The organism is Streptomyces actuosus, assembly GCF_016921115.1.
Classification (GTDB): domain Bacteria; phylum Actinomycetota; class Actinomycetes; order Streptomycetales; family Streptomycetaceae; genus Streptomyces; species Streptomyces actuosus_A.
Map to the genome: position 1 here is coordinate 115,343 of NZ_JAFFZS010000015.1, position 57,671 is coordinate 173,013.

Genomic DNA, 57,671 nt, shown 5'->3' on the forward strand with positions numbered 1-57,671 from the left:
GAAGGCGAACGCGTCACCGGCGGCGTCGACGGTGAGCAGGCTCTCCGGCTCCTCCGCCAGCAGCACGTCGGCCAGCACGACGGAGCGGATGACCGAGTGGCCGGGGAAGGGCAGCCCGACCGCGTCCCGCACGGCGCTGCGCATGCCGTCGGCGCCGACGAGGTAGCCGGCGCGGAGTTCCCGCCGCTCCCCGTCCGCGGCGCGCACCCGCACCGTGACGCCGTCCGCGTCCTGGGTGAGCCCGGTCATCTCCGTCTCGTGGCGGAACCGGACGCCGGCCTCGACGGCCCGCCGCTCCAGCACCTTCTCCACCTCGTACTGCGGGATGACGAGGAGGTGGTCGAACCGGGAGGGCAGGGCGTCGAGGGCGATGGTCAGGCCGCCGAACAGCCGGAGCCGGTCGAGAGGGCGGCCGACGGCCTCGACGGCGTCGGCGAGGCCGCGGGCGTCGAGCTGCTCCAGCGTGCGGGCGTGCAGGACGAAGGCGCGGGAGAGGTTGCCGATCTCCCGGGGGCGCTTCTCGACGAGGGTGACGGGGACGCCGGCGGCGGCGAGATCGCCGGCCAGAAGCAGTCCGGTGGGGCCGGAGCCGATGACGATCACGTTGCGCTCGGGGGTGGGGGTGGCGCTGGGAGTGATGCCGACGGTGCCGCTCATGATGCCCTCCTGAATGCCAACACTCGTTGGTCAACAGTCGTTGGTCAACGCCCGTTGGCAAACATGGAAGCGCAGCCCCCCGAAGGTGTCAACACTTGTTGGCCAACGCATGTTGGCTTACTCTGGCCGGCATGCACCACAGCCAGGCACCCCGCACCCCCGAGCCTTCCGGGCCCCCTGCGCCGACGGCGGCCCGCCGCTCCGACGCCACCCGCGCCGCCATCCTCGACGCCGCCCGCGAACGTTTCGCCACCGACGGCTACGAACGCGCCACCATCCGCGCCATCGCCAAGGACGCGGGCATCGATCCGTCGATGGTGATGCGCTACTACGGCAACAAGGAGGGCCTCTTCGCCGCGGCCGTCTCCGTCGACCTGAGGATGCCCGACCTCGGCGCGGTCCCCCGCGACGACCTCGGACGCGTCCTCGTCACCCACTTCCTCGCCCAGTGGGAGGAGAACGAGCAGCTCACGGCCCTGCTCCGGGTCGGGGCGGCCAACCGGGCCGGGGCCGAGCGCATGCAGGGCGTCTTCCGCGACCAGTTGCTGCCGGCCGCCCGCACCGCCTGCCCCGACCCCGAGCAGGCCCCCGCCCGCGCCGCGCTCGCCACGACACAACTGCTCGGCCTCGCCCTCACCCGCTACGTCCTGCACCTGCCTCCGGTCGCGGCCCTGACCCGCGACGAGATCGTGGCCTGGCTGGGCCCCACCGTGCAGCGCTACATGGTCGCGCCGCACCCCTGAGCCGGGCAGCCGCGCGGCGGCCCCGACACCGGGACACTGCGACGCGGGGTGGCCCATGCGGGCAGCGCCGACGCGGGGCGAGGCCGGTGCAGGTCGGCTCCGGTGCGGGGGCCGACTGCGCCGGGGGTCGGCTGCGACACCGGCCGACCGCGGGAGGTGCCGACCGGGAGTGAGTACGGCACCGCCGTCGCACACAGGCGAACCACGGCACGGCCCGCCCGACTCCCGCGGCGAGCCGGTCCCCGAAATCGCCGCCCGACCCGCCCCGGCTCCCCGCCGGCGGCCGCCCCACGCCCACCCCTCGGGCCCCGCCGGGCCACCGGCACGCCGGCCCCCCCTCACCCTCCCCGCCCGCCCCCGCCCCGCCCCACCACCGATCCGGGCCGGGTTCCGTCCGGGCGCTGTCGCGGCACGCGCCCCGCGAGTGGACCGGTCACCCGTTTTGTTCCACTCTGGGGGGATCATGGAGTGCATGGATTGTGACGAGATGCGCATTGTCCACCCCTCGGACGTCTGCCATCGCGTTCATTGGGTAGGGCTGCCGTGACCCGTTCACGCCGTACCCCGGCACATGCGACAAGGAGGCCCCTGGTGGCCGCTTCGGCACATCTCCTGCTCTCGGCCCTGTCCAAACCCGACTCCGGGTCCGAACCCGGTTCCGCACCGGCCGCACGGCCGACCGTGCCCCGACCCTCGGTGCCGTTCGAGCCCGAGAGCCCCCAGCCGTACGTCTTCAGCTCCGAGGGCAGCCACGCCGAGATCCCGCTGACCAGCGAGCCTCCGCTGCCCGATGCCGAGCCCCTCACCAGCGAGCCGCCGCTCGCCGACGCCGCGCCGTTGACCAGCGAGTCCGACGCGGAAGCGGACCCCGCGTTCCCGAGGCCGTAGATGGCAGCTCCCGCCCCACCGCCCAGCGCGGACCTGACCCGGCTCGCCGAACTGCACGGCGTCGCCCCGTCCTTCCAGCCCTCCCCCGGCCGCACGGTCGCGGCCTCCGCCGCCGCGCTCACCCGGGTACTGGCCGCCCTCGACGTCGACGCGAGCACTCCCGAGTCGACGCGGGCCGCCCGCGCGGAGCGGGAGCGCGAGGTCCGCGAGCGGCTGCTGCCGCCGACGCTGGTGTGCTGGAGCGGCAACACTCCTCGGGCCCTGGCCGCGCTGCCGGAGGGCACCCGGCTGCGCGTCGACACCGAGCAGGGCGAGTCCCGTGCCACCGTCGACGCCCTCCAGCCCGGCGTGCACCGGCTGACGGCGACCGCGCCCGACGGCCGCGGCGCCGAGGCCCACCTGGTGGTGGCCCCGCCGCGGCTGCCCACACCGGCGGGGCGGTCGTACGGGCTGCTGGTCCAGTTGTACTCGTTGCTGTCGCGGCGTTCGTGGGGCATGGGCGACCTCGGAGACCTCGGTGAGCTGGCGGGCTGGGCGGGACGCACCCTGGGCGCGGGGTTCGTGCAGGTCAACCCACTGCACGCGGCCGTCCCCGGCGCGCCGACCGACCCGTCCCCCTACCGGCCCTCCTCGCGCCGCTTCCCCGATCCGGTGCATCTGCGGGTGGAGGACGTGCCGGAGTTCGCTCATGTGGAGGACCACGAGAAGGTGGCGGCACTGCTGGAGCGCGCGGCGCGGCTGCGGGCGGCGGTGCTGGACGAGGGCGCGCTGATCGACCGGGACGCGGCGTGGGAGCTGAAGCGGCAGGCGCTGGAGCTGGTACGGGAGGTTCCGCTCGGGCCGGGCCGGAGGGCCGCGTACGCCGACTTCCTCGCCGAGCAGGGCCGGGCGCTGGAGGACCATGCGACATGGTGCGCACTGGCGGAGGTGCACGGCCCGGACTGGAGCCGCTGGCCGCGGGGACTGCGCGACGCGCGGTCGGCGGAGACGGAGCGGGCCCGCGCCGAGCTGATGGACCGGGTCGACTTCCACAGCTGGCTGGTCTGGCTCACCGATGCGCAGCTGACGGCCGCCCAGCGGGTGGCGCGGGACGCCGGGATGCCGGTCGGCGTGGTGCACGACCTGGCGGTCGGCGTGCATCCCCAGGGCGCGGACGCGTGGGCGCAGCAGGAGTTCTTCGCGGCGGGGATGTCGATCGGCGCGCCCCCGGACGCCTTCAACGCGCGCGGCCAGGACTGGGGTCTGCCGCCATGGCGCCCGGACCGGCTGGCCGCGTCGGGGTATGCGCCGTACCGCCGACTGCTGCGGGCGCTGTTCGGTTACGCGGGTGCCCTGCGCATCGACCACGTGATGGGCCTGTTCCGGCTGTGGTGGGTGCCGCAGGGGGAGCCGCCGACCGAGGGCGCGTATGTGCGCTACGACGCCGAGGCGATGCTCGCCGTGCTGGTGTTGGAGGCCTCGCGGGCCGGGGCGGTGGTGATCGGAGAGGACCTGGGCACCGTGGAGCCGGGGGTGCGGGAGGCGCTGCGCGAGCGCGGGGTGCTGGGCACGTCGGTGCTGTGGTTCGAGCGGGACTGGGAGGGCGGCGGCCGGCCGCTGCCGCCGGACCGGTGGCGCTCGGACTGCCTGGCGACGGCCACCACCCACGATCTGCCGTCGACCGCGGCACGGCTCAGCGGCGAGCACGTGGAGCTGCGCGACCGGCTGGGCCTGCTGACGCGCCCGCTGGACGTGGAGCGCTCGGAGGCCGCCGCGGACACGGGCGAGTGGCTGGACCTGCTGACGCGGCTGGGGCTGCTGGAGGGTGCCGGCGGGGGCGCGGACCGGGCCTCGGAGGAGGCCGGCATCCAGGCCGTGCACCGGTTCCTGCTGCGCACCCCGGCCCGGCTGGTCGGCGTCTGGCTGCCGGACGGGGTCGGCGACCGGCGCCCGCAGAACCTGCCCGGCACCTGGGACCAGTACCCGAACTGGCGGCTGCCGATCGCCGACGCGCAGGGCCACCCGGTGTCCCTGGAGGAACTGGCGGCGTCACCGCGGCTGCGGGCACTGATGGAGGTGCTGCGGGGCGGCGCCTGACCCGGCGGCGACGGGGTGGGGCCCCTCGTACGGCACCCCGGGCGCGCGCCTCGTTCCGCCGTTCGCTACTTTTGCACCGTGGACAAGAAGAAGACCCTGCGCGCCGGCGCCCTGGTGGCCGGTACGACGCTGATGATGCTGCTCATGTCGTCCCCCGCGCTCGCGCTGACCCGCGACGACGGCGACGACCCCGGCACGGGCCTCAGCGTCGGCGAGACGCTGGGTCTGTACGTCTTCCTTCCGCTGGTGATCTTCGCGGTCATCACGGGTCTGGTGATGGTCCTGGACCGCTCCAAGATCCGCGTGACGAAGCCGAAGGCCCGGGCCTGACGGTCCGGACGGCGTTCTGAGCGCTCCACACCCGCACCGCACCCGCTTCCCGAGACCCCGGCCCGCCGACGCGCGGCCGGGTCTTTCGCTGCCCGCAGGCGGGCGGGGGCGGGCGACGCCGGGCATCCGCGCGGGCAGGACGTGCGGGAGCGCGGCGCCGTCGATCGCGGACGTCGGGCCCGTTCGTGCCGCGCGGGCGACGAGGCACGGCGCCGGCCCCCGGGCACAGGGCCCCGGGGCCGGGCGCCGCCGTCGAGCTCCGCGCCGCCGCCGTCGGGGCGCCGGGACACCGCGGTCGGGGCGCGGGGGACGCGAAGGCCCGGATCGTCAGGCGGAGATGCCGTCGATCCGGGCCAGGGCGTCGTCCGCGCCGTACGGCTGCAAATAGGGCAGCCAGCGCGGGTCCCGGTGGCCGGTCCCGATGATGCGCCAGGCCAGGCCGGTGGGAGGGGCTGGTTTGTGCCGCAGCCGCCAGCCCAGTTCCACCAGGTGACGGTCGGCCTTGACGTGGTTGCAGCGGCGGCAGGAGGCCACCACGTTGTCCCAGACGTGCTTGCCCCCGCGCGAGCGCGGGATGACGTGGTCGACGCTGGTTGCGACGCCACCGCAGTACATGCACCGGCCCCCGTCGCGGGCGAAGAGCGCGCGGCGGGTCAGAGGAACGGGCCCCCGGTAGGGAACCCGCACGAATCGCTTGAGCCGGACCACGCTGGGTGCGGGGACTGTGACGGTTGCGCTGTGCAGATAGGCGCCGGACTCCTCGAGGCAGACTGCCTTGTTCTCGAGGACGAGGACGAGCGCGCGGCGGAGCGGTACGACGCCGAGCGGCTCGTACGACGCGTTGAGGACCAGGACATGCGGCACGGATGCCTCCTTGTACGCCGGCGGCGCGTGGCTCGCGCCGGGACGATCCGTAGTCAGTCTCCCCTCATGCCTGGTGGACGCGCCACCATGTCCCGGTAACGGGCTGGGAGTGTTTTCGACCACACCTCATGCATCCCCCGGATCCCGGCCGGTTCATCCCACCAGTTCATGGGGTGGATCCCGGCCTCGACGGACGTCGTAACTCCTCCACGGTTCGGACCGGCGCACCCGCAATGCCCCGTTAGTGTGGTCACCCTGCCCGCCCGGTGACCTTTTCGTGACCTTCCCTGACCGCCGCGCCGGATCGGGTGGAGCGCACTGGAGGTACCTGCCGTGTCCCTGCCCGCCGCCCTGTGGGCCGCCGACTCGTCGCCGTCGCCCGCCCCGGCCCAGACGACGGCGCCGGCCGTGCCTTCGCTGGAGGACGCCCAGGAGAGCGCGACGAACGCGGCCAGCTGGATCGAGCAGAACTGGTCGACGTGGCTGGCGATCGGGCTGAAGGTGCTGCTGATCCTGGTGATCGCGGTGGTGCTGCGGAAGATCGTGCTGCGGGCGATCACCAAGCTGATCGACCGGATGAGCCGCACCGGCCAGAGTGTCGACGCCACCTCACTGGGCGGCCTGCTCGTCAACGCCGAGCGGCGCAGGCAGCGCTCGCAGGCGATCGGCTCGGTGCTGAGGTCGGTGGCGTCCTTCCTCATCCTGGGCACGGCGGGGCTGATGGTGATGTCGGCGTTCCAGATCAACCTCGCCCCGCTGCTGGCCTCCGCGGGTGTCGCGGGCGTCGCGATCGGTTTCGGCGCCCGCAACCTGGTCACGGACTTCCTCTCCGGCGTGTTCATGATCCTGGAGGACCAGTACGGCGTCGGCGACACGATCGACGCGGGGCCCGCCACGGGGGAGGTCGTCGAGGTCGGCCTGCGGGTGACCAAGCTGCGCGGCCCCAACGGCGCCATCTGGTACGTCCGCAACGGCGAGGTCAAGCGCATCGGCAACCTCTCCCAGGGCTGGGCGACGGCCAACGTGGACGTGACCCTCAAGGGCGACGAGGACCTGGACCGCGTCAAGACCACGCTCGACGGGGTGGCCGAGCGGATGGGAAAGGAAGAGCCCTGGAACGAGCTGCTGTGGAGTCCGATCGAGGTGCTCGGGCTGGACAGCGTACTGCCGGACTCGATGGTGGTCCGCGTCTCCGCCAAGACCATGCCGGGCAAGGACACGACGGTCGAGCGGGAGCTGCGCTGGCGCATCAAGCGCGCCTTCGACGCCGCCGACATCCCCGTCGTCGGCGGCGCGACGGCTGCCGTGCCCAGGGACGGGACGCAGGACGCGACGGCCGAGGTGGCGGCCCCGTCGGCGTTCTCCGACGAGGACTCACCGCAGGCGGAGGCGACGGCGCCGATCACCCCGCAGCGGCCGGCCTCGGGCCGGTAGCGCGGGGGGACACACGGATACGGGCACTCACCACTCGCCCCCTCCCCCCTCGTTCCCCCTCTACCTCCGCGCCCCCGCGCCCCCGCCGGTATCGAGTCCGTTGCCGCGGGGGCGTCGTCTCTTGACGGCCCCTTCCCCGGGGGCATACGTTCCTGCCAACCGATAGGAAACTTTCCTAACAGTGACTCGGCGAAGGACGGCAGGTGGACAGTCCTCCCGGATCACTGGGAAGCTGAGCCGCTGGAAGGGCAGGTGTCGACGCGATGGCAGGAACCGCCGGTACGCCGGGTACCCCGCGTGTGCTGCGCGCCATGAACGACCGTGCCGCACTCGACCTGCTGCTGGAACACGGCCCGCTCTCACGCACCCGGATCGGCAAGCTGACCGGGCTGTCGAAACCGACGGCCTCGCAGCTGCTGGCCCGGCTGGAGGCGGCGGGGCTGGTGCTCGCGGGCGGCACCAGCGAGGGGCGCCCCGGCCCCAGCGCCCAGCTCTACGCGGTCAACCCGGTCGCCGCGCACGCCGCCGGCCTCGACGTCACCCCGGACCGGATCCGCGCCGCCGTGTCCGACATCACCGGCCGCACGGTCGGCGCCCACGAGTTGCCCACGCCGGGACGTCACCGCACCCGGTCCGTCACGCAAGAGGTCACCGACGCCCTGGACGGCGCCGTCAAGGCGGCGGGCCTGACCCGGGACGACGTCCACCGGGTCGTCATAGCCACCCCGGGCGCCTTCGACCCCACCACCGGCCGCCTGCGCTACGCCTCCCACCTGCCCGGCTGGCACTCCCCCGCCGTGCTCGACACCCTCGCCGCCGCACTGCCGATGCCGGTGGAGTACGAGAACGACGTCAACCTCGTCGCGATCGCCGAGCAGCGGCTCGGAGCGGCTCGCGGGCACGAGGACTTCGTCCTGCTGTGGAACCAGGAGGGCCTGGGCGCCGCCCTGGTCCTCGGCGGCCGGCTGCACCGCGGGTGGACCGGCGGCGCGGGCGAGGTGGGCTTCCTGCCGGTTCCCGGCACGCCACTGGTCCGCAAGGTGACCAGGGCCAACAGCGGCGGCTACCAGGAACTGGCCGGTTCGCAGGCCGTCCCCCGGCTCGCCCGCGAACTCGGTATGACTCAGATCCCGTCGGGGCCGTACACCGAGGCCGCCGCCGCACTCGTCCGGCGGGCCGCCGAGCGGGACACCGGCCCGGGCCGGCAGCTGCTGACGACGTACGCGACCCGGCTCGCGACCGGCCTCGCCTCCCTCGTCTCCGTCCTCGACCCCGAACTCGTCGTCCTGTCCGGCTCCTCGCTCACCGCGGGCGGCGAGGTCCTGCGCGGCCTCGTCCAGGACGAGCTGGAGGAACTGGCCGCCTCCCGGCCGCGGCTGGTGCTCGGCGACGTGACCGAACAACCCGTTCTGCGTGGCGCGTTGGAGAGCGCGCTGGCGACCACCCGCGACGAGGTCTTCGACACCTCCCGCTGACTCCCGCTCCTCCCCCGGGCCCGGCCCTCCACTCCCCCCGGGCAGCCCCCGCCCCCAGGCTCGTTCCGCTGCCACCCCGTCCCCCTCACCGACCCGACGTTCCGTCAACTCCGCGTGTCATCGCCCCGGCTTCCGTCACACCGACTTCACCGCGGCCCCCTCGCCTCGTCCCCGACCGGTCCCTTCGCCACCACCGCCCGTCCCGAGAGGCTTCGCCATGCCCGAAAACTCCCGCTTCATACCCGGAATCCCCCGCAGAGCGGCCCTCACGCTCACCGCCTCCCTCGCCCTGCTCGGCACCGCCTGCACCGGCCGGTCCGACTCCACCGCCTCCGACGACCCCTCGAAGGAGACGACCATCAACTTCTGGCACGCCTGGAGCGCTCCGGGCGAGGTCGCGGCCGTGAAGTCGCTGGTCGCCGGCTTCGAGAAGGCGCACCCGAACATCCACGTCGACATCGTCGGCAACATGACCGACGACAAGATCAACCAGGCGCTGCGCACCGGAGGCGCCAAGGCGCCCGACGTGATCTCCTCCTTCACCACGAACAACGTGGGGAAGTTCTGCTCCTCCGGCGCGCTGGTCGACCTCGACCCGTTCTTCCGGAAGGCGGGGATCGACCCGGAGAAGACGTTCCCGGAGGCGATGAACGAGTACACCCGGTTCGACGGGAACCGCTGCACGGTACCGCTGCTGGGCGACGCCTACGGCCTGTACTACAACAAGACCGCCTTCGCGAAGGCCGGCATCACCGCCCCGCCGAAGACCTGGTCCGAGTTCGAGGCCGACGCCGAGAAGCTCACCGTCCCGGACGGCGACTCCTACACGCAGCTCGGGTTCATGCCGGACTACCACGGCTGGGAGTCGACGACCGAGCACTACCTCGCCCAGTTCTCGCCGACGTACTTCGACGCCAGCGGCAAGTCGAACCTCGCCGAGGACCCCGCCTTCGAAAGGGGCTTCACCCTGCAGAAGCGGCTCGTCGACGAACTCGGCGGATTCCGGAAGCTGGAGAGGTACCGCGCGAAGCTCGGCGACGAGTGGGGGCCCGAGCACCCCTTCCACACCGGCCAGGTCGCCATGCAGCTCGACGGGGAGTGGCGGCTGGGCATGGCTCTGGACGCGAAGCCCGGTTTCGAGATCGGGGTCGCCCCGCTGCCCGTCCCCGACGACCAGGCCGACCAGTACGGCAAGGGCTACATCACCGGCACCGTCGCCGGCATCGCCGCCACCAGCACCAAGCAGAACGCGGCCTGGGAACTGGTGAAGTACATGACCACCGACACCGACGCCGTGGTCGGCTTCTCCAACGCCATCCACAACGTTCCCTCCACCCTGGCCGCGCTGAAGTCCCCGAAGCTGAAGTACGACCCGCGCTTCAAGACGTTCCTGGACATCGCCGCGAACCCGCACTCCACCACGACGCCCGCCTCCGTCAACGGCGGCGTGTACCTGGTGACGATCCAGCAGTTCGGCTACGCCTACGAGAGCGGCAAGGCCGGCGACCTGAAGGCCGGCCTGGCGAAGACGGCCGCGCAGATCGACACGGACATCGCGCAGGCCCGCTGATGAGCGGCACGCTCACGTCCGGGCGCCGCGGTGGCCCGGGCTCCGGGGCCGGGGGCGGAACGAGGGCGCGCAGGGCGCGCAGGGCGCAGAGGGCCCTGCGCACGTTCGCCTTCATGTCGCCGTGGCTGATCGGGTTCGGGGTGTTCTTCGCCTACCCGCTGCTGTCGACCGTCTACTTCTCGTTCATGCACTACGACGGCTTCACAGCGCCGTCCTGGAACGGGGCGCAGAACTGGCGGTACGTCTTCGCGCACTACCCGCTGTTCTGGCCCGCCCTGCGCAACACACTGTGGCTGGTGGCGGTGATGGTGGCGCTCCGGGTCGTCTTCGGTCTCGGCGTCGGACTGCTGATCACGAAGATCAGGACGGGGACGGGCGTCTTCCGCACCCTGTTCTACCTGCCCTACCTGGCCCCGCCCGTCGCCGCCACCATGTCGTTCGCCTTCCTGCTCAACCCCGGAACCGGACCGGTGAACTCGGTCCTGGAACGCATCGGCGTGAAGGCGCCCGGCTGGTTCGACGACCCCTCCTGGTCCAAGCCGGCGCTGACCCTGCTGGCGCTGTGGGGCATCGGCGACCTGATGGTGATCTTCATGGCGGCACTGCTCGACGTTCCCAGGGAGCAGTACGAGGCCGCCGAGCTGGACGGCGCCTCGCCGTGGCAGCGGTTCCGGTTCGTCACCCTGCCGAACATCTCGCCGATCGTGATGTTCGCGGTGGTCACCGGGGTGATCCAGACGATGCAGTACTACACCCAGCCGCTGATCGCCGGGAAGGTGGCCTCGGGCGTCATCCAGGGCGCCGGCACCCAGTTCGAACCCGGCTACCCCGACCGCTCCACGCTCACCCTTCCCCAGCTCGTCTACAACCTCGGCTTCCAGCGCTTCGACCACGGCTCCGCCTGCGTGGTGGCACTCGTCCTGTTCGCCCTGTCGACGGCCTTCACCGCACTGCTGATGCGGCGCCGGGGCGGTCTCGTCCAGGCAGGTGACTGACGATGACCCAGGTACTGGACAAGCCGGTGCGCACCCTCGCGCCCGCCGCCGGCGAGCGCACCGCGCGCCGCCGGGCGCTGCTGGAGTGGGTCGCGGTGCACTCCCTCGGCGTGGCCGCCGCACTGTTCTTCACCCTGCCGTTCGTCTTCGTGTTCCTCACCTCCCTGATGAGCGACACCCAGGCCCTCAGCCGCGACCTCGTGCCCCACACCTGGGAATGGGGCAACTACCGGAAGGTCCTCGACACCCCCGGCTTCCTCACCTGGTGGCGGAACACGCTGATGTACGCCGGGCTGGGCACCGTCCTCACCGTCGTGTCGTCGATCCCCGTGGCGTACGCGCTCGCCAAGTTCCGCTTCCGCGGCCGGAACCTGGCCCTGATGCTGGTGATCTCGATGATGATGCTGCCGCCGCAGGTCGTCGTCATCCCGATGTACCTCTTCTGGGCCAAGCAGCTGGACCTGTCGGGAACCCTGTGGCCGCTGATCGTTCCCATGGCGTTCGGCGACGCGTTCTCCATCTTCCTGCTGCGGCAGTTCCTGACGACCGTCCCCGACGAGTACGTCGACGCGGCGAAAGTGGACGGCTGCGGCGAACTGCGCACCCTCGTCCGCGTCGTGCTGCCGATGGCCAGGCCCGGCATCGCCGCCGTGGCGCTCTTCCAGTTCTTCTACGCCTGGAACGACTACTTCGGCCCGCAGATCTACGCCTCCGAGAACCCCGGTGCGTGGACGCTGAGTTACGGCCTGGAGTCGTTCAAGGGCGCGCACCACACCGACTGGAACCTCACCATGGCCGCCACCGTGCTGGTCATGGCCCCCGTGATCCTCGTGTTCTTCTTCGCGCAGAAGGCGTTCGTCGAGGGCGTCACGCTCACCGGAGTGAAGGGTTGATCCATCGTGAAACTCACCGTGGTCGGCGGAGGCTCGACCTACACCCCCGAACTCGTCGACGGCTTCGCGCGGCTGCGCGACACCCTGCCTCTGAAGGAACTGGTCCTCGTCGACCCGGCCGCGGACCGGCTGGCGCTGGTGGGCGGCCTGGCGCGCCGCATCCTCGCCCGGCAGGGCCACGACGCCAGGGTCGTGACCACCTCCGACCTGGACGCGGGCGTGGACGGCGCGGACGCCGTCCTGCTCCAGCTGCGCGTCGGCGGGCAGGCGGCCCGCGAACAGGACGAGACCTGGCCGCTGGAGTGCGGCTGCGTCGGCCAGGAGACCACCGGCGCGGGCGGCCTCGCCAAGGCCCTGCGCACCGTGCCCGTCGTCCTCGACATCGCCGACCGGGTCCGGCGTGCCAACCCGCAGGCCTGGATCATCGACTTCACCAACCCCGTCGGCATCGTCACCCGCGCCCTGCTCCAGGCCGGGCACAAGGCGGTCGGGCTGTGCAACGTGGCGATCGGCTTCCAGCGGAGGTTCGCCCGGATGCTCGACGTCGCGCCGGCGGACGTCCATCTGGACCACGTGGGCCTCAACCACCTGACCTGGGAGACGGGAGTGCGGCTCGGCGGCCCCGAGGGCGAGGACGTCCTGCCCCGGCTGCTCGCGGAGCACGGCGGGGCGATCGCCTCCGACCTGCACCTGCCGCAGCACCTGCTGGACCGGCTCGGCACGGTCCCCTCCTACTACCTGCGCTACTACTACGCCCACGACGAGGTCGTGCGGGAGCTGCGCACCAAGCCGTCCAGGGCCGCGGAGGTCGCGGCGATGGAGCGGGAGCTGCTGCGGATGTACGGCGACCCGGACCTGGACGAGAAGCCGGAGCTGCTCGCCCGGCGAGGCGGGGCCTACTACTCCGAGGCGGCGGTGGACCTGGCGGCGGCGCTGCTCGGCGGCTCCGGCTCGCCGTACCAGGTGGTCAACGCCCCCAACCACGGCATCCTGCCGTTCCTGCCGGACGACGCGGTGATCGAAGTGCAGGCGGCGGTGGGCCGCTCCGGCCCCGTGCCCCTGTCCGTCGCCCCGGTCGACCCGCTGTACGCGGGGCTGATGGCGCACGTCACCGCCTACGAGGACCTGGCGCTGCGGGCAGCCCTGGAGGGCGGCCGCGACCGGGTGTTCCGCGCCCTGCTCGCCCACCCCCTCATCGGCCGGTACGACGCGGCCGACGCCCTCACCGACCGACTGATCGCACACAACCGGGAGCATCTTTCGTGGGCCTGACCGGGAGCGTCCTCGCCATCGACGCCGGCAACAGCAAGACCGACGTCGCGGTCGTGGCGGCCGACGGAGCCGTGCTCGCCACGGCCCGCGGCGGCGGGTTCCGCCCACCCGCGGTGGGGGTGGCGGCGGCGGTGGACGCCCTAGCGGAGGCGGTCGGCCGGGCCCTCGCGGCAGCCGGCCCCACCTCCGTCGCCCATGTCTCGGCGTGCCTCGCCAACGCCGACCTCCCGGTGGAGGAGCGGCGGCTGGCCGCCGCACTGCACGCGCGTGCCTGGGGCCCGTCGGTCCAGGTGCGCAACGACACCTTCGCCGTCCTGCGGGCCGGTGTCGCCGAACCGCGCGGGGTGGCCGTGGTGTGCGGGGCCGGCATCAACTGCGTCGGCATGCTGCCCGACGGGCGCACCGCGCGCTTCCCCGCGCTCGGCCGGATCTCCGGCGACTGGGGCGGCGGCTGGGGACTGTCCGAGGAGGCGCTGTGGCACGCGGCCCGCGCCGAGGACGGGCGGGGCGCGCCGACCGAGCTGGCCCGGACCCTGCCCGCGCACTTCGGGCTGCCGTCGATGTACGCCCTCATCGAGGCGCTGCACCTGGAGGACCTCCCGACCGCCCGGCGCCACGAACTGACACCCGTGCTCTTCGCCACGGCCGCCGCCGGGGACGCGGTCGCGCGGTCCGTCGTCGATCGCCTGGCCGACGAGATCGTCACCATGGCCGTGGTCGCCCTGACCCGGCTCGACCTGCTGGGCGAGGCGGCCCCGGTGCTGCTGGGCGGTGGTGTTCTGACCGCCGGGCACCGGCAACTCGACAATGGTGTCCGTGAGTTGCTGGCGGACCGGGCACCGAAGGCGTCGCCGGTGGTGGTGCGGGAGCGGCCGGTGCTGGGCGCGGCGCTGCTCGGGCTGGACCGGACGGGCGCGGGCGCGGAGGTGCAGCGCCGGGTGCGGGCGCACTTCTCGGCGTAGGCGCGGGCACCCCGCACCCGGCCGCGCCGGAACCCCGGAGCGGGCTGCGAACACCCCGTGGCACCGCCGTTTCCCGTGGGAACCGAACCGATCTCCCCCGCGTTCTCATGGACAGGAGGACACGGGAATCACGGGGGTGCCGCCGCGCGGCGTCGGGCCGCGAGCGGCGGGGGCACACTGCGATCCGATCAAGATGCAGTGAAGGCCGGTGCGCAAGGACGCTACCGGCGGCGATACTTGCGGGCGACGGATGACCCTGGGGGAGGTCAGAGTGACACACCCGCCGACGAGCAGCGCGGTACCGCCGCCGGGCTCCGGCGCGCCCACGGCGCCGGCGATCCCGCCCCAGCCGGGCGGGCCCCCCGGCCGGTCCGTCGCGCCCCCGGGCCACCCGGCCGCCCCGCCGCGCCGCACGGCGTTCGCGGAGGGCGTCGACCGGCTGCGCGCCGCAGCGACCACCGAGCCCGGCCGGCTGCGCATCATCGGCGCCGTCCTCGCCGTCCTCGTCGTCGCCTTCGGCGCGGTGACCGCCTGGCAGATGACGGACCGGGCGACCGCAGCCGACGACGTGCTGCACAAGAGCCAGCCGCTCAGCTCCGCCGCCGCGGACATCTACCGCTCGCTGGCCGACGCCAACACGGCCGCCTCCAGCGGCTTCCTGGCGGGCGGCGGGGAGACGAGGGCGACCCGCGACCGGTACGAGAAGGACATCCGCACCGCCGCCTCCGGCCTGGTGACGGCCGCCGGCAACTCCGACGCCGGGTCCCCCGCCGCACAGACCATCGCCCGCCTCAACCGGCTGCTGCCGGAGTACAAGGGCCTGGTCGAGCGGGCCCGCACCTACAACCGGCAGGGCTTCCCGGTCGGCGGCGCGTACCTCAGGTACGCCAACGAGAAGATGCAGAAGGAGATGCTCCCGGCGGCGGAGGACCTCTACCAGCGGGAGAACCAGCGGCTGAGCGCCGACTACGCGAGCGCCCGCCCCTATCCGTGGGCGGCGATCGCGCTCGGTGTGCTCGCCCTGGCCGCGCTCGCCTGGGCCCAGCACCGCCACTACCGGCGCACACACCGCGTCCTCAACCAGGGCCTCGTCGCCGCCACCGCCGCCGCGACGGTGGCGCTGCTGTGGCTGGTCGTCGGCCACGGCCTGGCCCGCGCCGCGCTCGACGACTCCTACGACCACGGTGTCCAGTCGCTGAGCGTGCTGCACGACGCCCGCATCGCCTCGCTCAAGGCCCGCGGCAACGAGAACCTCACCCTGGTCTCGCGCGGGGCCCAGACGGTGAAGGCGGACGGCCGGACCTACGACGCCTACGACCACGACTTCGGCAAGGACATGGAGGCCCTCGGCCGCGGCCTCGCCGAGGCGCAGCGGCTCGCCGACGACCGGTCCGGCCGGGAGCCGGTCACCGCGGCCGTCGGCAACATGACCGAGTGGAAGAAGCGGCACGCCACCGCGCGCACCGCCGACGAGGACGGCTACTACGAGCAGGCCCTCGACAAGGTGATCGGCGCCAAGGGCGCCACCGGCGAGTGCTTCGACAGCGTCGACGCCAACCTGGCGAAGGCGCTGACCCACGAGCAGGGGGAGTTCCAGCAGGCCGCGGGCGACGGCCTGGGCGCGATGACCGGCCTGCCGGTGGGCGCCGCCGTCCTCGCCCTGCTGGGCGGTGCGGGCGCGGTGCTCGGCATCGGGCGCAGGCTGTCGGAGTACCGGTGAAAGGGGGCGGATCGGTGGAAGGGGGTGTGACGATGGCGATACGACGTGTGCGGGCCGGGCTGAAGGGCTGGGGCGGAGTCGGTGCGATGGCCGCCGTCTGCGCCCTGGCGCTGGCCTTCGTGCTCCTGCTGCCGCTGACGCAGTCGCCCGGCCCGGACGGCGCGGGCACCGGCGGCCCCGGGATCGCCGAGGGCGTCCAGACACGCGCCGTCGAGTGCCGGGCGCCGGAGAAGCAGACGCTGGCGCCGTCCCGGGCGGACGGTCCCACGATCGAGGCCATCAAGAACCGCATCGGGGCCCGGCGCAAGCTGGTCGTCGGCGTCGACCAGAACAGCTACCGCTGGGGCTACCGCGACCCCAACAACGACGGCGCGCAACTGGAGGGCTTCGACATCGACCTGGTCCACCGGATCGCCGCGGACATCCTCGGCGACCCGAACGCGGTCCAGTTCAAGGCGATACCCACCGACCAGCGGATCCCTGCGATCCGGAGCGGCCGGGTGGACATGGTGGTGCGCACCATGACGATCACCTGCGACCGCCTCGGCGAGGTCGCCTTCTCCGCGCCGTACTTCAGGACGGGGCAGCAGGTGCTGGCGGCCAAGTCGTCATCCGTCACCGGGTACGACAGGTCCCTGGCCGGGCAGAGGATCTGCACCGCCGCCGGTTCCACGGCGTACACCCGGCTGGCGAAGGACCGTGCGGCGGGCCTCCTGGCGGCCACCGCGGACATCTCCACCACCGTCCCCAACCAGCTCGACTGCCTGGTCAGGCTGCAACTGGGCGAGGTGGACGCGGTGGTGACCGACGGTGCGCTCGCCGCGAGCCAGGCCGCCCAGGACCCGACGGTCGAGCTGAAGGGCGCGGCGTTCACCACGGAGTACTACGGCGTGGCGATGAAGAGGGACGCAGACGATCTGGTACGCCGGGTCAACCGGGTCCTGGTGGACTACCGCGGGAGCGGCTGGCAGACGTCCTACGACAGATGGCTGTCGGCGACACTGGGGAAGGACTCCGCGGCATCGAAGCCGCCCGCGCCGCAGTACCTGCGCACGAGCTGACGGGGCGGCACGAACGACGAGCAGGCAGACGGGCAGCATCCGACACAGCAGCGAGAGGTGATCGATGGGCGTCACGGACCCCGCCGGGCCGGTGATGGACCGGGACGAGGTGGACCGTGCGCTGGCGCGGCTCGGCGCCGAGCACGAGGCGATCGAGACCTCCCTGCTGGCCCTCCAGGACCACGCGGGCCGCAGGCTCCTGGAAGGTGCCGAGCTGGCCGGGCTCACCCGTGAGCGGTGGGCCGCCGCGGAGGCGTCGATCACCCTGCTGTGGGCGTACTTCGACGCCTACTCCGGCGCCCTGCGCACCGCCCGCGAGATCCGCGCCCGCCGCCGCTGGTCGAGCCGCGAGGACCTGGTGGAGCTGACGGAGCTGCTGCGCGGCGAGGCGGTGACGGTCGCCGGTTCCGCGGCGGCCCTGGTCAACGCGCCCGCACCGCACGGCGGTCCGGGCCGGCTCAGCGAGCGGTTCTCGCTGGCCGCGCTGGTGGACCGGATGAACGAGCTCTACGCGGCCTCCCTCGACATGGTCGTGGCCGCCGACGCGGTGTGGTCCGCGCTGCCCGCGCGGATCGACCTGCTCGCCGCGGAACTCCAGCGCACCCGGCAGCTCGCGCACTCGGTCGGGGTGCGCCCCGGCGAGCATCCCGCGGGGGACGACCTGGAGCGCATCACGCGCACGCTGACGAGGCTGCGCGAGGAGGTGATCTCCGACCCGCTGGCCCACTGGGTGCCTGCGCAGGCCAGTTCGGCGCCGGGCGGCGGCCGGCCCGACACCACGGTCTACGACCGCGAGGCGCGCGCCCTGGAGGAGGTGCGCCGTGAGATAGACGCCGTCCTGACCGTGCGCCAGGACGCCGAGCAGCGGCTGGTCCGGCTGCGGGACCTGCTCTCCCGGGCGGACCGCACGCTCTCCGAGGCACGGACCGCGCGCGGTGAGGTCCTGGCGAAGATCGCGGCCACGGAGGTGCCGGTGGTCAGCGGACCGCCGACCGCGCTGCAGGAGCAGCTGGCGACGGCGGCCGAGTACCGCAGGCAGGCCCGGTGGCACCGGCTCTCCCCGCTGCTGGAGCAGCTGGAGCAGCGCGCGGAGGACGAACTGCTGCGCGCCCGCGAGTCGCTGTCCGCGGTCACCGCCCCGCTCGCGGTCCGTGCCGAGCTGCGCGGCCGTCTCGACGCCTACCGGGCGAAGATCGCCCGGCACGGTCTGGCGGAGGACCCGGTGCTGATCGAGCGGTACGAGAAGGCGCGCCGCATGCTGTGGAGCGCACCCTGCGACCTGCGCGTGGCCGAACAGGCCGTGCTGCTCTACCAGCAGGCCGCCGCCGAGGCGCTGGGCGCGCCGCACAGGCCGGGGCCGGGCGGACCTGACGACCGAAGGGGGGAGTCGCCGTCATGAGCGGTGCGACGAGTCGGACGGGGCAGACCTGCCAGCGGCCGGGCTGCGGCGGGGCGTACGAGGACGTCGGCGGAGGTGAGCTGTACTGCGACACGTGCGGGCTCGCACCCGTGGTGTCGGCCTCCGGTACGGCCTCCGTCCCCGACGGCCGGGGTTCGACCGGCAGCGGGAGCGCGCGCAGCGGGCGCAGCAGCCGCGGTTCGGGGACGTCGTCGCAGTCGTCGCGGTCGCGCCGCTCGGTGTCCGGGCGCCTGTCGCGCTCGCTGTCCGGCGGCACGTCGGGACGTTCGGTGTCGGTGCGCAGCTCCGGCTCCTCCACCGCCTCCTCGGGCCGCAGCCGACTCGGCGCGGGTCTGGTCGAGGTGCCGCAGGTACCGCGGCCCGACCCGCGCTCGATGGTGCTGGAGCGCCCCGAGGTGCCCGAGCGGAAGCGGTTCTGCTCACGCTCCGACTGCGGGGCGCCGGTCGGGCGGGCGCGCGGCGGCCGGCCCGGCCGCACGGAGGGCTTCTGCACCAAGTGCGGCCACCCGTACTCCTTCGTCCCGAAGCTGACCGGCGGTGACGTCGTGCACGGCCAGTACGAGGTCGTGGGCTGCCTGGCACACGGCGGCCTCGGCTGGATCTACCTGGCCGTGGACCGGGCGGTCTCCGACCGCTGGGTGGTCCTCAAGGGCCTCCTGGACACCGGTGACCAGGACGCCATGGCGGCGGCTATCTCCGAGCGGCGCTTCCTCGCGGAGATCGAGCACGCCAACATCGTCCGCATCTACAACTTCGTCGAGCACCTCGATCAGCGCACCGGCTCCCTGGACGGCTACATCGTCATGGAGTACGTGGGCGGCAAGTCGCTCAAGGAGATCGCCAACGCGCGCCGCACGACCGGCGGGCGGCGCGACCCGCTGCCGGTGGAGCAGGCCTGCGCCTACGGCATCGAGGCGCTGGAGGCCCTGGGCCACCTGCACAGCCGCAACCTCCTGTACTGCGACTTCAAGGTCGACAACGCCATCCAGACCGAGGACCAGCTCAAGCTGATCGACATGGGCGCGGTGCGCCGCATGGACGACGACGAGTCTGCCATCTACGGCACGGTGGGCTACCAGGCGCCCGAGGTGGCGGAGATCGGCCCGTCGGTGGCGTCCGACCTGTACACGGTGGGCCGCACCCTGGCGGTCCTCACCTTCGACTTCCAGGGCTACACCACCGTCCACGTCGACTCCCTGCCCGACCCGGACGACATCGACGTCTTCCGGCAGTACGAGTCGTTCTACCGGCTACTGGTCCGCGCCACCGACCCCGATCCGGCCCGTAGGTTCGCCTCCGCACAGGAGATGGCCGAGCAGCTCACCGGTGTCCTGCGCGAGGTGGTCTCCCTGCAGACGGGGCGGGCCCGGCCCGCGCTGTCCACCCTGTTCGGGCCGGAGGTCAGGGTCACGGACACGCAGCTGTTCCCCCCGCTGGACGGCGAGGTCTCGCGGCTCGGGGCGCGCGCGGCGGGCCGCGGACGGCGCGGGACGGGCGCGCGGCCGTCCGGGGCGCCGGCGCCGACCGGTGCGGCTGCGGCGGCTCCCGCGGCGGTGATCGCCACGCCGCCGCACGGCACCGCCGTCCTCGCCGGGCACCCGGCCCCGCAGTCGTACACCGCCGGTGTGGGCGGAGGCCTCGTCAGGCCCGTCGCCGTCGCCGCCGCCGCGCTCGCCCTGCCGGTGCCGCGGGTGGATCCCTCCGACCCCAACGCGGGTTTCCTTGCGGGGCTGATGGCCTCGGCGTCCGCGGAGCTGATCGCCGCGCTGCACGCCGCGCCCACCCGGTCGCCGGAGCTGCGGCTGCGTGAGCTGAGGGCATCCCTGGAGACGGGCGAGACGGCCGGGGCCGTGCGGGCGCTGGAGGCGCTTCAGACCGACCACCCCGACGACTGGCGGGTGGTCTGGTACCGGGGTGTGACGGCGCTGGTCACCGGCGACCACGAGGGTGCCGCGCTCGCCTTCGACGCGGTCTACGACGCCTTCCCCGGGGAGACCGCGCCCAAGCTGGCGCTCGCCCTGTGCGCGGAGATCCTGGGCCAGCTGGACAACGCCGCCGAGTACTACCGGCTGGTGTGGGCGACCGACCCGAGCTGTGTGGGCGCCGCGTTCGGCCTGGCCCGGGTGCAGCTCGCGGCCGCGGACCGGCGCGGTGCCGTACGGACGCTGGAGTCGGTGCCGGAGTCGTCCATCCACTACACGGCCGCGCGGGTGGCGGCCGTCCGGGCCCGGCTGCGGCAGCGCACGGCGGCCGCCGCCGATCTGCCGTTCCTGGAGGACGTGGGGGCCGCCGCGGCACAGGTCGAGGCGCTGGACGCGTACGGTCTGGACCCCGCGCGACGCGAGCAGTTGGCCACCGAGGTCCTCGGCAGCGCGCTGGACTGGATACTCTCCGGTGGCCGGACCGGCCCGCCCGCCCGGCGCCTGCTGCTCGGCAGCGAACTGGACGAACGGGGCCTGCGCTTCGGGCTGGAGCGCTCGTACCGCACGCTGGCCAGGCTGGCGCCCGGCGGCGAGGAGAGGATCGACCTGGTGGAACGTGCCAACCGTTACCGCCCCCGGACGTGGGTGTAGTTGATGTCGCAGATGCCCCAGCAGGCCACCGTGTCGCAGTGCCCGAGCTGTGCGGAACCGCTCGAATCGGGTGACCGTTTCTGCGGTGCGTGCGGATACGACCTGTCCGCCGTGCCCGCGCCGCAGCCCGACCGTCCGACGATCGCCATGAGCGGCTCGGCGCTGCAGCCGCCCGCCGGTTCGGCCGCCTGGCCGCACGCCGCCGAGCCGGGCAGCCACGACACCCCGCCGGCCGTCCACCTGCCGACGGACCTGCCGGGCACCGACTCGGGCGGGGGCGGTCTGCCGGCGCAGCCGCCCGCGGTCCCGGCGCCCCCCACCGTGCCGCCCACACCTCCGGCACCCCCGGTGCCCTCGGCACCCCCGGCACCCCCGGCACCCTCGGCACCCCCGGTGCCCCCGGTGCCCCCGGCACCCCCGACTGCCTGGGCGTCCGGGGCGGGCCGGCCCGTCACGGCGGCCCCCGGCGTGCGCTTCGACCGGTCGCCGGAGCCGGAGGAGTTCCCGCTGCAGGCGCCCGATCCGCGGGTGGTGACGGAGACGGCCGACGGCGGGTCCGCCGAGGAGCCCAAGGTGTGCGTGGCATGCCGGGCGGGCCGCGTGGACACCGACGGCTACTGCGAGAACTGCGGGCACGCCCAGCCGCGCGAACGCGACCACATGGAACAGGAGTCGGGCCCCGTGGCCGCCGTCAGCGACCGCGGCCTGCGCCACCACCGCAACGAGGACGCCTTCGCCGTCGGTCACACCGCACTGCCCGACGGCTCCCCGGTGTCCCTGGCGATCGTCTGCGACGGCGTGTCCTCCGCGACCCGCCCCGACGACGCCTCGCAGGCCGCGGCCCGGACCGCGAGCGAGTCGCTGCGGGCCGCGCTGGACCGGGGCACCCACCCGCAGCAGGCGATGCACGACGCGATCGTCGCCGCCTCCCGTGCCGTCGACTCGCTGGCGGCGGAGCCCGCGACGGCCCGTGAGCACGCCCCCCACCAGAACGCGCCCGCCTGCACGATCGTCGGGGCGGTGGTGGCCTCCGGACTGCTCGTCGTGGGCTGGGTCGGCGACAGCCGCGCCTACTGGGTGCCCGCCGACCGCGGCGCGCCCGCGGCCCGGCTCACCGAGGACGACTCCTGGGCGGCGCAGATGGTCGCCGCCGGCCTGATGAACGCGGCCGAGGCGTACGCCGACGAGCGCGCCCACGCGATCACCGGCTGGCTCGGCGCGGACGCCTACGAACTGGAGCCGCACACCGCCTCGTTCAAGCCGGACCGGCCCGGCGTGGTGCTGGTGTGCACGGACGGGCTGTGGAACTACGCCGAGACGGCCGAGCAGATGGCCGGCGTGCTCCCCCCCGACGCGGACGCACGCCCCCTGCACAGCGCGCAGGTCCTGGTCGGGCACGCCCTGGACGGCGGGGGCCACGACAACGTAACAGTGGCCGTCGTGCCGTTCCCCGCACCCGCGCAGGGGGCAGGATCGGCCTGAGGCCCGCCGACGGGGAGGACTCGCACCGCGAGGACTCCTCCGTCACGGGACAGCCTCACGCGGACCGGAGGGGACCGGTCCGCAACCAGCCGTCGCCTCACGGGGTGGGGCGCTCAAGGGGGATCGATCAGGCATGGCCAATTTCTCGAAGTCCGACGTGCCTCAGTTCTCGGTCGACGTGTACCAGAACGAGTACCTGCCGGAGGGCGGCCACGAGGTCAACGCCATCGTCACGGTGACGGCGACCGGCGGCGGCACGGTCGGCAGCGCGGTCACGGCACCCCACCTCTACTCCGCGGGGCAGGGCCCGTCCGCGGCCGTGGCGATCATGGTCGACTGCTCCGGTTCGATGGACTACCCGCCGGAGAAGATGCGCAACGCCCGTGACGCCACGGCCGCCGCGATCGACACGCTGCGCGACGGCGTGCACTTCGCGGTGATCGGCGGCACCCACGTGGCCAAGGAGGTCTACCCCGGGGGCGGACGCCTCGCCGTCGCCGACGCCGCCACCCGCGGACAGGCCAAGCAGGCGCTGCGCCGGCTCGGCGCCGGGGGCGGCACCGCGATCGGGACCTGGCTGCGGCTCGCCGACCGCCTGCTGTCGTCGGCGGACGTCTCCATCCGGCACGGCATCCTGCTCACCGACGGCCGCAACGAGCACGAGTCGCCGCAGGCCCTGAAGGCCGCCCTCGACGACTGCGCCGGGCGGTTCACCTGCGATGCGCGGGGTGTGGGCACGGACTGGGAAGTGAAAGAAGTCACAGGGATCGCCTCGGCGCTCCTCGGCACCGCCGACATCGTCGCGGACCCGGCCGCTCTCACCACGGACTTCACGCAGATGATGGAGACGGCGATGGGCAAGGAGGTCGCGGACGTCGCTCTGCGGCTGTGGACGCCGGTCGGCACGACGGTGCGTTTCGTCAAGCAAGTCGCGCCCTCCGTCGAGGACTTGACCGAGCGTCGCACCGGGGCGGGGCCGCGCGCCGGGGACTACCCCACCGGCTCCTGGGGGGACGAGTCCCGTGACTACCACGTCTGCGTCCAGGTGCCCCCGGCCGGCCTCGGCCAGGAGATGCTCGCCGCCAGGGTCTCGCTGGTCGTCCCCCAACCCGACGGGACCGCACAGAACTTGGGCGCCCAGGGCCTGGTCCGGGCCGTGTGGACCGACGACATGGCCGCTTCGACGTCGATCAACCCCCAGGTCGCCCACTACACCGGGCAGGCCGAACTGGCCCGGGCCATCCAGCAGGGCCTCGACCTTCGCAAAGCGGGCGATATCGACGGGGCAACGGCCAAACTGGGCCGGGCGGTCCAGCTCGCGGGCGCCTCGGGCAACGCCGATACTGCGAAACTGCTTGCGAAGGTGGTGGACGTGGTCGACGCAGCGACAGGTACTGTGCGACTGAAGGCGAAGGTTGCCGAGGCCGATGAGATGACCCTCGAAACCCGGTCCACAAAGACAGTTCGTGTAAAGAAGTGATCTGAGAAGGAACGAGGAAGGACGCGCCGACATGCCGACCTGCCCGAACGGACACCAGTCGGGTTCCGACGACTGGTGCGAGGTCTGCGGTCACCGCATGGCCGGTGCCGTGCCTCCGCCGCCCCCTCCGCCGCCGACGGCCGGCGGTGGCTACGGCTTCCCGCCGCCCGCCCCGGGTGCCGGTGGCCGTCCGTCCGCCGCTTCGCAGCACGAGCCGGAGCTCTGCCCGCAGTGCCGTACGCCCCGCGAGGGCGGTGCGCCCTTCTGCGAGGAGTGCCGGTGGAACTTCCTGACCAACACGGCGACCTCGTACACCCCGGCCGCACCGCGCCCGTCGGCGCCCGCGCCCGGCCCGCGCTTCCCGCAGGGCCCCGGCCAGCAGGGCCCCGGCCCGTCCTACGGCGCCGGTGATCCCTTCGACTACCAGAGCTCCCGCCCCTCGCAGGTCAACCGCCCCGCCGAGCCGATCCCGCCCAGCCCGTTCGGCGCCGAGCCGTCGGGCCGGGCCGGCGCGCCGGTTCCCGGCGGCCAGGGCGGCCCCGGCGGCCAGCCGACCGCGGGCGGCCCCGGTGCGTTCCCGGGCGCGGGCGGTCCCGGCGGCCCGAACGGGCCTTCCGGTCCGCCCGCCTTCGGCGGGTCCGGCCATCCGGGCGCCCCGGCGGGCCCCGGCGGCTTCGACGGCCCCGCGGGCCCTGGTGGTCCCGGTGGTCACGCCGGCCAGGGCGGTCACGCGGGTCCCGGCGGTCACAGCGGTCACGGTGGTCAGGCCGGCCAGGGCGGGCCTTCCGGGCCCTCGGTCTTCGGTGCCGCCCCCTCGCGACCGGTTCCGCCGCCCCCCGGGCCGACGCCGCCCCCCGGGCCGCAGGCGACCTCGGGCGCTCCGCAGGCGTTCATGCCGCCGGGTCCGTCCGGCCCGGGCGGCATGAACGGACCGTCCGCTCCGTCGTCCCCGTCCGGCTTCCCGCAGGAGTCGGGCCGCCCGGGGCCGCCCGGACCGGCCTTCGGTGGCGGTGACGACGACTGGGTGATCAGCCCGCCGTCGCACACCTCGGGCGGACACGGCGGCCCGGGTGGGCAGGGCGGCCCCGGCGGTTACGGCTACCCGCAGCCCGGGGCCACCCAGGCTCCGCCTGCGCCCGGTCCGGCGTTCCCGCAGCAGGGACAGCCGCCGCAGCCGGCGACGTGGACGGCGACCATCGGCCCGGACCGCGAGTACTTCATGGCGATGATGCAGCGCTCCGGCCCCGAGGCAGCGGGTCTGAACCTGCCCGCGTACTCGCCGGAGCAGCAGCGCACCCTCACCGGCAACCAGGTCACCATCGGCCGCCGGCGCCACTCCACCGGCGAGATCCCCGACATCGACCTGTCGGTGCCGCCGGAGGACCCGGGGGTCTCGCACCAGCACGCGGTGCTGGTGCAGCAGCCGGACGGCAACTGGGCGGTCGTCGACCAGAACTCGACGAACGGCACGACGGTCAACGGCGGCGAGGAGCCCATCCAGCCCTTCGTACCGGTACCGCTCCAGGACGGCGACCGGGTGCACGTCGGCGCCTGGACGACGATCACCGTCCGCCGCGGCTGAGCCCCGGCGGGACCCGCACGTCCGGCAGGGGCCACACGTAAGGCCCGTCCGGATCGTCCAGCCACGCCCACGCGCGCCCGCCGGCGACGGTGAGTCCGTACCGGTCGCGCGGGGGCATGCCCTCGCGCTCCCACAGGGCGTGCGCCTCGTCCGGGTCGACACTGTCGCGGGTCAGTGCCAGCAGGAAGCGGAACAGGTCGCTCTCCCGTGCCCGGCGCGGCAGGCCCGCCAGCCGCGGGGGCTCCCGCTGGGGCACCCCCTCGCCGCGCAGCGGCACGAAGAAGGCCGGTATGGCCAGGAACCGGCCCCCGGCGCACCCGGCGTCCCGCACGGCCAGCCCGACCACCCCGGTCGCGAACGGCATCAGGATCCGGCCTCCGGGCCGGCACTGGGCGAGCAAGGCGCCCGGGATCGACGGCAGGGCGCAGGTGGCGATGATGCGGTCGTAAGGGGCGCGCTCGGGAACCCCGCGCGCCCCGTCACCGGTGACGACCGCCGGGCGGAAGCCCGCGGCGTGCAGGTGCCGGCGGGCGGACTCGGTGATCTCCGGGTCGATGTCGACCGTGGTGACGGCGTCATCGCCGAGGCGGTGGGCCAGCAGCGCGGCGTTGTAGCCGGTGCCGGCGCCGATCTCCAGGACCCGGTCGCCCGCCTCGACCCGCAGCTCGGCCAGCATCGCCGCCATCAGGGACGGCTGGCTGCTGGAGGAGAGCAGCTCGCCGTCGCGCATCCGGGTGGCCAGCGGGGTGTCGTCGTAGGCGCCGCGGATCCAGCGCTCCCGGGCGGCCGGGTCGGGGTGCTCGCCCCAGCGGCGTTCGTATCCGCCGGGGACGCCGACGTAGTAGTACGGCACGAACAGATGCCGCGGGACCGCGGCGAACGCCTCCCTCCACGCCGGTTCGGCGCAGAGCGCCCCGCTCGCCTCGATCTCGTGCACCAGCCTCGTCCGCGCAGCGGCGGCGATGTCCTCCAGCTCCGCGCCGGGAGCGTCCGCGCCCATGTCTCCACTGTGCGGCGCCCCGGGCCGTGCGGCGAGCGGCCGGGCCCAACGGGCTCCCGGTCGGCCTCCAAGCCCTAGGTCTCAAGTCCTCCGTCCACGCGTCTGAGACCATGGGGGGCGTGAATGAGATTCGGCGCGGCACGCTTCAGGAGCAGACCTTCTACGAGCAGGTCGGCGGGGAGGAGACCTTCCGCCGGCTCGTCCACCGTTTCTACGAGGGCGTCGCCGAGGACCCGGACCTGCGGCCGATGTACCCGGAGGAGGACCTGGGCCCGGCCGAGGAGCGGCTGACCCTGTTCCTCATCCAGTACTGGGGCGGCCCCACCACCTACAGCGAGCACCGCGGCCACCCCCGGCTGCGTATGCGCCACGCTCCCTTCACCGTCGACCGGGCCGCGCACGACGCGTGGCTGAGGCACATGCGGGTCGCCGTGGACGAGCTGGGTCTGTCCGAGGAGCACGAGCAGACGCTGTGGCGCTATCTGACGTACGCGGCGGCCACGATGGTGAACACCGCCGGATGACCACCCTTTGACCACCACCCGGACCGTTGCGTGAGCGCCGGGCGATTGCCGGATGAGCGCCGCCCCGCCGGGGAGCCGGAGCCCGGCGCCGGGGGTCGACGCCGGGGGAATGCCGGGGGAACGCCGGGGGCCGTGTCCCGGCCGCCTGTCGCCCGAGGGTTGCGGGTCCGAAGGGAAACGGGCCGGGAAGCCGCGGCCGAAGCGCCGCCTGCGGAACGACGAGTCCCGGATTCCGGTCACCCGACGCCGAAATCCGATCACAATCGGATCAAGGTCGACCCGAATGCGCTCACACATGTCCTCGGTTCTCTGCCACCATCGCTGGTGCTGTGACCGAAAAGGTCTGCCGGAGAGCCCGCCTCGCCCCGGTGCGGTGCACCGCACCGGACCACGATCCGCGCGCGGAACGGACCCGGGCCGTGCGACCACGCGGCGAGGTGCCGTGCCGGGCGTCGTCGTGAGCCGGGCGGATCCCTGACCGGTCGCGGCACCAGAGCGGTCCGCGCGACACGGGCCGGACGGGGGCGACGGCGGGGGGCCGTGTGACGGGCGTCGGGGGACTGACACGATTCGTGCTGCTGCGTGCGCGGGAGCACCGCACGCTTCTCGCCGCCGCGCTCCTGACCGTCCTGCTCACCACGGTCGTCCTCGCGGCGCTCACCGCGTACGCGGGCGCGCTCGGCGACGCGGCTCTGCGCAGCTCCCTGGCCGAGCCCCGCACCGCCGCCGACGCCGCCCTGATCGTCAAGGCCGACGTACCGGCCGGCGAGCGCACGGCCGCCGACGCCGCCGTGCGCCGGGAGGCCCGGACGGCGTTCGACGGGCTGCCCGTGACCGTGCGGACCCTCCGGCGGTCGGGACCGTACGCGCTGCCCGGTACCGGCCCGGCCGGCACCCCCGACCTCACCTACCTCGCGGCGCTCGACGGCACGCAGGTGCGGCTGGTGGCGGGCCGGCTGCCCCGCGGCACCACCCCGGAGATCGAGGCGGCCCTCCCCCGGGCCGCCGCCCGACGGCTGGGGCTCCGCCCCGGCACCCGGCTCACCCTCGCCGACCGGCTCGGCGGCCCGCCCGTCCACGTGCTGATCACCGGCGTGTACCGGCCGGCCGACACCGCCGCCCCCTACTGGCAGCTGGACGACCTCGCCGGCCGCGGCGAGAAGAGGTCCGGCTTCACCACGTACGGCCCCCTGCTGGCCTCCCCCGCCGCGCTGACCGGCGGCCGCGTGAGCACGGGGCAGTCCGCCTGGCTCGCCTCGGCCGACTTCTCCACCTTGACCACCGGACGCATCGACGCCCTGCGCGAGACGGCCCGCGGCGCCGGAGCGTCCCTCCGCGGGAACCCCGCCCTCAGCGGGACGACGGTCGCGGCGACCGGCCTGCCCGGCGTCCTGGACCGCGTCGAGCGCTCCCTGCTCGTCTCCCGCTCCACGCTCCTCGTCGTCGCGCTCCAGCTCGTCCTGCTCGCCGCCTGCGCGCTGCTGCCGGTGGCGCGGCTGCTCAGCGCCGAACGCGCCGCGGAGACCCGGCTGCTGCGGTCCCGCGGGGCCTCCCGCGTCCGCATCGCCCGACTGGCCGCCCTGGAGGCACTGCTCCTCGCGGTGCCGTCCGTGGTGGGCGCACCGCTGCTCGCCGGGCCCCTGGCCCTGCTGCTGGCGAAGCAGGGGGCGCTCACCCGGATCGGGCTCCGTCTGGACGTGGGCGCGGGGCAGACCGGGGTGTGGCTGGTGGCGGTCGGCGTCGCGACGGGATGCGCGCTGGCGGTGACCCTGCCGGTGCTCCTGCACGGCGGAGAACGGACCGGCCGGGCCCGCCCGCTGCCCGCCGTGGTGCGGGCCGGCGCGGACGTGGGACTGCTGGTGGTGGCCGCGGTGGCGTACTGGCAGCTGCGCGCCCGCGGTGACGTCGACGGCGACCGCGGCGCCCTGGGCGTCGACCCGCTCCTGGTCGCCGCACCCGCGCTGGCGCTGCTCGCCGGAACGGTGCTGACGCTGCGGCTGCTGCCGCCGGCGGCCCGCCTCGCCGAACGCCGCGCGGCCGGGGGGCGGGGCCTGGCCCCTGCTCTGGCGGGCTGGCAGCTGAGCCGCCGCCCCATGCGCCAGGCGGGCCCGGTGCTGCTGCTCGTCCTCGCCACGGCCCTGGGCGTCCTGGCCGTCGGGCAGGGCGCCTCCTGGGCCCGCTCGCAGGAGGACCAGGCCGACTTCCGCGCCGGGGCGGCCGTCCGGGTCGTCTCCGCCGGGGAGGGCGGCACGGCCCGCACCGAGCGGCTGGCGGGCGTCGGGCACGTCACCGCGGCGGCGCCCGTCGCCCGCGCCTCGCTGGCCCTGCCGGGGAACCGCACCGCCACCGTCCTGGCCGTGGACACCGCGCACGCGGCGGACACCGTGCTGATGCGCCCCGACCTCGCGGACGGGCCCGTACGCCCGCTGCTCGCCGGGCTCGGACCCGAGCAGCCCGCGTCGGGCGTACGGGTGCCGGAGGGCACCGCCCGGCTGCGACTGACCGCGACGCTGCACAGCATCGGCAGTGCGGGCCGGACGGGCGCCGAGGCGGCCGTGGTCCTGGAGGACCGCTGGGGCACGCCCCACGAGGTCCCCGTCGGCCGGCTCCCCGCCGACGGGCGCCCGCACTCGCTCGCCCCGGGCCTCGACGGCGCCCGCGGTCCGCTCACCCTCACCGGCCTCCGGCTGGTGCTGAGCCCGCCCGCCGGCCGGAGCGAGCAGCACCGGCTCACCCTGGACGCGGTGACGGCGGCCACCGCCGACGGCACCGACCGGCCGCTGGCCCTGCCCGCCTCCTGGACGGCCTCCTCCCGGCTGGACGGCGGCTCCCCCTCACCCGGCGGGGGCGGGAGCCCGACCCGACCGCACGTCGTCTCCACCGACCCGCCGACCGTGGAATACGGCACCGGCGCACTGGACGGCGACGACCGCGGGCCCGGCGCGGTGCTGACCGTCCGGATGCGGGTCGCCCGGCCCGCGGCGGGCGAGGTGACGGGCGTGGCCACCGACCGCTTCCTCGCCTCGACCGGCGCCGGCCCCGGGCAGCGGCTGGACGTGACGATCGACGGGGCGACCGTGCCGGTGCGGATCGTCGCCGCGGTCCGCGCACTGCCCACCACCTCCGGTGCCGCGCACGAGTCGGGCACCCCCGGCACGTCGGCCGCCGCGCAGGACTCCGGCGGGGCCCTTCTGGTCGACCTGCGAGCGGTCGACCGGGTCCTCCAGGACCGGAACGGCACACCCGTCGCCCCCACCGAGTGGTGGCTGGGCACCACGGACCCGGCCGGCGTGGCGGCGACGGTGCGGGCCTGGCCCGACATGGACCCCGGGCAGGTGGTGGTCCGCGACGAGATCGCCGCGCGGTTGCGCGAGGACCCGTTCGGCGCCGGGCCCGAGGCCGCCTTCACCGCCGCCGCAGCAGCAGCGGCGGCGCTCGCCGCGGTCGGCTTCGCCGTGAGCGCGGCGGGTTCCCTGCGCGCCCGGGGCACGGAGATCGCCGTGCTGCGCGCGCTCGGCGCCCCGCGCCGCCGGCTGGCCCGGGCGATCGCCGTCGAGCACGGCGTACTGGTCGCGTCGGCCCTGGCGGTCGGTACGGCGCTCGGTGTGCTGCTGACCCGGGCGGTGGTCCCGCTGGTGCTGCTGACCGGTGAGGCCGCGCGGCCGGTCCCGGCCGTGCTGGTCGCCCTGCCACCGGGCCGGGTGGCCGCCCTGCTGGCGGCCGTGGCCACGCTGCCCCTCGCCGCGACCGCCGTCCTCGCGACACGGCAGCCGGACCCCGCGGCGGCCCTGCGCGCTCAGAGGAGTGAATGAGATGCGATCCCGCAGGTCCCCCGCATCGCCGATGTCCACCCGGTCCCGCAGGTCCCGCCGGTCCCTGCGGCCGCCGTGGCCGCCGTGGTCACCGTCGCCGGCAGGACCGGGGCGCACGCGCCCCCCGCGGGGCCGCCGTGCCCTGCGTGTGCTCCGGGCCCCCGCGCCCTGGATCCGCACCCGGCTCACCGCCGCACCGGGCACCGCGTGCGCGGTGGCACTGCTGGTGGCGGTGACCTCGTGCCTGGCCGCCGCGCTGCCGCGCGCCGTCGACCGGTACGACACGGGCGGTCTCGTCCGCGCCGTCGAGCAGGCCGGTGCCGACCGCACCACGGTCCAGGTGTACGCGCCGCCCCACACGGACTTCTCGAACCCGGAGAACTGGGTCCGCTCGGCGCGTCCCGAGTCGCTGGGCGAGCAGTTCAGGAAGATCCTCGCCGAGGTGCGCCCGCCCCTCGTCGCCGACCCGGACCGCTCGACGTACGGGGTGCGCACCACCCACCCCCTGGACGCGCCCGACACCTGGCTGCCCCGGCCCGGCGGGATCCCCCCGCAGCTGTTCCTCGCCACCCGCCGGGATCTGGCCGGTCACGCCCGCACGACCGCCGGCCGGCTGCCCCGCACATCGGGGTCCGTCGACACGGACGCGACCGACGTGGAGGCGGCGGTCACCACCGAGACCGCCGAGGCCCTGCACGTCGAGGCCGGTTCGGTCCTCCACATCCCCCGGGCGAGGGGCCGTGCGCTGACCGTCCGCATCACCGGGATCGTCGCCCCGCGCACTCCCGGCGGCGCCTACTGGTCCACCGAGCCGGTACTGCGGACCCCGTCCCTGACCCGGGTCCCGGGCGGCGCACCGACGGACGTCCGCTGGGTGGGCGCCCTGCTCGTCGCGCCCGAGGCGGGCCCGGTACTGCTGGGGCTGTACCGCGCCGAACCGGAACGCTACTGGTGGGTGGCCCCCGACCCGGACGCACTGCGCGGCCGCGACCTGGCGGGACTGACGTCCGCCGTGGCACACCTGAAGGCCGGTCCCGGACTGCGCCGGATCCGGACCGCCGTCGACGAGAACGTGGACACGACGACCGGACTCGACGAGGTCCTCGCCTCCCACGCGCGCCTGCGCTCGGGTGTCCGCCCGCTCCTCGGCGTCGCCGCGGCCGGCACGGGCACGGTCGCCGCCGTGGTCCTGGCGACGGCGGGAGGCCTGGTCGCCGACCGCCGCCGCACCGAACTCGCCCTGCTGCGCGCCCGCGGCGCGTCCCTGCGCGGCCTCGCCGGCCGGCTGCTCGCCGAGACGGCGACCGTGGCCGTGCCGGCGGGCGCGCTCGGCCTGGCCGTCGCGCTGCGCGCGGTCCCCGGCGGTCGTGTCGCGCCCGCGCTGTGCGCCGCCGCCGCGGTGACCGCGCTCGCCTGCCTCGCGCTGCCGCTGCACGCGGTCTCCGACCACCGCCGCGTCCGCGTCCCCACCGAGCGGCAGGACGCCACCGCCCGACGGCCGTCCCGGCGCCGTACCGTCGCCGAACTCACCGTGCTCACGCTGGCCCTGGGCACGGTGCTGACGCTGCGCCGGCAGGGCGGTTCGGCCGGCGGTCCGGCTGCGGCGGCGGCGCCCGTACTGGTCGGCGTGGTCGCGGCGCTGCTCCTGGCGCGCCTGTACCCGCTGCCCCTGCGCGGGCTGGCCCGGCCCGCCCGGCGGCTGCGCGGGGTGATCGGCCACCTGGCCCTGGCACGCGCCGGCCGCACCTCCGCCTCCACGGTCCTGCCGCTGCTGGCCCTGCTCGCCGCGCTGACCACTGCGGCCTTCGGCGGCTCCGTCCTCGCCGGGGTCCGCGAAGCCCGCGACCAGGCATCGGTCTCCGCGGTGGGAGCCGACGCCCGCGTCGAGGGGTCCGCCGGGCCGCTGCCGGGGCAACTGCCCGACCGGATGAGGCACCTGCCCGGCGTACGGGACGTCACCGAGGTCAGCCTCGAACGCGACGCGCAGGCTACGGACGGCAGAACGTCGCCGGCCCTGGCGGGCGTCGACCCGGCGCGGTACGCGGCGCTCGCCGACCGGACCGGTCTCGGCGCGTTCCCGGCGGACTGGCTGAGCCGCCCGCAGGACCCCGCCGCCCCGCTGCCGGCACTGGCCTCCCCGACCCTCGAAGCGGCGTACGGGGCGAGCCCGTTCTCCCTCCGCCTGGGCGACGGCAGTGTCGTCACCGTCCGGATCACCGCCGTCCGGGACCACACGCCGGCCGTCCTCGGCACCGACTTCCTCGTCGTGGACCGTGCCGGCCTGAGTGCTGCGGCGGCCCGGCCGACCGCCCTGCTGGTGACCGGCGACCGGCTGGACGCGGGGGCCCTGCGGCGGACGGTCGGCGCCGTCCCGGGCGCAGAGGTCCGGTTGCGCTCGGAGGAACGGGCCCGCCCGGTCCGCTCACCCCTCCAGTCCGGCGCCGAGACGATCTACCGCGCGGCCGTAGCCGCCGGCGCCGGCTACGCCGTACTGGCCCTGCTGCTCGCCCTGCTGCGCGCCGCCCCGGAACGCACCGCCCTGCTGGCCCGCCTGCGCACGATGGGCCTCACCCGCCGCCAGTCCAGGCACCTGCTCGTCCTCGAGTCCCTCCCCCAGGCCGCCCTCGCGGCGGCGGGCGGGACCCTGACCGGCTGGGCCACCGTCGCCCTGCTCTCGCCCGGCGTCGACCTGACCGTCGTCGCGCTCGCCACGTCACCCGCCGCCGACGCCGCCGCACTGCGCACGGACCCGGTGTCCCTGCTGGTCCCGGCGGTGGCGGTGCTGACGGTGAGCGTCGTGGTGGCGGGGCTCCAGGCGTGGTGGGCGGGACGGAAGGGAGCGGTGCGGGAGCTGCGGGCGGGGGATGCCGGATGAACCCACGCGACCTGGAGACCGGATGACCGTGAACCCCACCCTCGCCGACCTGGCCCACCGGGCGTCCGCCGCCCGCGACACCCCCGCCTACGGCCACGACGCACTGATCACCTGCGACCGTCTCGTCCGCGTCTTCTCCGCCGACGGCATCGAGGTGCAGGCCCTCCAGGGCCTCGATCTGCTGGTCCGCGAGGGCGAGCTGATGGCACTGGTGGGCGCCTCCGGCAGCGGCAAGTCCACGCTGATGAACATCCTGGCCGGCCTGGACACCCCCACCGCGGGCGCGGCCCGCGTCGCCGGCCACGACCTCCTCGCGATGGCCTCCAAGGACCGCCTGAACTACCGCCGCACGGTCGTCGGCTTCGTGCGGCAGCAGACCTCCAGCAACCTCCTGCCGTATCTGACGGCGGCCCAGAACGTCGCCCTGCCGCTGCAACTGGGCGGCGACCGCACCCGCCGGGGCCGCCGTGCCCGCGCCGAACGGGCCCTGGAACTCCTGGACCTGCTGGAGGTCTCCGACTGCCGCGACCGGCGTCCGCAGGAGATGTCCGGCGGCCAGCAGCAGCGCACCGCGATCGCCGTGGCCCTCGCCAACGGCCCGGCGGTCCTGCTCGCCGACGAGCCGACCGGTGAACTCGACTCGCACACCGCGGACCAGATCTTCGACGCCTTCCGCCGGGCCAACGAGCACCTCGGCACGACCGTCGTCATCGTCACCCACGACCGTGCCGTCGCCGACGAGGTCCGCCGCACGGTCGCCATCCGCGACGGCCGCACCTCGACGGAGGTGCTGCGCCACAGCGAGGTCGACGAGACCACCGGCGACGAGAAGGTGGTGGCCCGCGAGTACGCCATGCTGGACCGGGCCGGACGCCTCCAACTCCCCGCGGACTACACGCGCGCGCTGGGCATGCGGGAACGGGTGGCCCTGGAACTGGAACCGGACCACATCGGCATCTGGCCGGACCGTCGCGGCGAACAGGAGGGCTGACCGCCCCGAAGGAAGGGGTGCAAACGCGAGGCGGGGGCGGGGGCGGGTCCGGGAGCCCAGGGGCTCGGGGGCGCGGGGCCCTCAAGAGCTGCGGGCCGCGGACGTCGGGGCCCGGAGAGGGCCGGGGACGTCGGGGCCCGGAGAGGGCCGGGGACGTCGGGGCCCGGAAAAAGGGGCGGGGGCCGGGGGCGCCGGCGTGCCGGCCCGTCGCCCGGGCAGCTCACGCAGTGGCGCACTGGCGCAGTGGCGCCGGCCGCGGCGTCAGCGGACGCTGACGCCGAGCATCCCCAGTCCGGGTCCGCCCGTCCGCACGGCGATCGACCCGTACGGCGTCCGCAGCCGCAGCCACGGCCCCGACGAGAACAGCATCGGCGCACCGGCGCCGTCTTCGCCGGGCTCCCGCGCGGGCCGCAGGAAACCCAGTGACTGCGCCGCGTGGACGGCGCGCACCGGCAGCCGGGTCTCCCCGACCGGGCGGGACCAGATGTCCCGCCCGATGCCGTCCAGCGTGGTCCGCGTCCGCTGCTCGGACGCCAGGTCCCGGGTGCGGGCGCGGAACTCGGTGACGGACGCGTCGACCAGGGCGTGCAGCGCCGCGGGGCCGAGAAGCCCGGGCTCGGGTCGCCAGCCGCCGCGCGGAGGCAGCACGCCCGTCCACGGCGGTCCGGTGACCGCACCGGGGACGGCAGCCGTGGCCGCCGTCTCGTCGACGGAGTCCAGAAGTTCACCCACGGACACGGTGACGTCCAGCGTGACGTCGAGGCCCTTCTCGTACGGCTTCGCCAGCCGTACCGCGCGGATCGCCAGCACCTCGAAGGAGGGCGGCCGGCCGAACACGGCCAGCGCCGTACCGGCGGCCTGCAGGCGCACCGCCGCTCCACGGTCGTAGTGGAGCAGCCGGGAGAGGAAGGCGGCGAGGTCCGCCGCCTCCGTCTCGTCGGCGAGGTGGAGCACCGTCATGCGGCGACGGCCTCGCCCTCACGGGAATCGCCGCTGCCGTCGTCCGCGCCGTCCGTGTACTCCTGGAGGAACGCGCGCTCCTCGGTGGTGATCCGGCGGGGCCGCTGCGCGGCGAAGTCGAACGGCACGATGACCGTCGAGGCCCGCACGTAGACCTGGTCGCCGTCCTTCACCTCGTAGGTGAGGGTGAAGGACGCCGCCCTGATCTCCGTGACCCACAGCTCGATGTCCACCGGAGCGTGCCGGTGGACGAGCTGCCGCTTGTAGTCGATCTCGTGGCGCGCCACCACCGACCCCTGCTGGAAGTCCTTGTCCGGACGGAACAGGAAGTCGATACGGGCCTCCTCCAGGTATCGGAGGAAGACCACGTTGTTGACGTGGCCGTACGCGTCCATGTCCGCCCAGCGCAGCGGGCAGCGGTAGATGTGCCGCAAGATCGATCAGCCCCGGGTCAGCTTCTTGTAGGTGGCCCGGTGCGGACGCGCGGCGTCCGGGCCGAGGCGCTCGATCTTGTTCTTCTCGTACGACTCGAAGTTGCCCTCGAACCAGAACCACTTCGAGTCGCCCTCGTAGGCGAGGATGTGCGTGGCCACGCGGTCCAGGAACCACCGGTCGTGGGAGACGACCACGGCGCAGCCCGGGAACTCCAGCAGGGCGTTCTCCAGGCTGGAGAGGGTCTCGACGTCGAGGTCGTTGGTCGGCTCGTCGAGCAGCAGCAGGTTGCCGCCCTGCTTGAGGGTCAACGCCAGGTTCAGCCGGTTGCGCTCGCCGCCGGAGAGGATCCCTGCGGGCTTCTGCTGGTCCGGGCCCTTGAAGCCGAAGGCGGAGACGTACGCGCGGGACGGCATCTCGACCTGGCCGACGTTGATGTAGTCCAGGCCGTCGGAGACGACCTCCCACAGCGTCTTCTTCGGGTCGATGTTGGCGCGGCCCTGGTCGACGTACGAGATCTTGACGGTCTCGCCGACCTTGATGTCGCCGGAGTCCGGGGTCTCGAAGCCCTGGATCATCTTGAACAGGGTGGTCTTGCCGGCGCCGTTCGGGCCGATCACGCCCACGATGCCGTTGCGCGGCAGCGTGAAGCTGAGGTTCTCGACGAGGACCTTCTCACCGAAGGCCTTGTTGAGCTGGTCGACCTCGACGACGACGTTGCCCAGGCGGGGGCCCGGCGGGATCTGGATCTCCTCGAAGTCCAGCTTCCGCATCTTCTCGGCCTCGGCGGCCATCTCCTCGTATCGGGCCAGACGCGCCTTGGACTTGGCCTGCCGGCCCTTGGCGTTGGAGCGGACCCACTCGAGCTCCTCCTTGAGGCGCTTCTGCCGCTTGGCGTCCTTCTGCCCCTCGACCTTCAGACGGGTCTGCTTGGTCTCCAGGTAGGTGGAGTAGTTGCCCTGGTAGGGGTAGGCGCGCCCGCGGTCCAGCTCCAGGATCCACTCGGCGACGTTGTCGAGGAAGTACCGGTCGTGGGTGATGGCCACGACGGTGCCCGGGTACTTGGCCAGGTGCTGCTCCAGCCAGTTCACCGACTCGGCGTCGAGGTGGTTGGTGGGCTCGTCGAGGAGCAGCAGGTCGGGCTGCTCCAGCAGCAGCTTGCACAGCGCGACGCGCCGCTTCTCACCGCCGGAGAGGTTGGTGACCGCCCAGTCGCCGGGCGGGCAGCCCAGCGCGTCCATGGCCTGCTCCAGCTGGGCGTCGAGGTCCCACGCGTTGGCGTGGTCCAGCTCCTCCTGGAGCTTGCCCATCTCCTCCAGCAACGCGTCGGAGTAGTCGGTCGCCATCAGCTCGGCGATCTCGTTGAAGCGGTCCAGCTTGCCCTTGATCTCGGCGACGCCGTCCTGGACGTTCTCCAGGACCGTCTTCTCCTCGTTCAGCGGGGGCTCCTGCAGCAGGATGCCGACGCTGTAGCCGGGAGACAGGAACGCGTCACCGTTCGACGGCTGCTCCAGACCCGCCATGATCTTCAGCACGGTGGACTTACCGGCGCCGTTCGGGCCGACGACGCCGATCTTGGCACCCGGAAGGAAGCTCAGGGTGACGTCGTCGAGGATCACCTTGTCGCCGTGCGCCTTGCGCGCCTTGCGCATGGTGTAAATGAACTCAGCCAAGAGAAACCGTCCGGCAGCTTGAAATCAGGCAGTGGGCAGATACACCCCATCTTGCCGCACGGCCACCCCCAGGCGGAAACCCATTGGGTTCAACGGCTGTGACCTGGGGTTTCACCACTGCGGGCTGCGGCGCGTCTGTCGCTGCCGGTCACCGTCGGGTGGCCCCGCACGGCCCAGGGGCGGCCCGGAGAGGGCACCGATCGGGGCTGGACGGGCACGCCCGGTACACCGCCGCCCCCTCTGACGAGCGGCCCTGACGGGCAGCGGGTACCGTCGGCTGTGATCTTCAGCGGTGGCACCGGGCGGGAGATCCGAGCGTCCGTGGACCGCCATGAGAACGTGCGCGGGATGCTCCGTGTATCCAAGGAGCACGTGGACGGCGTGGACCGTGCGGCTGATTCGGCGGGTCGAGGAGCGCGCTCGACGCAGCGCCGCCGTGGATGGCAGAAGCCTGGCTTCAGGGGCTCCACGATTCCGGGGTCAGCGCAGAGCACCCATGACCGGTAAGGACCGCGGGCGTCGGTTGGCGCTACCGTAATCCGGTGATCAGCAGTAGGGGAGTTCGTCCGGGTGCAAAGGCCGCGCGTCGTCTGGCAGAGACAGGTCTCTATGAGTTCGAACCGGGTCTGACGGAAGCGGAGTTCGAGCGCATCGAGCGCGCATACGGCTTCGATCCGGAAGCCTGAGGCCGGCCCGTACGGCCGAAGGGGGGCCGGCCGCGGCGGGGACGGTCACTCTCCCTGCGTCGGCGGGGTCTTCCGGCCGATCAGCAGCAGCGCTCCGCCGCCGAGGACCATCATGGCGAGGGCGGTGCCGGCGATGAGCGGGGTGGCGCCGGAGCCGCCGGTCGCGGCGAGGTCGGTGTGGGGGGCGGTGCCGCCCACGGTCGCCGGGCCGGGGTCGCTCACGGTCTGGGTGGTGACGTCGGAGCCGCCCTCCTGGGTCTTGCAGTCCAGCACGCCGGTGAACCGCTTCGCGAAGCCGCCGGGTCCGCTGATCGTGAAGTCGTAGGCCTGGTCCTCCAGGAGCGGGATCGTCACCGTGCGCGATGCTCCGGCGGGGATCGTGTGCTCCACGCCCATCAGTTCGAAGGTGAAGGCGTCGTCACCCGTGTTGGCCACGGTGATGTCCACCCCGCCCTCGGCGCAGTTCCGGGCTGCGGACAGGGCCGGTATCGCGCCCTGCCGAGCCCAGGTGGCGCTCGCCGCCGCTGAGACGGTCGACTCGCTGGAGCCGGCCAGGATCTGTGTCTGGCTGCGGCCCTCGGCGGTGAAGGCGCGACCGACGGGGACGGTGGTCGAGGCCTGCACGGTCAACTCCGCGGAACCGTCGTCGGCGTCCTCGGGCACCTGGAAGAAGAGGGGGCTGCCGTCCTTCACCGCAGTGACCGGCTTGCCCTCCTGATCGACGATCCGGACACCGCTCATGGCGGCGTCCGAGGGCGGCATCACCGTCGCGCTCCCGGCGTCGGTGTGCACCGTGACCGGGCCGAGCAGGTCGCCGGTGCGTCCGGACACCGCGGGCGGGTCGAGGGTGAGCGATGCCTTCGGCTCCGGAAGGTTCCGCGCGCTCTTCTGCAGGTAGTCGGCGAGCTTCTCGGCCTGCGGGTCGACGGCGTCGACCTCGGTGCCGTCGGAGTAGCGCCAGATCGCGACCTGCGTGCCGGCCGCGGCGTCCTGCTCGGTCAGTCCACTGCCGATGCCGGCCTGGTCGGCGAGGGCCGCGAGGTCGTTCACCTGCGGGTAGGAGTGCTGGAGGATCCAGCGGATCCGCCCGGCGTCCTTGTTGGCGGCCAGCGAGGTCCCGCTCCAGGGCGCCTCGTGATACTTGGCGTCACGCTGCGTCGGCGTGTGCAGGTCGACGCAGTACGTCTGCAGGGTGCCGCCGCCGTCGACGGACATCTCGAACAGGCCCGCCGGGACCTGCTGGTCGCCGCCGGCGTCGTGGATCACGGCGGCACCGTACGTCTTCAGGCCTCCGATGGTGGCGCTCGCTCCACCCAGGGGCTGCGCCGCCCCCTCGGCGGCTGCCGGCCCGGCCGCGGTCAGCAGCCCTGCGGCGACGAGCCCGGACACCAGCGTCGTGGCGGCGACGCGGCCGAACACAGAAAACACGGAATTCCCCTCCGAGCAGGACCCGTTGACGTGGGGGTACGCGGTCCCAGCAGCAGAATCAGGAGCCTCGACAGCTCTGTCCGGCATCCTAGGGAGGCGACGAGCCCCGCTCCCCTGTCATCTCGTCACACAGCAGATCCGACTCGGAATCGTTATCACCGATACACCGGCCGTGAGCAGGGCTTATCGACAAATCCACCGTCTTGTCCGGAGCGTAGTCGGCGATAAGCCGCAGCTCGGTCCGGATCGGGGCGAGAGCCGGTATCACGTCACCACGGTCGCCGCTTCTTCCCGCCGGGCCGCCCGTTGCGGGGCGACCACCGCCGTCTCCTCCGAAGTGCCCCCTGACATCTCCCAGTTGGGCTCCGGCCGCGCCGGCGGTGCCGCCGTCTCGGGGCGTCCCGTCCGGCGGAAGACCGAGGTGCCGCGGGAGAGATCGTGGCCGATCGCGACCGCGTCGATGTCTGCGGATGTGCGGCTCTGCCCGTCGTGCACGTCCGTCCGCACCTTCAACCGCCCCTGCACCATGACCGGTTCGCCGACCGAGAGCGATGCCGCGGCGTTCACGGCGAGCTGCCGGTTGGCCCACACCGTGAAGAAGTTGGTGTGCCCGTCGGTCCAGGCGGCCTTCTCCCGGTCCCAGTAACGGGAGGTCACCGCGAGCCGGAACCGGGCCGACGGCCCCGCGGCCGACTCCCGGTAGACGGGCGGTGTCGCCACGTTGCCCACCGCGCAGATGACCGTCTCGTTCATCGTCAACACCCCCTTCCGCCCGGCACGCGGGCCGGGCGGACTCACCGACGGGCCCGTCCCGTGCGGCTGCGTCCGGCACGGTGGCGGCGCCCCGACGCGCCGCACCGCCTCCGCGGCGACCGCGTCGGTTGCGACCGCCGTGACGTCAGACTGCCTCCGTCGGACCGTGCTCGCCGAGCGCTGTGGATCAGGGGCCCGCTGTGGACAACTCCGCCGCCCGGACGAGTGAGCGGTGTTTTTCGGAGCCCCCCGTCACCTCACCCGGACCGAGCCCACATCGACGAACCCCACCGGGGGTGGAGCCCACCCGGACGGCGGGCACCCGGACGGGGACCATCCGCCGATGTCCGGCCTGCGGGGCGGGCCCCGTCCGGGGCGTCCGAACCGCCCCGAGCCCGCCCCACCCCATGTGCTCAGCCGAAGGCCGACACCCCGAGCGGGCCCGCCACCCCTTGCGCCCTTCCGGTGCCCCGCTCGCTGCCGTGCCCCGCTCGCCGTGGGCGCCCTGCTCGCCGCCCGTCACCCGCTCACCGCCGGTGCGCTCACCGTGGCGCCGCGCCCACACCGGTGACCCGGACATACTGCTCGCGCACCTCCCGATACCGCAGCAGTTCCGCCGCGACCGGGTCCAGCACCCGGGCCCGGCCGCATCCGGCGGCGGCCTCCCTGAGTCTGCGCTCGGCTTCCTGGCCGTACCGTCGGGCCGGGCCGCGGGCGGCCATACGGCAGCTCCACTCCACGAGCGGGCCTCCCACGATGCCCGCCACCATCAGCAGCACCGGAACGCCCAGGTTCGGTGCCATCACCCCGGCGATCTGCGCCACCAGCCACAGCCCGCCGACGACCTGAAGCAGCGTCATGGACGCCTGCACCAGCACCGCGGCGGGCCACCAGCCCGGCCGCGGCGGCCGGCTCGGGAACAGCGTCCCGGCTCGTGCCGCGAGGCCGTCCAGCGCCTCGGGCAGCCCCTGCGCGCCGCGTACCGCGGCCTCGCGCACAGCCTGGGCCCACGCCGCGGGCAGTCCGTCCGACGCCTGCTCGGCGACCGTGCGCACCGCGTGCTCCACCCGTTGGCGCGCGGTGGCCTCGGCGTCGGCCTGGGCCCGCAGCGGCAGGCGCCCGGTGGGGGGCTCGCTCCGGTCCTGGAACCAGCGCCACAACCGCAGCCACGGCGTACCGCAGGCTCGGTTGGCGTTGCGGAGCCAGGCCCGTTCCGCGGCCTCGCCCGCCGCGGTGGCGCCGACGGCGTCCGCCAGCCGCGCGGAGAACTCCTCGCGAGCCTGCTCGCTGAGCCCCGTGCGCCGCCCGGCGGAGTAGACGGGCCGCAGTCCGCAGGCGGCCGCGTCGACGTCCGCGGAGATGCGCCGGGCCGCGGCCCCGCGCTCCCCGACGAACTGGCCGAGCGCCTCGCGCAGCTCCCCCACGCCGTCCCCGGTGAGCGCGGACAGCGCGAGCACGGTGGCACCCGGCTCGCCGTACTCGCTCAGCGCGATGCCGTCCTCGTCCAGCAGCCGCCGCAGGTCGTCGAGGACCAGGTCGGCCGCCTCGCCGGGCAGCCGATCGGTCTGGTTGAGGACGACGAACATCACCTCGGCGTGGCCCGCCATGGGGCGCAGGTACCGCTCGTGCAGGACGGCGTCGGCGTACTTCTCCGGGTCGACGACCCAGATGACGGCGTCGACGAGGCGCAGGACGCGGTCCACCTGCTCACGGTGCTGCAGGGCGGCGGAGTCGTGGTCGGGCAGGTCGACCAGCACCAGTCCGCGCAGCTGTTCCTCCGACTCCGGGCTCTGCACCGGCCGCCGCCGCAGCCGGGGCGGGATCCCGAGGCGCTCGATGAGGCTCGCCCCGCCGTCGCTCCAACTGCAGGCGATGGGCGCGGCGGTGGTCGGGCGCCGCACCCCCGTCTCCGAGATGGTCACGCCGGCCAGCGCGTTGAACAGCTGCGACTTGCCGCTGCCGGTCGCACCCGCGATGGCGACGACGGTGTGCTGCCCGGAGAGCTTGCGCCGCGCCGCCGCCTCGTCCAGTACCCGCCCCGCCTCGGCGAGCGTCCGGCTGTCCAGTCGGGCACGCGAGAGCCCGACCAGCTCCCGCAGGGCGTCCAGCCGCGACCGCAGCGGCCCGTCGTACGCCAGCGGGGCCACCCCCTGGGGCCCGCCGCCGACCCCGGTCCGGGATTCGAGGACGACGGCGGGTTCCGCCGCGCCCCCGTTCTCGTTCACCCGCCGCGCGATCAGCCCGTCGTCCCAGGGGGGCGAGGAGCCGTCGGGGACGTCCGGGCCGTCGTCCCCGGACGAAGCTGCCTCCGCACCACGCGCACGTACGTCGTCCCTGCCACGCGCACGCGCGTCGTCCGCGCCACGGACAGGCTCCTGGTCCCCGCCACGCGCACGCAGGTCCTGACGGCCACGCGCACGCGCGTCGTCGCCGCCACGCGCGCGTACGTCGTCTCCGGCCCCCGTCCCGGGCTCCGCGCCCCGTGTCTCCGGCGCGCTGCGCTCCCCGGCCCGCGGCGTGCTCCCCGCGTGTCCCTCCGGCACCCCGGACCGCCCGTCGGGCCCTCCGCGCAGCTCCCCCTCCACACGCCCATCCGGCCCCGCACGCTCCGCGCCCGCCTCCGGCTCCTCGGTATGCCCGCCCCGGGCGGAGCCCTCGGACGGGTCTCCCTTCCGGTGGACGGCGCCGGGGGCTTCCCCCGCGTCGCCGCCCTCGGGGAGGCCGCGGCCGTCGAGGCGCCGGCGGTCCTGCGAAACGCTGCGGTCGTCCTGCACGGTCCCCTCCCCGGGGTGATCGGCGTGCTCCGTGTGGTCCTGATCAGTGACGGCGGTCACCGGTCATCTCTCCTTCTGCAGCAGGGACAGCGCGGCGATGAGTTCGGCCTGGGGCTCGGCGTGGACGTCGAGCCCGTCGAGCGGGGCCAGACGCCGCTCCCGCTCGGCGTGCAGGACCCCGTCCACGTGCTCGGCGAGCAGTCGCCCGCCCCGGTCCCGCAACCGCAGCGCGCCGTGCGCCCCGAGCCGCTCCGCGAGGCCCTCGCCCGCGGGGCGCGCGCGGCGCCCGCCCAGCAGAGCGGTGGCGACGAGCGCGGCGATCAGTTCGGGGTCGGGCGCGGGGCTGCGCTCCAGCCCGCGCACCTCCTCCTCGGCGTATTCCTCCAGCTCGCGCCGCCACCGCCGTACGGCGAGCCCGATGCGGTGCTCGGCGCTCTCCCGGGTGGCGTCGGGGTCGGCCAGGCCGTCGGCGTCCGCCGCCGGCTCGCGCCGCCAGGCGTCGCCGATCCGTTCGTCGGCGGCGGTGACGGCACACACGATCAGCGAGGAGAGGCTCTCCACGAGCGCGTCGAGGAGCTCGCCCGCTGTGCAGTCCAGGGGGAAGGCCCGCCACCGTTTGAGCGCGTCACCGGCGAGGACGGCGCCCGCCTGCAACCGCCCCCGTACGCGCGCGTGCTCGCTGTCGTACGCCCCGTCGACAGCGGCGGTGAGCCGGAGCGCCGCCGCGTACTGCTGCGCCGTGGCGCCGGCGAGCTCGGGCATGCGCGACGTGAGGGAGTCGAGGATGCCGTACACGGTGCGCCCCATGGCGTGCTGGCGTGCGCCGGGGTCCTGCACGTGGTGGACGAGCCAGCTCCGCAGGGGGGCGACGGCGGTGGCCGGAAGCAGTCCGCCGCCCCAGGCGGACTCCGGCAGTTCGGGCACGGTGAAGCGGGGTACGTCGCCCAGTCCGGCCTTGGTGAGGAGCGCCCCGTACTGCCGGGACACTTCGGCGACGACCTGGTGGGGCACACGGTCCAGGACGGTCACGAAGGTGGCGTCGTACTCCTTGGCGGTGCGCAGCATGTGCCACGGCACGGCGTCGGCGTAGCGGGCGGCCGTGGTGACCATCACCCAGATGTCGGCGGCACAGATGAGCTCGGCGGCGAGGACCCGGTTGTCGGCGACGAGGGAGTCGACGTCGGGCGCGTCGAGCAGGGCGAGACCGGGAGGGAGGGTGTCGGCGGTCTCGATGCGCAGGACGCGCGCGGGGTTCTCGTCGGGCAGGAGCAGGTCGTCGCCCACGTCCTGATGGGGCGTCCACACGCGGGTGAGGTCGGGCAGGACGCGCATCCCGCTGAACCAGTGCTGGTCCTCCGGATGGCAGACCAGGACCGGGGTCCGGGTCGTCGGGCGCAGCACACCGGCCTCGCTGACCCGCCGCCCCACCAGCGAATTGACGAGTGTCGACTTGCCGGCGCCGGTCGAGCCGCCCACGACGGCCAGCAGGGGTGCTTCGGGTTGGCGCAGGCGGGGCACCAAGTAGTCATCGAGCTGGGCGAGCAGTTCATCGCGGTTGGCACGCGCGCGTGGGGCCCCCGCCAGGGGCAGCGGGAAGCGTGCGGCCGCGACACGGTCGCGCAGCGCGGAGAGTGCGTCGAGCAGCTGAGGCCGTACGTCCAAGGTCACCACATGCGAAGAATGCCCAATTTCAGGGGAATTCTGAAGCATATAGGCATGCCTGCGCGCCGACTGAACACAAGGGACGGAAGGGACGACTGAGACATGGGCGCAGCCCAGGCATAACGAGTGCACAACACCGGTGGCGCTCGCCGTCAAAAGCGATGCACGATTCGTACCTGCCTGCGATTATCAGGACCGCTTCACCGAACCTCCACATCGAGCCACGGAGGCGAAGCGACAGGGGCAAGGATCCGGGAGCCCTATCCTTGTCCCCGGCGACGTCACGGACCGGCCCACACCCGGGCACCTTGACAGAGGCCACCACACCAGGCCCCCGTAGCTCAGTGGATAGAGCAGGCGCCTTCTAAGCGCTTGGCCGCAGGTTCGAGTCCTGCCGGGGGCGCCACCCGCCACCAGCAAGAACGCCCCAGAGGGGATCTCCCCTCCAGGGCGTTTCGCGTCTCTGACGGCAACGCTGACGGCAACGGCCGCGTCACTCGTCGGCCAGCAGGCTCCCCAGCCGATCGAGGGCGGCCCGCTTCTCGGTCATGTCGGCGTGCGCGTAGATGTTCATGGTCACGTCCAACGCGCTGTGCCCGACGATGTCCCGGACGATGTGCGGCGGGACACCGATGCCGAGCAGCAGGGTCACGCAGGTGTGCCGGAGACCGCGAAAGCGGACATCCAGGCCCAGCCGCTCGCGGATCGGATAGAAGTGCCGGTTCAGGTTCCGCGGCTCGATCGGCGTCCCCCGACGGGTGGTGAGAACCAGGCCGGTGCAACCCGGGGCCGGAGAAGCGGACCTCGCCCGCGACGCCCACGATCGCGCACCTCCCACGCCGGCCGGGTCGCTGTGGGTCACATCTGGGGCACGAAGCTTGCAGGTTGCATGCACCCGTCACCGGACCAAGGTCACAATGACCGGTCCGAGCAACGTCCTTGGGGGAATCATGCGCCGCAGAACAGCACTCGTCACCGTCACCGCGCTCGCCGCCCTGCTGACCGCGTGCGGCGGCAGCGGGCAGCAGGGCTCGGCGGAGCGCGTGACGGCCGCGGGGGACAAGGCCGCTTCACAGGCGGCCGATTGCGGGCCCGACTCGGGCGACCGGTGCAACGACGGCAGCGCCTCCCCGGCCGCCGCCGAGCCGAACACCGAGTTGGCCGTCGGGGACACCTTCGCCTATGACGACGGCCTGACGTTGCAGGTCACCGGGATCAGCCGCATCACACGGTACGGGGAGTACGACGAGAAGCCGGCGGCCGACAAGACGGCCTTCCGCGTGGTGTGGACCGTCACCAACGGCACCGACAAGCCCTACGACCTCGACAACCTGGGCTATGACGCCAAGGGCGCCACGAGCGGTGGTGAGACAGAGTTGCTCTATGTCGAGGTCGACTCCAAGCAGATGACGGGCCGTCTCGCCCCGGGGCGCAGCGGCAGGTTCACCTCGGAGTACGCGATCGCCAAGAGCGACGGCAACGAGATCGTCTTCACCTTGAGCCGGGTCGACGCCGCCTACATGGATGACGACACGGCATACCTGGGCGAGGACCCGCACTGGACCGGCGCCGTCGAGTAGGCCACGCCCTGTGCCGTCGGCGCCCCCTGGAGCGTGGCGTCCTCGGTCGCCCCACCCGGGGGTGTGGGCCGGCGGCACGCCCGGTGCCGTGTGTGTGCGGACGCCGTGCCACCGGTGGTGGCCGGGTCACCGGGCGCCGGCCGGCGCAGCGGCCTCGCGGAGGAGGACCCCGGCGCAGCGGCATCCGGGAGGAAGTGCCCGGCGCTGCGGCGTCCGGGTGGAAGAGCCGGGGCTTCGGGTTCCACGGACCGCGGGCAGGAACAGTACGGGAATGACGAATGGGTCGGCCCAAGCCCGCGCGGAGCGTCGCGACGAGGAACGGGAGCGGCAGGCGAGCCGCACCGTGCTCGGCGCGGTCGTGCTGGCCTTTCCCGTGCTGAAGGTGGCCTGGACGCTCGGCAGCAGCTCGGCGGCGGGCGAGGTGTTCCTGACCGCCGGTGTCAGGAGCTGGTCCGACGCCTTGAGCGGGATGGTCCTGACGGACGCGCTGCTCGCGTCGGTGCTGGCGATCGTGGTCTGCCGGCTGGTTCCCTTCCGGCTCCCCCGTGCTCCGGCGGCCGGTGGACCAGCGACCGGCCGGCTGCTGGTCCTGGCCCTGACCGCTCCGCTGGCCTTCGGAGTCATCGTCGGGGCCTTGCACGGGTGGGGGTGGGGTGTCGGCACGGCCCTCGTCGCCTATGTCCTTCGGGTGGGCAGAGGGCTCGCCGAACGCCACCGGGGTACCGGACCGCGGACGGCGACCGGCACCGTGTCCCTCGTCCTCAGTCTGGCCGTCGCCGCCGCGCTCCCCCTCGTCGCCCTGAGCTCCTGCCTCAGCGGGCGCTCCTGGTCGCCGGTCCTGGTCTGTGACGTCGACGTCGGCACGGGGCCCGAGCGGGAGCGGGTCATCGAACTGAGCCGGACCGGTCCCGGTGTCGTCGGCTGGGGCCTCTCCGGCCACGAAGCCGTCAACGGCGTCCGCTGCGCCCTCGCCGAGGATCAGCAGGTCCGCGCGCCTCTCTGGGAGAACTGAGCCGGCCGTGCACGGGCGTGGGGCCCTCCTCGGCCGGTGGGTCCGGACCATCGAGCGGGACCGCAGCGCCCCGGGTGAGGGTCTGTCATGGAGGGCATCTGCACGGCATCCGTACCGCAGCCGCTCGCCGTCATCGCGGCCCCGAAGGCCCCGGCAGTCCGCGGTTCCGGTCCGCCGGTCGGCCCGTCGATGCGTCCACCGGGGTGAGTGTGGGGGCCCGGAGCCGCGGTCGGTGCGTCGGACCGGCGCGCAGAGTGCCGCTGGCGCACCATGATGCCTGCGGATGCGGGGGCGGAACGCAGCGGGCAGAAGGCACAGCTCGGGCCAGGTGGCGCGGGGCACATGACGCGGATCGCGGGCGCTGGACGCGCGACACGGCACGCGGAGCGTGCAGCGTCGCGTCCCGGGCACCGATCGGGCGGTCGAGGGCGGAACACACATGTATGTGGCCACTGGCGGTATCGGCGGGACCACGGCCGACGCACTGATGTACGTCTGGTTCTTCCTCGTCGTGCTGTCCGCCGTCTACGTCGCGTACGACGCGTTCACCGGCAACCCCGAACTGACCGTGATGAAGTGGGGCTGGGTCCTGGTGACCCTGTACCTCGGACCGATCGGCGCCGCGCTCTATGTGCTGTCGTGCAAGGAACCCGGGCCGGGGGCCCACGAACGGTTCGTGGCTCCGCTCTGGAAGCAGTCCCTCGGATCCACCATCCACTGTGTCGCCGGCGATGCCACCGGCATCATGGTGGCGGCGGTGGTCGTGTCGGCGGTCGGTCTGCCGCCGTGGGGGGACAGTCTGGCCGAGTACGTCGTGGGATTCGGCTTCGGCCTGCTCGTCTTCCAGGCCCTGTTCATGCGGGACATGCTCGGCGGGAGCTACCTGCGGGCCGTGCGCTCCACGGTGTTCGCGGAGTGGCTGTCGATGAACTGCGTGATGGGTGCCATGGTGGCGGTACTCGTGATCGTCCGGAGTCATGTGCCGGGCGCCGACGACGCCTCCGACGTCCGCTTCTGGGCCACGTTCTCCCTCGCCGTCCTGGCCGGTCTCGCGTTCGCCTTTCCCGTGAACGTCTGGCTGGTGGCCAACCACCTGAAGCACGGGATGGGTACGGTACGGGTCCTGGGAAAGGGCGGTGAGGCACTGCACGAGGAGCAGGCCGCGGACGCCCCGGCCGGCGGCGGTATGGACATGACGGAGAGCGGCGTGACCCGGGAGCAGAAGGCCGCCATGGCGACGCTGACCATCGTCTTCCTCGCCTCGGGTGTCCTCCTGGCCGGGATCTTCGGGCAACTCGACTGACGAGCTGACGAGCTCACGGACCTGGGAGCCGGCAGGCCGGTGAAGGGGGCAGCCTCCCTTTCCCGCTCCCCCTTTCCCGGCGTACGGCCTCTGCCCGGCACCCGCTGCGCCCCGCTCCCGGACCGGGGCGCGGGTACCGTCCCCGTCGGCTCTGAGAGCATGCAGCCGTACGCCGAAAGGCCCAGGAGGGGATCAGTCATGCGTCTGCGCTGTGCCGTGCTCGACGACTACCAGAACGCGGCCGCGGAGTCCGCCGACTGGTCGGCGGTGGCGGACCGGGTCGAGGTCGTCCCCCACTCCCGGCACTACGGCGACGAGGACGCCCTGGCCGCCGCGCTCGCCGACGCCGACATCGTGGTGACGCTCCGCGAACGCGTGTCCTTCACCGCCTCGCTCCTCGCCCGGCTGCCGAGGCTGAGCCTGCTGATCGCCTCCGGCATGCGCAACAGCGTGATCGACTACGCCGCGGCCGAGGCGCACGGGGTCACCGTGTGCGGCACGGCCAGTTCCTCCACACCGCCGGTGGAGATGACGTGGGCGCTGCTGCTGGGTCTGGCGCGCAATCTGGTGGCGGAGAGCTCCGCGCTGCGGTCGGACGGCCCCTGGCAGTCCACGGTCGGCGCCGACCTGCACGGCCGGCGGCTCGGGCTGCTCGGCCTCGGGAAGATCGGCAGCCGGGTCGCGCAGGTCGGCCTCGCCTTCGGCATGGAGGTCACGGCATGGAGCCGGAACCTGACGAAGGAGCGCGCGGACGAGGTCGGGGTCCGCCTCACCGCTTCCAAGGAGGAACTCCTCACCGGCAGTGACTTCGTCTCCGTCCACCTCGCGCTGAGCGACCGCACCCGCGGCCTGCTCGGCGCCGCCGAACTCGCCCTGCTGAAGCCGACCGCGTACCTGGTGAACACCTCCCGCGCCGCCATCGTCGACCAGGACGCCCTGCTGGCCGCGCTGCGCGAGGGCCGCATCGCCGGTGCCGGCGTGGACGTCTTCGACGTCGAACCGCTGCCCGCCGACCACCCGATGCGCACCGCCCCGCGACTGCTCGCCACACCCCACCTGGGCTATGTGTCGCGCGCCAACTACACCGCGTACTACGGGCAGGCCGTCGAGAACATCCGGGGCTACCTCGCCGGCTCCCCGATACGACGCCTGCCCTGACGCCGCGCACGGGGTGCAGCGCACACCGCCCGGGCGACGGCGGTTCCGCGCACCACGCATCGGCCGGTGCCGGCCCGGGGATCCGCAGGCCCGCGCACCGCGGACCAGCAGGCCCGCACCGCGGATCGCCGGGTCCCCGCGCCAAGGGACGGCCGCTGCCCGCACCGCGGGCCGCAGGCCCCCGCCCCGTGGACCGGGGTCCCCGCACCGCACACGGAGCCGGCGCCGGGGGCGGACCGGGCACTCCGTTCGTGCGGCGCCGGCGTTCCGGCGCTCTGCCGGGGTCCCGGTCCCGCTCGCTCCCCTGTTCAGAAAGAGTGATCCACGCGTCAGCGCCGTGACCCGCCCCGCCCCCCGGCGTTGAACGGGAAGTACGGCGGCGCAACCTGCCGCCGCGCTTCCCCTAGTCATAAGGAGAACCTGATGTCTCGCATCGCGAAGGCAGCCGCCGTCACGCTCGGCACGGGCGCCGTGGTGCTCAGCGGGGCCGGCATGGCCCTGGCGGACGCGGGCGCCCAGGGTGAGGCCATCGGCTCGCCCGGCGTGCTGTCGGGCAATGTCGTGCAGGTTCCGGTTCACATCCCGGTCAACCTCTGCGGCAACACCGTCGACGCGACCGGTCTGCTGAACCCGGCGTTCGGCAACACCTGCGTCAACAAGAGCGGCCACAGCCGCGGCCACGGCCACGGCCACGGCCACTACGGCCGCTGAGGTCGTAACGCAGCACCCACGCGAGAGCCCCGGCACCTCGAGCGCCGGGGCTCTCCCCTTGTCCGGACCCGCCGGTCGGGGTCACGCGTAGCGGTAGATCCGGCCGACGTCCTCGAGCGACTGCGGTGTCACGTCCCACGGCGGCAGCTTCTCGTGCCGGGCCACGATCCGCCCGCGCTGCAGGTCGCCCAGACCCGGCGGGTGCTCGGGCAGGTAAGGGGCGCCGGGGTGGAGGCGCTGCCAGCGCGTCCACTGGAGGTCGACGAAGGCGTGGTGGAGCCAGAAGACGGGGTCGTTGACGGAGGCCCCGCCGAGCATCGCGCCGCCGACCCAGCGGTGCACCCGGTTGTGGTTGCGCCAGGAGGCGCTGCCCCGCCCGGTGCCCCAGCCCTCCAGCTTGTTGCGGAAGCCCTCGGTGGCCGTGGAGTCCCAGGGAGCGGCGTCGTACACGCCGTCGTCCAGCGCCCACTGGACTTCGCGCCACGTCGGCAGCTCGATCGGACGGCGGGCGCGGCCGAGGTCCCGGGTGAGGAACCTCCCGTCGGTCACGCTTTCCTCGATCGTCCAGTTGCCCTCGGCGTAGGCGAACGGCCCGGTGGTCACCTGCTGGTCCGAGCGGCGACCGTTGCCGCCGAGCAGGTCGTTCGTCCAGGGAACGGCGGTGGTCGCACGGTCGCGGGTCCAGTCCCAGTAGGGCACGGTCACCGAGTCGTCGATCCGGCGCAGCGCCCTCTCCAGTTCCAGCAGGAACCTGCGGTGCCAGGGCAGGAAGGACGGGGTCATGTGGCCGGCCCGCAGTCCGTCCTCGCCGTCGGCGGTGTAGTACTCGATGTGCATCCGTACGAACTCGTCGTACTCGCCGCGCCGTTTCACCTCGAGCATCGCCGTGACGAACCGTCGCCTCTCGGCCGCGGTCAGCGTGCTGACGTCCTTACGCGTGTACGTCATACTCTCCCCCCGTGTGGTGGTGCCGGCCGTGTCCGGTGGCCGGTGCGGTGCCGTGCCCGATGCCGTGCTCGCGCAGTTGCTGGTGGGGGCCGAGCGCGTCGACGGCCGCGCGGGCCGCGGCGAGCGGGGTCGGGTACGAGCCGTAGTGGTCGACGACGCTCAGCCAGCTGCCGTCGGCGCGCCGCATCAGGTGGAGCGGGTGGCCGTCGACGGTGACCCGCCAGCGGTCGGGGTCGACGGCACGTGCGCCGGGGACGGGGACGCCCTGGATCCGGCGGCCGCGGTAAGTCTCGTCGAAGGGTCCGTCCGCGCCGCCGTCCGTGGGGCGCGGTGGGCGGGAGGCCGCGACGACGGGGGCGAGTGCGACGGCGAACGCGGGGGCGAGCAGGCCGCGCAGCACCTCCCGCCGGGTTCCGCCGCGCGACCCGGATCTGGCTGATTTCGCCGTGGTCCGCTCCGTCCCCACCGCCGATGCGCCGACATCGAATCCCATGCTCTGCTCCTGTCCGGTTCTCGGGTTGCTCGTAGCGGTAACCGCTCGGCGGCCCCGGTGGTCACCGCAGCCCGCCCGGACGGCCGTTCACGGAGGAGGGCTGCGGACCCCGGCGGTGGTGTTCCCACCGGGTCCGCGGCCCCGTTGCCGGTCGCTGTTCGGGCCGCGCTGCAGGCCGGAACCCATCCCCGGGTCGGCGCGCGGCACCGCCTGGAGCACCGGCGTGACGACACCCGCCCGGGGCAGCTTCGCCCCGGGCGGGCCGAAGTCGTCGGCCTCGGGCGGGACGGGGGAAACGCCGATGCGCCGGACCACGGAAGCGCGGCGGCACGCAGGGGCGGATGGTCGGCGGTCGCACGCGGGGCGGGCGGACACGGTCGCACGCGGGGGCGGGGCGGTCCGCGGAGGTGCGGCTGAGCGCGGCGGCGGGCGGTGGTCGGCCACGCGAGGGTCACCCGGGTGGCTCAGGAGGCGGTGTCGATGGCGGTGCCGAGACGTCGGATCGTCCCGTCAGCCGGTCCAGAAGTCCCACCAGCGGGTGAGGATCAGCATGCCGACGACACCGAGGTGCAGCACCGGCGGCAGCCGGGTGAACTCGTCGAAGAAGGTCCCCGCCCAGGACGGGACCGGCAGGAATCCGTGCCGCACGTCCACGGAGGTGACGTGCCAGAACAGCACGATGGTGCCGGCCCAGGCCAGGCAGCACCACAGGCACAGCGCGTTGATCCGGTACAGCGACTCGAACTGGAGCCAGGAGACGAAGCCCACCCCGAACAGGCAGCCGGCCCAGAAGGTCAGCCAGTACCAGCGGGGGAAGGCGGCACCGGCGAGCAGGCTCATGCCGACGCACACGACGATGCCGTAGGCCACCAGGCCCAGCATCGGGTTGGGGAACCCGAACACCGAGGCCTGGTCGCTCTTCATCACGCTGCCGCAGGACACCACGGGGTTCAGGCTGCAGCCCGGGGTGAACCCCGGATCCTCCAGCAGCTTGAACTTGTCGATGGTGATGGCCCAGGACGCCACCAGTCCGGCCGCGCCGGTGAGGACCAGCAGCAGGGCCGACGTCCGGCCGCCGCCCGCGGTCCGCGGTGCCGTCCGCGGGCGCTCTGCCGCGGGATCGGCCATCAGCCGCGCAGGCTGCGCGCGGGGAGGACGACGTGCGCGGCCGCGGTCAGCGTCTCCTCGGCGCCCGCGAACGCGGCCAGTGCCTCCGGGGTGACGGGCTTGCCGGGCTCGGCCTCGGGCCACGGGCGGGTGGTGAACACCAGGTAGGCGTAGCCGCGTTCCTCGACCGCCGCGAGCCACTCCGGCGGCGGGGTGCACTGTGCGTTGAGGTTGGGCATCGTGACGACGGCCGAGCCGGCCTCGACGAGCAGGGTCACCGGGAGGCTGGGCTTGGCGGCGCCGTCGACGACATCACCGCCCACGGGCAGGCCGCTGTCGCCGAGCAGCCGCTTCACGGCCGCGGTCGTGGCCGCCTCACCGCCCTCGGCGTCACCGAGGGAGTAGGCCAGCAGGTAGGGCATGTCGGTGCCGTCGGGGGCCTCGCCGCTCCACGGCATCACGACGAGGGTGCCCAGGTCGGCGACGTTGAAGGGGCGGGTTTCGCTTGAGGTTGAGGTCACCGCGCGACCTTATCGGCGGGCCGGCGTCCCGTTCCCCACGCGCTCACTCGACCGGACGACGCGTGCGGGGCCGTCCACACGAACGAGGGACGGGGGTCGAACAGGACCGTGACGGCGACGGAACGGAGGACTCGCCCCCGGGCGCGCCGAGGGCCGGCCCGCAGTCCGCGGGGCCGGCCCGTGCCGCCGATCTGCCGCTCAGCCCTGCAGCGGCAGTCCGCCGAGCAGCTGCTGGTGCTGGTTGAGAGCGCCGGTGGCGCCCTTGACGGTGTTCAGCACGGAGTCCTTGTTCTCGGTGTCGAGCGCGTCCGACTGGTGCTGCAGCGGCCTGACGTCGATGGGGCCCTTGGTGAGCGAGTTCACGGCTCCGTTGAGGCTGGTGGGCGTCAGGTCGGCGGTGTCGTACGCGAACGCGGGCGCGGCGGCACCCGCGAGCGCGACGGACCCGGCAACGACAGCGGCAGCCTTCAGGGACTTCATCGGGTTCCTTTCTTCGGCGACTCGCGTCGCCTCAGCACATTCTGACGCCGTGACCAACGATCAACGCCGGGTGCGGAAACCCCATGCGCAGAAATCTCTGCACGTGCGTGCACGGAAAGCCCACCCGAACGAAGGGTGTGTCGCATCGCCGCAGTGGCGGGCGGGGTCACCGGGGCCTCCTGGACGGCCTTGGCGAGGGCCACCTTGACGGCGTCGGCCGGCTGGGTGGCCCGGTCGGCCGAGAACTGGTCGTCGTCGGCGCGGAGAACGGCGTCGAACAGGGCCCCGTCACACCACCGGGCGACGTACTGCGCACTCGTTCGAGGCAGCGCTCCCCGGACACCGCAGAACGAACCGGCCACCCTCCCCGTGGGAGAGCGGCCGGTCACAGCTCGCGGGACGACGTCAGTCGTTGACGCAGGTGTTGCCGAAGGCCGGGCTCAGCAGGCCGGCCGAGTCGAAGGTGTTGCCGCACACGTTGACCGGGACGTGGATCGGAGCCTGGAGAACGTTGCCCGACAGCACACCCGGGGAGTGGGTGGCGGCGCCGTGCGCGCCGGAGTCGGCGGCGGCGACACCGGCGCCGCCGGCGACGGCCGCGACGGCCGCGGTGGACAGGACCAGACCCTTCGCAATACGCGACATGGAGAGGTGCTCCTTGGGATTGACACAAACACCCGGGCGGGATGCCCGGCGCTGTGTCAACGCGCGGCACCCTTCGGGGTTGTGCCGCCAAAGGAGTGAACCGCCGCGGAGCAGGCTTCACCATTTTGCGCAACGGCGGGCGCCCTCATTCCCGCCGCGGCGGGTGCCCGCACCGCCGCGGGGACCGTCGCCCCGCCGGCGCCGAGACCGGGCGGCGGTCACTCGCCCGGCGCCACCGCCCCTCTGAGCCCCGCCACCGGAGAACCGGGTCCGGCACCGGCGGGGCACACCTGGCCGCATGCGAACACATGTGGCCACGACTGTGCTGTGTTCGAAGCGGCCACGGTGTTGCGGAGTGGCGGTGACCAGCCGGCCGTCCGGCTCGTTCCCCAGCCGGACGCGGCGTGGGCCGGCGCTCTCCCGGTCGCCGGCGACGCCCGGCAGCAGCGCGTTCCAGCCCCGTCCAGAGCGCACCCGTGAGCGAGGAAACCGCGCAATGCACCTGTCAGCAACCGACCCCGGGCCGCGGGTCCTGCACCTGACCCAGCCCGTGGACGGGGGAGTCGCCCGCGTCGTGACAGACCTGGTCCGGTCGCAGCTGACCGCCGGTCTGCACGTCACCGTGGCCTGCCCCGACAGCCCGCTGGCCGCGGAGCTGCGCCGGCTCGGCGCGGACCTGCGGCCCTGGCGGGCGACCCGCTCGCCGGGGCCCGGGCTGTCCGGCGAGGTCCTACGGCTGGCCCGCATCGTCGCGGCCGTCCGCCCGGATCTGGTGCACGCGCACAGCGCGAAGGCGGGCCTCGCCGGGCGGCTGGCGGTGCGCGGCCGGATCCCGACGGTGTTCCAGCCGCACGCCTGGTCGTTCGAGGCGGTCGACGGGTCCGCCGCGGCGCTCGCCCTCGGCTGGGAGCGGCGGGGAGCGCGCTGGGCGGCGCGAACGGTGTGCGTGAGCGAGGCGGAGCGCATGCGCGGCGTGCACGCCGGCATCCCCGGGAACTGGTCGGTGATCCCCAACGGCATCGACCCCGCACGTTTCCACCCCGCCGCCCCCGGCTCCGTGCGCCCCGCGGTCCTGCCGGACGTCGATCCCGCGGCGCCGCTGGCGGTGTGCGTGGGGCGGCTGTGCCGGCAGAAGGGGCAGGACGTGCTGCTGCGGGCCTGGGAGTCGGTCCTGCGGCGGGTGCCGGACGCCCGTCTGGTCCTGGTCGGCGACGGCCCGGACCGCGCCCGGCTGGAGGCGGAGGCACCCGGTGCGGTGCTGTTCACCGGCCCCGTCACCGAGACGGCCCCGTGGTACCGGGCCGCCGACCTGGTGGTGCTGCCCTCGCGCTGGGAGGGCATGGCCCTGGCCCCACTGGAGGCGATGGCCTGCGGGCGGCCGGTGGTGGTGACGGACGTCGACGGCGCCCGGGAGAGCCTGCCCCCCGGCCTCGCCCCGACCTGCCTGGTGCCGCCCGACGACCCGGCCGCGCTCGGCGCAGCCGTCGCCGGGCTGCTCGGCGATCCGCCACTGCGCGCGTCCCTCGGCCACCGGGGCCGCCGGTACGTCCTGTCCACGCACGACGTGCGGCACACCGCCCAGGCGGTCGCGGGTGTCTACCGCGAACTGCTCGGCAGCCGACCGCCGGCGCCCGCCGTGCCCACCGAGTACAGGGAGTCCATCCACTCGTGACCGCGGAAAGCACCGTCCCCTCACCCGGCGCGCAGCCACGGGACATCGGATCCTCACCCGTCTCGGTCCTGCCACGGCACCGCGGTGCCGGCGGCTTCCCGTTCCCGTTGCGCAGGCCGCCCGCGCGGCCCGCCTCACCGGTGCCGCTGCTCGCCGCGGACGGCATCGCTGCCCTCGTCGGCGCGCTGGCGTTCAGCGGCACCCGGCACCGTCCCCTCCTGCTCGTGCTGCTGGTCGCCGCGACCGTGCTGCTGCGCCCGCAGCGGCACAGGTCCGTCGCGGGTGTCCTGGACGAACTGCCCGTCGTGTGCGGCCGGATCGCCGTCGGCTGGCTGGGGCTCGCGGCGCTGGTCGCGGCGTACCGTCCCGGCCACGTCCTCGGTGCCCGCACCCTGCTGCTCGGCGCGCTGCTGCAGTGCGCCGCCGCGCTCGCGGGCCGCGCACTGGTGCACCACCGGCGGCACACCGCGCTGCTGCGCCGCCCCCGCCCGGCGCTGCTCGTCGGGCCGGCCGCGACCGCGCAGCGGGTGGCCTCCGCGCTGCTGCGGCACCCGCGGTGCGGGGTGCGGCCGGTCGGGATCGTCGCCGAGCGCCCCGACGGCAACGGCGGACTGCCCGTGCTGACCACGCTTGAGGAGGTGCAGCGGGCGCTGATCCAGAACAGCGTGCGCGACGTGCTCACCGTGCACCCGTCGGTGCGGCTCGAACGGGGGCCGCTGCTGCAGGCGATGGCCGAGTCCGGCTGCACGGTGCGGGAGGTCGACGCGGACTGCCCGTCGTACGCCTCGCGGGAGCGGATCGCCGGGTTCTCCTGCCGCCGCCTGGAGATGGGGTCCCGGCGGCCGGGCAGCTTCGGCAAGCGGGCGCTGGACGTCGCCGTGTCCGCGACGCTGCTGCTCTTGGTCAGTCCCGTGCTGCTGGTGTGCGCGGTGGTGCTGCGGATCACCGGCGGGCGCGGGGTGGTGTTCCGGCAGGAACGCATCGGCAGGGACGG

At 74.1% G+C, this 57,671-nt stretch carries 47 protein-coding genes and 1 tRNA gene (2 of these 48 running past the window's edge); 31 read left to right on the forward strand and 17 right to left on the reverse strand.

Annotated elements, in window-relative coordinates; all coding sequences use genetic code 11:
* A protein-coding gene (locus JS756_RS20035; protein WP_205384498.1) for an FAD-dependent monooxygenase crosses the window boundary here: on the reverse strand, positions 1 to 657 show its beginning. It extends 825 nt beyond the left edge of the window; only the first 657 of its 1,482 coding nucleotides appear in the window; its start codon is at positions 655 to 657; its stop codon lies beyond the left edge, outside the window.
* 131 nt (positions 658 to 788) lie between these two features.
* Between JS756_RS20035 and JS756_RS20040 the strand changes: the two genes are divergently transcribed.
* The 4 genes from JS756_RS20040 to JS756_RS20055 all read left to right on the forward strand — a co-directional run bounded on the left by JS756_RS20040 (position 789) and on the right by JS756_RS20055 (position 4,694).
* Entirely contained in the window at positions 789 to 1,400 is a 612-nt protein-coding gene (locus tag JS756_RS20040) for a TetR/AcrR family transcriptional regulator (RefSeq protein WP_205384499.1), read from the forward strand.
* Positions 1,401 to 1,991: 591 nt separating this feature from the next.
* Positions 1,992 to 2,288 carry a hypothetical protein gene (locus JS756_RS20045; RefSeq protein ID WP_205384500.1) on the forward strand — a complete coding sequence of 99 codons (297 nt, stop codon included), beginning with the start codon at positions 1,992 to 1,994 and terminating at the stop codon, positions 2,286 to 2,288.
* The gene (gene malQ / locus JS756_RS20050) at positions 2,289 to 4,364 is read left to right on the forward strand and encodes a 4-alpha-glucanotransferase (protein WP_205384501.1); all 2,076 of its coding nucleotides are present in this window, start codon (positions 2,289 to 2,291) and stop codon (positions 4,362 to 4,364) included.
* 78 nt (positions 4,365 to 4,442) lie between these two features.
* On the forward strand, positions 4,443 to 4,694 hold the full coding sequence (locus tag JS756_RS20055) for a hypothetical protein (RefSeq protein WP_205384502.1): 252 nt from the start codon (positions 4,443 to 4,445) through the stop codon (positions 4,692 to 4,694).
* A gap of 327 nt (positions 4,695 to 5,021) precedes the next feature.
* Here the strand turns inward: JS756_RS20055 and JS756_RS20060 are convergent, their stop codons facing one another.
* On the reverse strand, positions 5,022 to 5,558 hold the full coding sequence (locus JS756_RS20060) for an HNH endonuclease (protein WP_188179413.1): 537 nt from the start codon (positions 5,556 to 5,558) through the stop codon (positions 5,022 to 5,024).
* A 333-nt stretch (positions 5,559 to 5,891) separates the two neighbouring features.
* Between JS756_RS20060 and JS756_RS20065 the strand changes: the two genes are divergently transcribed.
* The 14 genes from JS756_RS20065 (at position 5,892) to JS756_RS20130 (ending at position 25,477) form a co-directional block, all read left to right on the forward strand.
* Positions 5,892 to 6,992, forward strand: coding sequence for a mechanosensitive ion channel family protein (locus JS756_RS20065; protein WP_205384503.1), 1,101 nt, complete (start codon positions 5,892 to 5,894; stop codon positions 6,990 to 6,992).
* Between the two features lie 263 nt (positions 6,993 to 7,255).
* Positions 7,256 to 8,467, forward strand: a complete 1,212-nt coding sequence (locus tag JS756_RS20070; protein WP_205384504.1) for an ROK family transcriptional regulator — start codon at positions 7,256 to 7,258, stop codon at positions 8,465 to 8,467.
* Positions 8,468 to 8,684: 217 nt separating this feature from the next.
* Positions 8,685 to 10,037: an ABC transporter substrate-binding protein gene (locus JS756_RS20075; RefSeq protein ID WP_205384505.1), complete on the forward strand. Its 1,353-nt coding sequence runs from the start codon at positions 8,685 to 8,687 to the stop codon at positions 10,035 to 10,037.
* A 113-nt stretch (positions 10,038 to 10,150) separates the two neighbouring features.
* Entirely contained in the window at positions 10,151 to 11,032 is an 882-nt protein-coding gene (locus tag JS756_RS20080) for a carbohydrate ABC transporter permease (protein ID WP_240204038.1), read from the forward strand.
* 2 nt (positions 11,033 to 11,034) lie between these two features.
* The gene (locus JS756_RS20085; RefSeq protein ID WP_205384507.1) at positions 11,035 to 11,925 is read left to right on the forward strand and encodes a carbohydrate ABC transporter permease; all 891 of its coding nucleotides are present in this window, start codon (positions 11,035 to 11,037) and stop codon (positions 11,923 to 11,925) included.
* A gap of 6 nt (positions 11,926 to 11,931) precedes the next feature.
* Entirely contained in the window at positions 11,932 to 13,197 is a 1,266-nt protein-coding gene (locus tag JS756_RS20090) for a 6-phospho-beta-glucosidase (protein ID WP_205384508.1), read from the forward strand.
* Positions 13,188 to 14,159 carry an N-acetylglucosamine kinase gene (locus JS756_RS20095; RefSeq protein ID WP_205384509.1) on the forward strand — a complete coding sequence of 324 codons (972 nt, stop codon included), beginning with the start codon at positions 13,188 to 13,190 and terminating at the stop codon, positions 14,157 to 14,159. Before JS756_RS20090 ends, JS756_RS20095 begins: the two co-directional genes overlap by 10 nt.
* Positions 14,160 to 14,430: 271 nt before the next feature.
* Positions 14,431 to 15,879, forward strand: coding sequence for a GlnX family signal transduction membrane protein (locus JS756_RS20100; RefSeq protein ID WP_205384510.1), 1,449 nt, complete (start codon positions 14,431 to 14,433; stop codon positions 15,877 to 15,879).
* Positions 15,880 to 15,911: 32 nt separating this feature from the next.
* On the forward strand, positions 15,912 to 16,940 hold the full coding sequence (locus tag JS756_RS20105) for a glutamate ABC transporter substrate-binding protein (protein WP_205384511.1): 1,029 nt from the start codon (positions 15,912 to 15,914) through the stop codon (positions 16,938 to 16,940).
* Between the two features lie 64 nt (positions 16,941 to 17,004).
* Complete coding sequence (locus JS756_RS20110) at positions 17,005 to 18,339, forward strand: coiled-coil domain-containing protein (protein ID WP_205384512.1); 1,335 nt, start codon at positions 17,005 to 17,007, stop codon at positions 18,337 to 18,339.
* Complete coding sequence (locus tag JS756_RS20115; RefSeq protein ID WP_205384513.1) at positions 18,336 to 20,933, forward strand: serine/threonine-protein kinase; 2,598 nt, start codon at positions 18,336 to 18,338, stop codon at positions 20,931 to 20,933. Before JS756_RS20110 ends, JS756_RS20115 begins: the two co-directional genes overlap by 4 nt.
* 3 nt (positions 20,934 to 20,936) lie before the next feature.
* The gene (locus tag JS756_RS20120; RefSeq protein WP_205384514.1) at positions 20,937 to 22,415 is read left to right on the forward strand and encodes a PP2C family protein-serine/threonine phosphatase; all 1,479 of its coding nucleotides are present in this window, start codon (positions 20,937 to 20,939) and stop codon (positions 22,413 to 22,415) included.
* Between the two features lie 133 nt (positions 22,416 to 22,548).
* On the forward strand, positions 22,549 to 23,895 hold the full coding sequence (locus JS756_RS20125; protein WP_205384515.1) for a vWA domain-containing protein: 1,347 nt from the start codon (positions 22,549 to 22,551) through the stop codon (positions 23,893 to 23,895).
* A 31-nt stretch (positions 23,896 to 23,926) separates the two neighbouring features.
* Positions 23,927 to 25,477 carry an FHA domain-containing protein gene (locus JS756_RS20130; RefSeq protein WP_205384516.1) on the forward strand — a complete coding sequence of 517 codons (1,551 nt, stop codon included), beginning with the start codon at positions 23,927 to 23,929 and terminating at the stop codon, positions 25,475 to 25,477.
* Here the strand turns inward: JS756_RS20130 and JS756_RS20135 are convergent.
* Positions 25,458 to 26,477 carry a methyltransferase domain-containing protein gene (locus JS756_RS20135; protein WP_205384517.1) on the reverse strand — a complete coding sequence of 340 codons (1,020 nt, stop codon included), beginning with the start codon at positions 26,475 to 26,477 and terminating at the stop codon, positions 25,458 to 25,460. The genes JS756_RS20130 and JS756_RS20135 overlap by 20 nt on opposite strands.
* Before the next feature lie 110 nt (positions 26,478 to 26,587).
* Between JS756_RS20135 and JS756_RS20140 the strand changes: the two genes are divergently transcribed.
* The 4 genes from JS756_RS20140 (at position 26,588) to JS756_RS20155 (ending at position 34,679) form a co-directional block, all read left to right on the forward strand.
* Positions 26,588 to 27,001 carry a globin gene (locus JS756_RS20140; protein WP_205384518.1) on the forward strand — a complete coding sequence of 138 codons (414 nt, stop codon included), beginning with the start codon at positions 26,588 to 26,590 and terminating at the stop codon, positions 26,999 to 27,001.
* A 542-nt stretch (positions 27,002 to 27,543) separates the two neighbouring features.
* A complete protein-coding gene (locus JS756_RS20145; protein WP_205384519.1) occupies positions 27,544 to 30,813 on the forward strand; it encodes an FtsX-like permease family protein in 3,270 nt (1,089 codons plus the stop codon).
* Between the two features lie 148 nt (positions 30,814 to 30,961).
* On the forward strand, positions 30,962 to 33,688 hold the full coding sequence (locus JS756_RS20150; protein ID WP_205384520.1) for an FtsX-like permease family protein: 2,727 nt from the start codon (positions 30,962 to 30,964) through the stop codon (positions 33,686 to 33,688).
* 22 nt (positions 33,689 to 33,710) lie between these two features.
* Complete coding sequence (locus tag JS756_RS20155; RefSeq protein WP_205384521.1) at positions 33,711 to 34,679, forward strand: ABC transporter ATP-binding protein; 969 nt, start codon at positions 33,711 to 33,713, stop codon at positions 34,677 to 34,679.
* Positions 34,680 to 34,940: 261 nt separating this feature from the next.
* On the opposite strand, the gene JS756_RS20160 is transcribed toward JS756_RS20155, so the two are convergent.
* From JS756_RS20160 to ettA, 3 genes are read right to left on the reverse strand one after another with little or no spacing between them, the layout of a single operon-like run.
* Positions 34,941 to 35,639: a DUF8010 domain-containing protein gene (locus JS756_RS20160; RefSeq protein WP_205384522.1), complete on the reverse strand. Its 699-nt coding sequence runs from the start codon at positions 35,637 to 35,639 to the stop codon at positions 34,941 to 34,943.
* Positions 35,636 to 36,073: an acyl-CoA thioesterase gene (locus tag JS756_RS20165; protein WP_205384523.1), complete on the reverse strand. Its 438-nt coding sequence runs from the start codon at positions 36,071 to 36,073 to the stop codon at positions 35,636 to 35,638. The genes JS756_RS20160 and JS756_RS20165 overlap by 4 nt, the downstream gene beginning before the upstream one ends.
* Before the next feature lie 6 nt (positions 36,074 to 36,079).
* Positions 36,080 to 37,744: an energy-dependent translational throttle protein EttA gene (gene ettA, locus JS756_RS20170; RefSeq protein ID WP_205384524.1), complete on the reverse strand. Its 1,665-nt coding sequence runs from the start codon at positions 37,742 to 37,744 to the stop codon at positions 36,080 to 36,082.
* 542 nt (positions 37,745 to 38,286) lie between these two features.
* Between ettA and JS756_RS20175 the strand changes: the two genes are divergently transcribed.
* Entirely contained in the window at positions 38,287 to 38,430 is a 144-nt protein-coding gene (locus JS756_RS20175) for a hypothetical protein (protein WP_205384560.1), read from the forward strand.
* A 45-nt stretch (positions 38,431 to 38,475) separates the two neighbouring features.
* Here JS756_RS20175 and JS756_RS20180 read toward each other — a convergent pair whose 3' ends face one another.
* The 4 genes from JS756_RS20180 to JS756_RS20195 form a co-directional block, all read right to left on the reverse strand.
* Positions 38,476 to 39,858, reverse strand: coding sequence for a Cys-Gln thioester bond-forming surface protein (locus JS756_RS20180; protein ID WP_307790828.1), 1,383 nt, complete (start codon positions 39,856 to 39,858; stop codon positions 38,476 to 38,478).
* 264 nt (positions 39,859 to 40,122) lie between these two features.
* Positions 40,123 to 40,611: a single-stranded DNA-binding protein gene (locus JS756_RS20185; protein WP_205384526.1), complete on the reverse strand. Its 489-nt coding sequence runs from the start codon at positions 40,609 to 40,611 to the stop codon at positions 40,123 to 40,125.
* Between the two features lie 542 nt (positions 40,612 to 41,153).
* Positions 41,154 to 43,445 (reverse strand): GTPase, encoded by a 2,292-nt coding sequence (locus JS756_RS20190; RefSeq protein ID WP_205384527.1) that lies wholly within the window; start codon positions 43,443 to 43,445, stop codon positions 41,154 to 41,156.
* A 3-nt stretch (positions 43,446 to 43,448) separates the two neighbouring features.
* Positions 43,449 to 45,056 carry a dynamin family protein gene (locus tag JS756_RS20195; RefSeq protein ID WP_205384528.1) on the reverse strand — a complete coding sequence of 536 codons (1,608 nt, stop codon included), beginning with the start codon at positions 45,054 to 45,056 and terminating at the stop codon, positions 43,449 to 43,451.
* Between the two features lie 321 nt (positions 45,057 to 45,377).
* On the opposite strand from JS756_RS20195, the gene JS756_RS20200 reads away from it, so the two are divergent.
* A tRNA-Arg gene (locus JS756_RS20200) sits at positions 45,378 to 45,453 on the forward strand.
* An 87-nt stretch (positions 45,454 to 45,540) separates the two neighbouring features.
* Here JS756_RS20200 and JS756_RS20205 read toward each other — a convergent pair.
* Positions 45,541 to 45,942, reverse strand: coding sequence for a tyrosine-type recombinase/integrase (locus JS756_RS20205; RefSeq protein WP_307790831.1), 402 nt, complete (start codon positions 45,940 to 45,942; stop codon positions 45,541 to 45,543).
* Positions 45,943 to 45,997: 55 nt separating this feature from the next.
* On the opposite strand from JS756_RS20205, the gene JS756_RS20210 reads away from it, so the two are divergent.
* The 5 genes from JS756_RS20210 (at position 45,998) to JS756_RS20230 (ending at position 50,811) form a co-directional block, all read left to right on the forward strand.
* On the forward strand, positions 45,998 to 46,627 hold the full coding sequence (locus JS756_RS20210; protein WP_205384529.1) for a hypothetical protein: 630 nt from the start codon (positions 45,998 to 46,000) through the stop codon (positions 46,625 to 46,627).
* Positions 46,628 to 46,898: 271 nt separating this feature from the next.
* The gene (locus tag JS756_RS20215; protein ID WP_205384530.1) at positions 46,899 to 47,639 is read left to right on the forward strand and encodes a hypothetical protein; all 741 of its coding nucleotides are present in this window, start codon (positions 46,899 to 46,901) and stop codon (positions 47,637 to 47,639) included.
* Positions 47,640 to 48,078: 439 nt separating this feature from the next.
* A complete protein-coding gene (locus tag JS756_RS20220; protein ID WP_205384531.1) occupies positions 48,079 to 48,942 on the forward strand; it encodes a DUF4396 domain-containing protein in 864 nt (287 codons plus the stop codon).
* 198 nt (positions 48,943 to 49,140) lie between these two features.
* Positions 49,141 to 50,100, forward strand: a complete 960-nt coding sequence (locus JS756_RS20225) for a D-2-hydroxyacid dehydrogenase family protein (protein ID WP_205384532.1) — start codon at positions 49,141 to 49,143, stop codon at positions 50,098 to 50,100.
* Between the two features lie 423 nt (positions 50,101 to 50,523).
* Positions 50,524 to 50,811: a chaplin gene (locus tag JS756_RS20230; protein ID WP_205384533.1), complete on the forward strand. Its 288-nt coding sequence runs from the start codon at positions 50,524 to 50,526 to the stop codon at positions 50,809 to 50,811.
* Between the two features lie 81 nt (positions 50,812 to 50,892).
* Here JS756_RS20230 and JS756_RS20235 read toward each other — a convergent pair whose 3' ends face one another.
* From JS756_RS20235 to JS756_RS20260, 6 genes are all read right to left on the reverse strand, one after another.
* Positions 50,893 to 51,759 carry a tyrosinase family protein gene (locus tag JS756_RS20235; protein ID WP_205384534.1) on the reverse strand — a complete coding sequence of 289 codons (867 nt, stop codon included), beginning with the start codon at positions 51,757 to 51,759 and terminating at the stop codon, positions 50,893 to 50,895.
* Complete coding sequence (locus JS756_RS20240) at positions 51,743 to 52,252, reverse strand: tyrosinase family oxidase copper chaperone (RefSeq protein ID WP_205384535.1); 510 nt, start codon at positions 52,250 to 52,252, stop codon at positions 51,743 to 51,745. The genes JS756_RS20235 and JS756_RS20240 overlap by 17 nt, the downstream gene beginning before the upstream one ends.
* Before the next feature lie 510 nt (positions 52,253 to 52,762).
* A complete protein-coding gene (locus JS756_RS20245; protein WP_205384536.1) occupies positions 52,763 to 53,380 on the reverse strand; it encodes a vitamin K epoxide reductase family protein in 618 nt (205 codons plus the stop codon).
* Complete coding sequence (locus JS756_RS20250) at positions 53,380 to 53,880, reverse strand: DUF5949 family protein (protein ID WP_205384537.1); 501 nt, start codon at positions 53,878 to 53,880, stop codon at positions 53,380 to 53,382. The genes JS756_RS20245 and JS756_RS20250 overlap by 1 nt, the downstream gene beginning before the upstream one ends.
* A gap of 198 nt (positions 53,881 to 54,078) precedes the next feature.
* Positions 54,079 to 54,360: a hypothetical protein gene (locus JS756_RS20255; RefSeq protein WP_205384538.1), complete on the reverse strand. Its 282-nt coding sequence runs from the start codon at positions 54,358 to 54,360 to the stop codon at positions 54,079 to 54,081.
* 405 nt (positions 54,361 to 54,765) lie between these two features.
* Positions 54,766 to 55,005: a chaplin gene (locus JS756_RS20260; protein WP_205384539.1), complete on the reverse strand. Its 240-nt coding sequence runs from the start codon at positions 55,003 to 55,005 to the stop codon at positions 54,766 to 54,768.
* A 496-nt stretch (positions 55,006 to 55,501) separates the two neighbouring features.
* On the opposite strand from JS756_RS20260, the gene JS756_RS20265 reads away from it, so the two are divergent.
* Positions 55,502 to 56,677, forward strand: coding sequence for a glycosyltransferase (locus JS756_RS20265; RefSeq protein WP_205384540.1), 1,176 nt, complete (start codon positions 55,502 to 55,504; stop codon positions 56,675 to 56,677).
* Positions 56,674 to 57,671, forward strand: the 5' portion of a protein-coding gene (locus JS756_RS20270; protein WP_205384541.1) for an exopolysaccharide biosynthesis polyprenyl glycosylphosphotransferase. 427 nt of this gene lie beyond the right edge of the window; only the first 998 of its 1,425 coding nucleotides appear in the window; it begins with the start codon at positions 56,674 to 56,676; the stop codon falls past the right edge of the window. Before JS756_RS20265 ends, JS756_RS20270 begins: the two co-directional genes overlap by 4 nt.

Coding starts and splice junctions, on each gene's coding strand:
- JS756_RS20040 (WP_205384499.1), top strand. CDS start 789: ATGCACCACAGCCAGGCACCCCGCACCCCCGAGCCTTCCGGGCCCCCT.
- malQ (WP_205384501.1), top strand. CDS start 2,289: ATGGCAGCTCCCGCCCCACCGCCCAGCGCGGACCTGACCCGGCTCGCC.
- JS756_RS20070 (WP_205384504.1), top strand. CDS start 7,256: ATGGCAGGAACCGCCGGTACGCCGGGTACCCCGCGTGTGCTGCGCGCC.
- JS756_RS20075 (WP_205384505.1), top strand. CDS start 8,685: ATGCCCGAAAACTCCCGCTTCATACCCGGAATCCCCCGCAGAGCGGCC.
- JS756_RS20080 (WP_240204038.1), top strand. CDS start 10,151: ATGTCGCCGTGGCTGATCGGGTTCGGGGTGTTCTTCGCCTACCCGCTG.
- JS756_RS20085 (WP_205384507.1), top strand. CDS start 11,035: ATGACCCAGGTACTGGACAAGCCGGTGCGCACCCTCGCGCCCGCCGCC.
- JS756_RS20105 (WP_205384511.1), top strand. CDS start 15,912: ATGGCGATACGACGTGTGCGGGCCGGGCTGAAGGGCTGGGGCGGAGTC.
- JS756_RS20110 (WP_205384512.1), top strand. CDS start 17,005: ATGGGCGTCACGGACCCCGCCGGGCCGGTGATGGACCGGGACGAGGTG.
- JS756_RS20115 (WP_205384513.1), top strand. CDS start 18,336: ATGAGCGGTGCGACGAGTCGGACGGGGCAGACCTGCCAGCGGCCGGGC.
- JS756_RS20120 (WP_205384514.1), top strand. CDS start 20,937: ATGTCGCAGATGCCCCAGCAGGCCACCGTGTCGCAGTGCCCGAGCTGT.
- JS756_RS20125 (WP_205384515.1), top strand. CDS start 22,549: ATGGCCAATTTCTCGAAGTCCGACGTGCCTCAGTTCTCGGTCGACGTG.
- JS756_RS20130 (WP_205384516.1), top strand. CDS start 23,927: ATGCCGACCTGCCCGAACGGACACCAGTCGGGTTCCGACGACTGGTGC.
- JS756_RS20135 (WP_205384517.1), bottom strand. CDS start 26,477: ATGGGCGCGGACGCTCCCGGCGCGGAGCTGGAGGACATCGCCGCCGCT.
- JS756_RS20140 (WP_205384518.1), top strand. CDS start 26,588: ATGGGGGGCGTGAATGAGATTCGGCGCGGCACGCTTCAGGAGCAGACC.
- JS756_RS20155 (WP_205384521.1), top strand. CDS start 33,711: ATGACCGTGAACCCCACCCTCGCCGACCTGGCCCACCGGGCGTCCGCC.
- JS756_RS20160 (WP_205384522.1), bottom strand. CDS start 35,639: ATGACGGTGCTCCACCTCGCCGACGAGACGGAGGCGGCGGACCTCGCC.
- JS756_RS20185 (WP_205384526.1), bottom strand. CDS start 40,611: ATGAACGAGACGGTCATCTGCGCGGTGGGCAACGTGGCGACACCGCCC.
- JS756_RS20210 (WP_205384529.1), top strand. CDS start 45,998: ATGCGCCGCAGAACAGCACTCGTCACCGTCACCGCGCTCGCCGCCCTG.
- JS756_RS20215 (WP_205384530.1), top strand. CDS start 46,899: ATGACGAATGGGTCGGCCCAAGCCCGCGCGGAGCGTCGCGACGAGGAA.
- JS756_RS20220 (WP_205384531.1), top strand. CDS start 48,079: ATGTATGTGGCCACTGGCGGTATCGGCGGGACCACGGCCGACGCACTG.
- JS756_RS20225 (WP_205384532.1), top strand. CDS start 49,141: ATGCGTCTGCGCTGTGCCGTGCTCGACGACTACCAGAACGCGGCCGCG.
- JS756_RS20230 (WP_205384533.1), top strand. CDS start 50,524: ATGTCTCGCATCGCGAAGGCAGCCGCCGTCACGCTCGGCACGGGCGCC.
- JS756_RS20235 (WP_205384534.1), bottom strand. CDS start 51,759: ATGACGTACACGCGTAAGGACGTCAGCACGCTGACCGCGGCCGAGAGG.
- JS756_RS20240 (WP_205384535.1), bottom strand. CDS start 52,252: ATGGGATTCGATGTCGGCGCATCGGCGGTGGGGACGGAGCGGACCACG.
- JS756_RS20245 (WP_205384536.1), bottom strand. CDS start 53,380: ATGGCCGATCCCGCGGCAGAGCGCCCGCGGACGGCACCGCGGACCGCG.
- JS756_RS20255 (WP_205384538.1), bottom strand. CDS start 54,360: ATGAAGTCCCTGAAGGCTGCCGCTGTCGTTGCCGGGTCCGTCGCGCTC.
- JS756_RS20260 (WP_205384539.1), bottom strand. CDS start 55,005: ATGTCGCGTATTGCGAAGGGTCTGGTCCTGTCCACCGCGGCCGTCGCG.
- JS756_RS20265 (WP_205384540.1), top strand. CDS start 55,502: ATGCACCTGTCAGCAACCGACCCCGGGCCGCGGGTCCTGCACCTGACC.